The organism is Paenibacillus sp. J22P15 (genome assembly GCF_056269345.1).
In genome coordinates this window covers 1-57671 of sequence record NZ_JBWDNT010000007.1, presented here as the reverse complement: position 1 = coordinate 57671, position 57671 = coordinate 1, and the positions used below count along the sequence as shown (strand labels likewise).

Genomic DNA, 57671 nt, shown 5'->3' with positions numbered 1-57671 from the left:
TCAAGTCCCGTCAGCACTGCTGCTGATGCTTCCAGCTTAATAATGATCGCTGTCAGCGGCTCAAGCGTAATCGAACCCGCCGTCAACTCAAAGCCGGATGGATTGGAAACAGCAGTAATCCCTGCTTCATCATTATCCACAAGCACTGTGCCAGCAGTTAAATCCTCTGATAACGTAAGTGTTCTTGCTGTATTATCAGCATTCATAAATACATAATAATTTCCTGTGCCGTCTGTTGCTTTGTTTTTGTAGCCAATAACAATGTCGTTTGCCTTAATTTCCTCTGATTCAATAAGTGTAACGTTGGAATCAACCAAATCCTTGTCGCCTAAGCGGAAAGCATCCGTATTCTTTCTAAGCTCAATCAATCCTGCCGTATACTCCTTCGTCACATGATTAACTGGGTATTGCTCGGCGTTAGTTGCCTTCTGCCAATCGAACTTATTAATCGCATCGGATGAGTCATAGGAATCATGCACGAAATAACCAAACGATGTGCCAACTGCATCTGTTAGCTCATGATATTTGTGCTCCGGCTTGCCTTCTCCGAGCCACTGCTTCGTCCTGCCGTATTCTTGCCCTGCATGCAGGAAAGCCGTACCTTGCGAGGTTAGGATGAGCAGGTTGCCAAGCCGTACCCGCTTATGAATTTCGAGATCATTGGCCGCTATAGCCGGATCCTTCTTGATCGATTGGGCGATAACATCATATAGCGGCAGATTGTCATGCGCTTCAATATATTGCACCATGTCTCCTGGATCATCGGCAGGTGTATTGCCAGGCTGCCCCTTGATGTTATTCAGAATGGTAGCAACGCTTCTTGCTCCACCTGTTATAAATCTCGGCTCGCCCTCTGAGCCAAACCCGGATTTCAATTCATTTCGAATCTCATCGGAGAATACGCCGACGCTATCTGTTTTGTCCATCCATGCTTGATCCGCGCCTTTATCCTTCAAAGCAGGATCAGAAGCAGCTCCCCCGAACGTTTTCCAGCCTTCACCGATAAACAAAACATTCGGATTAATACTCGCTGCTGCATTGTACGCGTTCTGAACAGAATCATACGTGGCATCGCCCATCATATCCCAGCGCATACCGTCAATTTTGTATTCATCGAACCAATACTTAACGGAATCAACCATCAGCTTCTCCGCCATCTTGTGCGAGGTTGCCAGATTGTTGCCGAAACCGCCAATGTTATTGCCATTCGCATCTTGGAATGCATAGTAGTTAGGGACGATATCGTTTAAGAAGCTCGCTTTCGCCATATGGGTGTAGACGACATCAAGCACGACCCCCATACCTTCATCATGGATGGCATCAATGAGTCCCTTTAATTCCTTCACTCTCAGCTCAGGATCAGCTGCATCTTCCGAATAAGCGCCATCTGGAGAGAAGTAGCTGTGCGGATCATAACCCCAGTTATATTCATTGTCCATTGCTGAATACTCTAATTCTCTTGTGCCCATGCTCGCTTCGTCGCCATAATACCAAGCCATAACTGGAAGCAGCTGAATATGAGTAACGCCTAATGATTTAATATAAGTCAGCTTATCCTTGAACGCGCTGTAGGAGCCCCATCGTGCATTAAGATCATCAGCAATTGATGGATCAGACGTAAAGTCTCTAATATGCGCTTCCCAAATAATTGCGTCCTCTCGTTTCTCATAACCGTCAATTTGTGCAAAATTATAGTCTGCGGCAGGATCGGTTTCGCTGAGATCCACAATTGCAGCTTTGCCAACCGCATCGCCATCAGGGCCTGTTTCCCCTTTTGTATTTACTCTAAATTCAGCCATTGACTTCGCATACGGGTCGAGTACTTGTTTGGTAACACCGTCATTCGTCACTTCATATTGATAAAAATACCCCTTCAAATCGGTAATGCCTTTACCGGTTAGACCAGATGGCGCAATAGCTACCGTCCAAACGCCCTTGTCGCCTTTCACCAAATCTACACGGCCGACAAGCTCTGTATAATCATTTTTATCGTAGACATTGGCTGTGACAGAGCTTGCTTTGGGAGCCCATAGCTTCAATGTCACATTACCGGACTCGTAGCTTGCTCCAAGATCATTTCCTTCATAGTTGTACAATTCGTCAAGCATTCTCCAGCCTGAAGCTGCCAATACCGTTTTTCCTTGGTAAGTAATGCTCAGCGGTGCTTGATCCAATTGCATGTCAGCTGTGATAATTGCTGTTTTCTTATCTTCGTTTAACGTGACCTGATTAACCGTTACGGCTGTGCCGCTCTTATCGGTAACCTTGATCGCATTCTTCAATTCATCTGCTGCGAGGCCGTCCGTCATCGTAAACCCAAGCAGAATCTTGCTCTCAGATATGATCTCAGCGGAAACAAGTCCTGTCGGCAGCTCCCAGTAAGGAGACACATAGACGTTATCGTCGCCCTGCTTAATCCACAGCTGATTATAGCGATCGGCAAGACCGAAGGTGCGATTTCCTCCGTCTTTATCCGCATCGCCTAAGGCACGATTAACAACAAGAAAGCTGATTTTTTGCGCCTTCTCTTGGAGTGGAATATCCACATAGCTGCCATAACGGTCTACATGTTCAGCTGTAAACGCTGATGCGCCAGCTGGCCAGTTTGTTGATGGTGTCGCCACCTGATCCCACAGCCAAAGCCCGTAATTACTCTGTTTTTTATCGTCTCTAACGTAATGAATACGGACCGTATTCATTGGAAGCTCCACTGGCTCGTAATAAGATACTTTATCAGAGTTTTCCTTAATCCAAATCTCATTCACTGCGGGGGAACTTATAGCTACTGCTTTATCTCCGCCATCCTTCGTACCATCAGATCGATTAACGATCAATAAGCCTACTTTTTTGGCATTCGGGGAAAGCGGAACATCTACATAAGCGCCGTAGCTGTCTCTCTTATCATCTGGGAAAGCGGTTGCGCCAAGCGGCCAACCCGTTGATGGGGCTGCAACGTTGTCCCATGTCCAAATTCCTTGATTCTCATAAAGGGCATCGGCTCGGTTATAGTGGACGCGAAGATGGTCTGCCGGCACCGGATCTGCATTCGGATTTGGTTCTGTCGGCGTCTCATATATTGCAGACACCTCATTCGTTTTGGCATTGTATTTGAAGGTAACTGCTAAATTTGCGGGAAGTGTAAGTGCGTAGTTCGATGGTGGATAAGCTTGATCATCCCAAGTCGAACCCCTTACAATTTTGAACTCATAATTTCCTTGGGGTACGTCCTTGATAGTGGTATACATATCATCAAAATCAGAGTCTCTGAGTAAGGAGAGTGCCGAATCTGGAGCCCAATCCTTCGTATCTCCAATTTCAGTTTGCAAGTTCCCTACGATTCGAGGGAGCTTATTGCTTGCTAGCGGGGTGTAGTAGGTAGAGTCTGCGATTTTATGTGTAGTGTGGTTATAATAAAAAGTAATTTTCGTTGTTTCAGCGAGGGTCAGCTTAATGTTGCCCCCGTTATCCACGCCGTTCGGATTCGTATAATTTCCAAAGCCATAGCTTTCCTTCCACTCTCCATCAAGAGCTACCTTATATTCATAAGTGCCTGCTGGCAACGAGCCGGTAAAGCTATAATAGCCTCCGCCATTGTCGACCATCTTCGTTGCCTTAGCCGCAGGATCCCAGTCGCTGCTGTGACCAAGCACGGATTGCAAGCTGCCGACAAGAACAACCTGCGTTGGTGCCGCGGCATTCGTCTGGAGCGGTACACCTCCCACAATGGACCAAATCATCGCTACAATAAGCATCATAGACAGCATTTTGTTTCGTTTTAAAGCAAAGCTCATTTGGATGGACCTCCTCAAGTATCATAAATAATCGTCTACATGATAATAAAAGAATCCTTCAAGCTCCCCTGCTTCCTCTGAATCAACACCTCCTGACATCTGTGTAAACCGTTTCAACATGAATGCAACCGTTTGCATTAAAGGCATAAAAAGTGCAAACTTTTAATCATTTCTCTTATCTCTGGTGTTTTAACTAAAAAAGAGGAATGAAAGCGTTTGCTAATTCTCATATTAATACTCGAATTAATGGAATGTCAATCGTTTTTATCGGTTTGTCCTCGTTTCGACAGGTGCTTTCACCTTTTTCACCCGGAATGACAACGTTTGCACAATAGTTGCACAACGTTCCTGTTCCGCTGAGGCTTAATTCTTCAGAACGAAAATAAAGGGCATTATCCTCCGTGATTATTTCCACGACTGGTAATGCCCGCCTAGCATATAGATGATTCTCATCTTTATTTCTTGCTGCTTCGCATGCCAGCGACGACCTTCAGCTGACCTTGATTGCCTTCAACAAATTGATGATATTCAGCGGATTCCATAGGGATAAGCGCAAGCTTTCCTGCTTCATTGAAATGGATGCCCCAGCCATATTTCTTCGGAAGCATCGAAGCGCGAAGACATGCTTTCGGCTTCGCAAAAAATTCATTTCGAATTTCCTCTTTTCTTTCTTCCAGCTCCTCTGATGCAAATTCCTTATGACGAATATGTACCTCAAACATCAGTTCTTCCTGTGTATAGCCGTAAGGCTGTCCCGCAGCCAGCTCATATTCGAGGCTCGGCTTTGTCCGTCCGCCCTTCTTGTCAGGCGGCACCGTTCCAACCTCCACGGGGCAATCTGACGAAACTGTTATAAACGTATTACAGTAATTAAAGTTCACAGCTAGCCTCCTCCCCTCACTAAAAACATATATTCCCATTATAACCAAACGTAATCCCTTATCAATATTTTGTGTGTTAATATACAAATAGCAGAACTATCTGAGCTGCTTACTGGGTGGAGCTCATCGCTTTTATGATAAAATTTTATTGCAACACTTTCATTGCGTTTCCTGTTGTTAGCCCTTTAGTTATGTGGAAGTTCATCTAACTACCTGTTAAGATGTGATTATCGTAAGGAGGGTTTCGGAATGAACTCATTAACAATAGAAGATATCGAACTAATCGTTCAAGAGCAGAAGGCTTTCTTCGATACAGGGCAGACCAAGGATGTACGGTTTCGGCTGAATCAACTGCATTTGTTAAAGCAAGCCATTCATCGCTATGAGCAGCAAATCGTCGATGCTCTATACCAGGATCTACGCAAAAGTGAATTAGAAACTCAGATGACCGAAATTATAATCGTGACAAACAGTATAAGTCATACCATAAAGCATCTCAAAAACTGGGTGAAACCGCAAAAGGTAAAAACCCCGATTTATTTGTTTCCATCAACTAGCCGTATTTTGAAAGAGCCCTACGGTACAGCCTTAATTGTCGGTCCATTCAATTATCCCTTTCAGCTTGTCATTGAGCCGCTTATCGGTGCTATCGCCGCTGGAAATTGTGCCATCTTAAAACCATCCGAAAGCACACCTCATATTTCCGCATTACTTAACAAAATCATAAGCGAGACGTTCGATAAAGCATACATCAGAGTGATTGAAGGCGAGAAGGATACAACGGCATCACTTATCCATGCGCCGGTTGATTATATTTTTTTCACTGGCAGCATTGCCGTTGGCAAAATCGTTATGGAAGCCGCTGCTAAGAGACTTACCCCTGTCACACTTGAACTTGGAGGCAAAAGCCCCGTCATTGTTGACTCTACCGCGAATCTGGAGATAGCTGCCAAACGGATCATGTGGGGCAAATTGATGAATACGGGCCAAACCTGTATTTCACCCGACTATGTGCTTGCTCATTCGGATATTAAGGAACTGCTCGTATTAAAAATGAAGGAAGTCATTCATGACTTTTACGGATCTGATATCCAAAGCAACAAAGATTATGGACGAATCGTCAATCAACGTCAATTTGACCGTCTCGCTTCTATTTTGGAGAAGGATCAGGCCAGCATTATTTGTGGAGGAGGCTCCGACCGAGCGGATCTCTATATCGAACCGACGATACTAGACGGCATCTCATGGGATAGCGCATCGATGTCAGAGGAGCTATTCGGTCCTATTCTGCCTATCATGGAATATCGAGACATTAATGAGGTGATTCGCAGCATTAACGCTCGCCCAAAACCGCTGTCCCTCTACCTCTTCACAGAGAGCAAGAAACTTGCGCATCATGTCATGAACCGAGTTTCCTTCGGCGGCGGCTGCATTAACGATACCATTATGCACGCCTCTAGTCCCTATCTTCCATTCGGCGGAGTAGGCAGCTCCGGCATCGGCGCCTATCATGGCAAGCACAGCTTCGATTTGTTCTCGCATCAGAAGAGCATTTTGAAGAAAAGCACCAAGCTTGAGCTTGGCCTTGTATTCCCGCCTTATGCAGGCAAATTATCAAAAATCAAGAAGCTGCTGAAATAAAGCAGCTTTTTTTTGTTGTTTTGGAGGAAGTTAGTTTTATACAAGTAACACTTAGTTTCGTGTATGTAGCATCAGTCTGACTTCTCATATAATCGGTGTATCACCAAAACCTTAGGAGGCATCAACCATATGAATCAATCACCACTACTGCTAACTGACGAGCAAATGCGTAAGTTCATTACAGATGGCGTTCTTATATTAAAAACAGACTTCCCTGAATCCTTCCATCAAGCGATGACCGCCGAACTTGGAAAAGTATATGACGAGGAAGGAAATCCCGGCAATAACCTGCTGCCGCGCATTCGAGAAATTCAACAGATGTTCGACAGCCCTGTGATTACAGGAGCATTAACAAGCGTGCTGGGACCGAACTATATGCTTCATGCTCATAGGCACGGTCATTATAATGCACAGCCCGTTGCCGGTGGCTGGCATAAGGACAGCTACTGGGGCTACTCGCGTATGCGCAATCACCACCCATGGTGGGCAATGATTATGTATTTCCCGCAAAATACGCCGATTGAGCTTGGACCTACAAGTGTTCTGCCCGGCTCACATAATTACGAGTCACGCACTTTCGGCTCTGACGAGGTCGCTGGAGAAGCTTATGCGAGCGGTGAAGCAGGTACATTCGCACTTATCCACTACGACATTTGGCATCGCTCAACAGCAAATATTTTAGGCAGTCCACGTTATATGCTGAAGTTTGAATTCATGCGCACGGAGGCTCCTGTTCGTCCATCTTGGAATAATCAGTCCTCTGAATGGACGGAACCATCCGACCTCGCACTGCCGATTGCAAACCATGATGTGATGTGGGAAGAAACGTGGAATTGGCTATCGGGCAAATTAGCAAGTCTTGCAAACTCGGAAGCAGCAGACGAGCAAAAAATAGCAGAACTAGCATCCGCCTTGGAGGATACCTTTGAACCAACTGCCTTGAATGCGGCTTATGATCTTGCAAAATGTGGCGCTCAAGGGGTAACGACACTGCTTGCAGGACTTCATCATGAGCGACTAGACGTATCGCGCACGTCCGCTTATGGACTCTCCATTGCTGGCTTAGAAGCAGTGAACGGGTTAATCGATGCACTTGAGGATGACCGTCCAGAGACTGTTAAGCATGCTGTATTCGCACTTGGCGAGCTGCGCAGCCTTGCTGAATCCGCACTTCCAAAGCTTATTGGTCTGCTAGCTCATCAAGAAGCAGCGGTACGTTACGCAGTCGTTGACGCATTGGGTATATTAACAAACACATCGGAAGCCGCGGTTGAAGCCTTAATTGCCTGCTTAACCGATACGGATGTGCAAGTGCGATTTACAGCTGGACTTTCTTTATCCCGCATGGGAACTTCAGCTGCAGCAGCCGTCCCTGCTCTATCGGCAGCGCTAGAAGATGAGAACCGTTACGTTCGGGCACACGCGTTAGAAGCACTCCGCTATATCGGCACGGATGAAGCGAAGGATATTCTAATCAAATCGCTCTTTAATTCCCGCTGGTGTACGACTACCACACCTGCGAACAGCTTTTACCCTTGATTCCACTAGCGTAATGAAATAACCAAAAGGACAGCGAGTCGCTCGCTGTCCTTTCTCTCTGGCGTCATTTCGAAGAAAGCTCACGAAATTCACTCGGTGACAAAGCCATATACTCTTTAAACAAACGAGAGAAATAAGTAGCGTCCATACCAAGAGATTCTGCAATCGCTGAAATGGTAAGAGACGTAAATCCAAGCAGCTGTCTCGCCTTGTCCATACGCTTGCGGTTCACATATTGAATGGGTGAGAGCCCCGTCGTATTTTTAAACATACGAATAAAATAATTAGGGTGAAAATGTACAAGCTGTGCGAGTGTATCTACCGAAATATTCTCGGACAGATGCTCCTCAATATACGTAAGCACGACATTCAGCTTCTCAAATGAGCTGGTCGATGGCGTGTTGATTGTCACTTGATCCGCCTGCTCCAGCAGCAGCGCCATCACCTCAAGAAACGCGGACTGTACATGCAGTTCGGACGTCCAGTCTCCACTCTTATGATGCTGAATAAGACGTTCGAATTTCTCCTTCAATTCCGCATGATCGGATACCGCTATAATAACGGGCACTTCCAGCAGCTGAAAAAGGTTGAAATTATCCAATTTCGCAGTGAAATGACACCAGTATTTGCCGAATGTATTGTCATTAATCGTACCATAGGATTGCACCGCATCAGCAGGAAGCAAGCACAGGTCGCCAGGCTTCGGATAGAAGGTTTGGTTGCCGACCTTAATATAACCCTCGCCCTCCTGAATATAATAAAGCTTGTTCACATCCGTCGTATAATTATCGTCATTCCATGAAAGAGGCACCTTCGTATACTCTGCTACGGTAACATGCAATTGCAAACCGCTCATGTATGACTTCCAAAATGTACTCTTGCTTGCGTTCACGTTATTCCCGCCTTCCAAGGCTGCTATTATTCTACAATAATAGCACAAAAAAAAGAGGCAGTATCCATCTGCCCCTTCCATTTCTCACACTTTATTAACTTCGGATTGCGTGATTCCGAGCTTCACCCATTGTGCAACATTAACCGTCCGCTTAGCTTGATATTCAACCGCTGCTTTTACGTCCTCAACCATTTTCCCGCCTTGTACCGTAACGCTTGTCCCATACGGATTGCCGCCAGCTTCAAACGTAACAGGACTTGAATAACCAGGTGCAGCTACTATCGCTCCCCAATGATACATAGAGGTATATAATCCAAGAATCGTTTGCTCTTGACCGCCATGGGCGTTCTGAGCAGAAGTCATTCCGCTTACTACTTTATTGACCAGCTTGCCGTTAAACCATAATGATCCTGTCGAATCTAAAAACTGCTTAACAGGACCGGGAATACCGCCAAAACGAGAAGGAATACTGAATATAATGGCATCTGCCCATTCCAGATCCTTGTAGGTAACCTCAGGAATATGTTGCGTAGCTGCAACATGGGATCGCCAAATAGGGTTCGCTTGAATGGCATCCTCCGTCGCAAGCTCAGGCGTCTTCAATATTCTGACCTCGGCTCCAGCTGCCCTGCCGCCTTCTACAGCCCATTGCGCCATTTGATAATTCGTTCCTGTTACGCTGTAATAAATAATAGCAAGATTAATCGTTGTCATTTCCTTCATCCCCTTAACTATTTATGATGTATACGGTCATCTTCAAACTCGTCTTTACTTCTCGCCAAGCTCTTCTGCACCAAGGCCAATGGTCTTTAGCAGAACAATGAGCTTCTCTTTATCCTCATTGCTCACGAAGCCCAAATTTTTTGTAATAACATTCGCATGCTTGGGGAAAATATCATCAAACAGCATTTGCCCTGTTTCGGTAAGCTGGACGTTCCAGCCTCTGCGATCCGCCACGTTTGGCTCCCGCCTAACATATCCTTTTTTCTCAAGCTTATCGATGACGTAAGTAATACTTCCGCTTGGTATAGCGAATTTTTCACTTATTTTCTGAATAGGCTGAGGCCCTTTGCTATATAACAGCTCCAGAATCATAAAATGCTCCTGACTAATGCCATGCCCTTCAATATCCTTACGCACATTGTCTGCAACCGCCTTCGATGCTTTGAGCCAAATACGAAATAGTCTTAAATCGAGTTGACTCTGCTCATCTGGTTGGAACAGAATAAAAAAATCCTAGCATTAGGATAATTCCGTGTCAATCTACTCTTTTTGCAACAAATAGACCGAACCGTTATCCTTTTTCACACTTGACTAAAATCAATTTTTCTATTATCTTTAATTTAAGATTCTTTATACAAAGCGTTTCGCACAGCAAAAAATATTACATTATGTCTCCCACCTTATGCAGCAGCTGTACAACATAAATAATAATGACAAAGGAGTGTTTTCGCATGACAAACAAATATCGGGCAATTGAGGGGATTTTTCATGGAGCGCCATTCCACATGGTAGGCGATGGCTTCCGGGTGTCGAATTTCTTTCCGTCAGGCACCAACTTCGGGCAACGGTTCAGCCCATTTATTCTCATGGATTATAATGCACCTTATAACTTCCCGCCGAGCTTACAAGTGAAAGGTGTCGGCGCACATCCGCATAGAGGATTCGAGACCGTATCTATCGCTTACGACGGTTATGTCGAGCATTATGACAACCACGGCAATCACGGCATTATTGGACCTGGGGATGTACAGTGGATGACCGCAGGCTCTGGTTTATTGCACAAGGAGCATCACGAGAGTGAATTTTCTAAACGCGGCGGAATCTTTCATTTTATTCAACTTTGGGTGAACCTTCCCCGGGCCGACAAAATGCATCCTCCTAGATATCAGGAATTGTTAAAAGAGAATATGGGACACGTAGATCTGCCAGACCATGGCGGTTCGGTACGAATTATTGCTGGTGATTACAACGGTGTTCAGGGCCCTGCTCAAACTTTTACACCGATTCATTTGTTTGATATTAATTTCAAAGCAAACGGCAAAGCACAGTTCGAGCTCCCTTCTACCTTTAACACAGCAGCGCTGGTTCTTAGAGGAAGCGCCATAATTAACGAAGGAAAAATCGCCGAGGAAGGCAGCTTTGTTCTCTTCGAGAATAGTTCAGGGGCCATTTCTATTGAAGGGCAAACCGACGATACACTAGTCATCGTGCTGAGCGGCGAACCGATTGATGAGCCTATTTTTCAACATGGACCATTTGTTATGAACAGCTACGAAGAGATTGTTGAGGCGTTCAAAGATTTTCAAGACGGCAAGATGGGAAGCACCAATTTTTAATTAAAAATCGAGTAATCAGGACCAGTTGAAGCCGCATGCTTCGCTGGTCTTTTTGATCATTCGTTTGAATTAGGTAGAAATCCGCTTCTAATAATATGATAAACTAGTATGTAAATGATTGAAAACGTAAGGAGATAAATGATGATCAAGCTGGTGTCATGGAACGTAAATGGTATAAGAGCCTGCGTAACCAAAGGGTTTAATGATTATTTCAAAGAAACGAATGCGGATATCTTTTGTCTGCAGGAGACGAAGCTGCAAGAAGGGCAAATTAATATGGAGCTTGGCGAGGAATACTCGCAATATTGGAATTATGCGATAAAGAAGGGTTACTCCGGTACGGCTGTTTTCACAAAAATAAAACCGATCTCCGTACATTATGGCATTGAGGAAAACTCGGAGCCTGAGGGACGAGTCATTACACTAGAATTTGAAAGCTTCTATTTGGTTACTGTCTACACGCCTAATGCAAAGCGCGACTTAACGAGATTGGATTATCGAATGGAATGGGAAGATCGCTTCCGCAACTATCTTAAGCAGCTTGATGCGGTTAAGCCGGTCATTGTATGCGGTGATTTAAACGTAGCGCATCAGGAAATTGATCTCAAGCATCCGAAGCCTAATCTCGGCAACTCTGGCTTTACGCTTGAAGAGCGGGGCAAGATGACTGAGCTGCTAACAAGCGGCTTCCTTGATACGTTCAGACATTTGTACCCGGATCGTCCAGATGTGTACAGCTGGTGGTCCTACATGGCGAAGGTACGTGAGCGGAATGTGGGCTGGCGTATCGACTATTTCTTAATCTCATCGAGACTGAGCCCCATGCTCATTGACGCACAAATTGATACTCATATCATGGGAAGCGATCATTGCCCTGTCCTTCTAACTATGGAAGATATCCAAGCATAACGCAGACATACGTACATTCACTCAAAAAGGCGGACGACACTCAGGGATGAGCGTTGTCCGCCTTTCGACTAATTAAGTAGGGAGTATTTCCTTCGAAGCATTTTTGTCTCGTAAAATGTTGAGTGCCCGCTCCATCTTATCGATATAAGCCGGTTCATTCCCTGAGCACATAAATTTCACATCTCCGCTTCCGCCGCCGCCGCCGCGTATTCCATAACGGCTCAGCAATGCAGACAGACGCTTCACTGTCCCTACATTGCCATCCACGATCTCGATATGATCCGGCAGCATATCCTTCAATATATCCTTATAGAAAGGGTAATGCGTACAGCCCAGCACGATGATGCCGTAATCATTCATATCAAAATCTGCAAGCTTAGCCTGAAAATATTGTTCCATAACTTCCTTATCGAATTGCAGCGCCTCACAATAATGAACAAGCTCAGGCAGAGGAAGCGAATCCACGATCCCCATTTCATCCACGCGAGATACGAGAGCATAATATTTGGGAAGCTGCAGCGTTAATGGTGTTGCGAACACGAGCACCCTTTTGCCCGTTGCACGGTTCATTTCTACTGCTGGCTTGACCGCAGGCTCCATACCGACAATAGGTAGAGAATAATGCTCTCTTAATTCATTTATCGCAATACTGGTTGCAGTATTGCAAGCGATGACTAACGCATCAATACCCTCTTCCATCATTAGACCAACCGTTTGGAAAATGTACTTCTTTACGTCCTCTTCTGGTTTCGTACCGTAGGGAACATGAAGCGTGTCCGCCATATAAAGAAAATCCTTGTCAGGAAGCCTTTGGATGGCTTCCGCTAGTACGGTAAGCCCGCCAATTCCTGAATCAAAAAAACCAATTCTCATGTCTCATCGATTCCTTACGTTTATTGGAATAGAATAATCGGATGTTGCTATATCCATATTAACTCATTGGCTCCATCCATAAAAGCTTATAATTACATCTAGACCAAAAAAGCGCCTCTAGTCCTGGTGGGACAAGGGGCGCTCTATCTATTTCTATGGCGCTCGCTTCGGAAGCAGATTAACATAATCGTCCGAAAGCTTCATGAGCTCCAGTATATAATCATAGTCCCCGCGATATTTGGAGAAATCAGCTACTGGCTTTTTCGTTCTAATATCGATAGCTGTACCGTCCTCAAAGCCTTTGCCTGGTATAAACATAATATCGTTGTTGAAAAAAGAGCCTGTCGGTAAATAATATCTCACACCTATCACATTCTGAGAACTATTAAGCAGATCACGGCCGAATGTCGTATACCCTTTATCCGTCAGCGATATACCTAGCAGGTTAGTAAGGGTCGGCATAATATCCACTTGCCCGCCTACCAGATCGATCACTTTGGCATCTGCGCCTGGCACATGAACAATGAGTGGAATATTGAACCGGCTAATTTGCTCGTCATATACAATGCCCAGCTGCTCGCTAACCCATGCCGGGTCATTATCTGTCGTCTGCAAGCCGGAGTGATCACCGTAAGCGACCAATATCGTATTTTCCCATAGTCCGCTCGTTTTGAGTCCCTCAATAAAACGGCCGATTTCATAGTCGGTATAATTTAATGCTGTCAAATAATCACCTAATTGCGTTCCTTCTAGATTATCCGGCATCGTAATGTGCTGAAGCTCTGCTGGAACCTTGAACGGGTGATGGCTTGAGGTGGTTACAAATTGGGCGTAGAAAGGTATTCCTTGCTGCTCCAGCACCTGTAAATTCTCTAGTCCAACCTTGTAGAGCTCCTCATCTGAAGCTCCAAAGGAATTAAAATGATCATTTTGGAAAGAAGGCTTATCATAGTATGTCGTAAATCCGAGAGCAGGATACATCCGGTTCCGATCCCAAAAAGTCACATCATTAATATGAAACGTGTTGGACTCATATCCGATATCGCCAAGCAGTCTCGGGAGACTCGGCAGAACTCGGTCGCCGTAACCTGTAGACATCGCTTTTGCGCCGGTCGGATAGATGGATGTATTCGACATAAATTCGGCATCCGATGTATTGCCTTGCCCGATTTGATGGAATACATGAGGAAAGTAGAAGCTTTCCTTAGCCAGCTCATTTAGCACCGGTGTTACCGCCTGACCGCCGACAGAGAGGTTGATTGCAAAATTTTGAAACGCCTCCATCTGAATAACGATCACATTTTTCCCTTTGGCGAATCCGTAATAATTAGGCGTACCCGCAGCTACAGTATTTCCAGCTTGGTCGTAATAGGAGGATTTCAGCTCCACTGCGCTAGCCGCTGTCGCTTCCACATTCCCGTTCTTAAGCGCAGTCTGTTCTTTACTTGCCTTGATCGCTGCCGCTGCCTGATAATCGATAAAGCCTAAGCTCTCTGCCTGCACAATTTCATTAGGGATCGAGCTCGCTGACCAAATGTAACCACCCGAGACAGCGATGCACAATACAGCTGCAATCGCTGTGAATAACGGTCTTGCGACCCGCTCGCGTCCCTCACTTCGAGTCCCTCTACTGCGCTTAACTGCGTATAACATCACGAGCAAGGCGACATCTAGAAAATAGATATAATAAGAAGGTAAAATTATGGAATCTACACTTGTACGAATTTGCAGCACTTGGTCAAGCCCTGACAACGCAGAGTAGGTAGGCACTGTTCCGTAATAGCTAAAGTAAACCGTTGAAGCAAATAAAAGCAAAGAAATCACTGCATTTACGATTCCAAGTACGGTTCCTCTCCATCTGGCCGAGGATATCAGCTCAAATAGAAGCAGCAAAGCAAGCACAGCCGCCGCATCCGGCAGCAAGTATAATACCTGAATGCTATCGAAGACAAAATAGCGAAACAGAATCATTTTTAACATCATCAGAATGAATATAACGAAAAACAGTGATCTGTCGTAACGTTTAGGGAAAAACTGCAAGACTCTCACTCCTTAATATCTCTATCATTGCTATCAAATTGAAAAGAACCGTCATCACATGACGGCTCATCTAAACTTTAATGTTAAGGTAATATGAAGGCAAATGCAACGGCTAATAAATAGCAGACTTCACCTATGCAGCTATGCAGCTAATGCTAGAAACGCCCTTTATTTCGTTGAACGTCGACGCCATGCCAGAATAGCCACTAACGTTACAATGATCAGAAATACAAACGACCCTATAATGAGCGGCTGCTTTGAGGATTGGGTTGTATTCGGTATATGAGCAGTTTCTTCATTATAAGGCAATGTCCCTTCTGCGCTAAGAGAAATAGGGGCATAACCCTTCCCAAGTACTTTTATCTCATCTCCTGTTGAGGAGAGCGGTTGAGTAAATGAACATATTCCCGTTATAAGCTTTCCTGAACTTTCTTGTGCAGTCACGATATAGGAATTTCCCACATTGAAGCCTTCATACCCACAGCTTACAGAGCTCATCGCCGTATAAACTGCTGTCTGCTGCTTCAACTCCCCTTTCCAAACCGTTGATACCTCGAAGTCTACTTGGACCAGATCAGCAGTAGACATTGTTTTCTCCTGACGGGGCGGTGTAACCTTCTTAACCTTTCCTGCGAAGATGGTTGCGTTGAGAACATGCTCATCCTTAACCACATTCTCGATAGATGGCTTCTGAGAACAAGAGCATGCGAAGGCCGTTTTTGGCCTCGCTATAAGAACAGTGCTTAACAGCATTACTCCGCATAAAAAATAAAGCAACATTTTTTTCATCATCATAGTCACCTCGTAGTATAGACGGGTCGAAAATAATAAATGTTCCCTTATTTATGGGCGAATTCAAAATAACGTTTGGCTACTCAGCTGGCTATTTGCTCATTATATTGATATATTACCTAAAGTGAGCAAGCTTGATACAACGATAACGAGCTCCTTAGACTAAAGAACGCGCAGGTGACTATGATGATTGAGGTAAAGACTTCTAAGCTTAGCGATGGAGAGTTTAATAGAGGTGTATTTGCGAAGGTTGATATCGCAAAAGGCGTTATGTTCCATGAAGCACCGGTCATTCCTTTCCCGAATGAGGAGCATGAGCACATAGAGAAAACGATGCTTGCTGATTACGTGTTTGAGTATGGTGAACATCACACAGCTATCCTACTTGGGTACGGAATGTTGTTTAACCATTCCTATACGCCAAATGCCTACCATGATCTCGATTTTGACAATCATGTCGTCAACTTCTTTACTTACTCTGACGTAAAAGCAGGCGAAGAGCTTCTTATCAACTATAACGTCGATAACGATGATCCGATGTGGTTTGATCTGAAAGAGGATGAAGATACGGACGAGGATGCAAAAGAATAAGTAAGCAGTCCTTCACGAAAACGGCCCTGCAGGTCTAAGCCCGCATGGCCATTTTTGGATTATTATCGATCGCTAATTTCTTCAGCAGATTGTGGGCAAGGGAAAGCCAGCAGGTTTCTTTTGCTTTTTTTATTTTCAAGGTTCAACCAAACGGAGCAGGTCGAATGATTCTGGAGAAGCGCCAGCGGTCGCCTTTGTTCGCGGATTCCTTCCTCGGCCAATTCATTCCAGGAATCCACGAACAACAGCGCGCCGGATTATCAGAAATAGGTCTAGAAACTAGACCTATTTCCCTGAAAACGACCAATTCTACACAAATAGATCTAGAAATTAGATCTATTATGCTGCCCATTCCGCCAATGTGCCTCTAAAGCTACAGATTATCAGTAATAGGTCTAGAAACTAGACTTATTTCTCTGAAAACGACCAATTCTACACAAATAGATCTAGATTCTAGATCTATCATGCTGCCTATTCCGCCAATGCGCCTCTAAAGCGCCGGATTATCAGAAATAGGTCTAGAAACTAGACCTATTTCCCTGAAAACGACCAATTCTACACAAATAGATCTAGATTCTAGATCTATCATGCTGCCTATTCCGCCAATGTGCCTCTAAAGCGCCGGATTATCAGAAATAGGTCTAGAAACTAGACCTATTTCCCTGAAAACGACCAATTCTACACAAATAGATCTAGATTCTAGATCTATCATGCTGCCCATTCCGCCAATGTGCCTCTAAAGCGCCGGATTATCAGTTACCTCTACTTTAGGCACATCCTCTTTGTCTTTTCCTTAACAATTAGTAGTCTGCAGCATGTTAAAATTGGAACAAAGGTTCATAATAGCAGTAATCCTCGGTCTAATTATCAATAACAATGCTTTCTAATATCACATTAACCGGATTAGCGATCGTGTCGCCAACTGGGCATTTGCTCGTTAGAAATTTCACAAACTCTTCGATTCTTTCTTTCGGTGAATCAGTTTTGATTCGGAACGTGTAACGGATATCAGAGTAACCTGGGCGAACATCAGATTTATTGAAAAATCCGTCGAGATCAATGTCCCCTTCTACATCAACACTGAAGTCTTCGAGTTTAACATCAAACTTTGGTGCATAAACTCTAGCGACGATCGACTGACATGCTCCTAGTGAGGCAAGAAGCGCTTCAACAGGGTTCATGCCCGTATCTGTTCCACCTAAGCTTTTCGGTTCATCAATCGTTAGCTCGAACTGTCTGGACTTGGCTAAAACTTTAACTCCCTCTTGTAAATGAGCAGTTGCTTTAAAGGTTTGAACAGCCATATTAAATTCTCCTTTAGTTGCTTGGCCTTTTACTTGATACCCGCAAAAAAACCAACTTATTTACTTGGTATTATAAGTTCATTCATAAAATATGTCAATCAATTGCAAATCAAGTAAGTTATTAGCTAATCTCCCTATTCTTCGAATGACAGATTAGACGGACCATCCAACAGCTCGCTCTCCAGCTCCAGATTAGTCGTAGGAACACTATGGTCTACCTCTTCAAACTTGAAGCTATCTACCCACACATGTCCTTTTCCCATAAGCAGAACACCAATCGATATACTCGCACTGTTATCAGGAACATTCAATACGATAGCGTAATGATTCCACCCCGTGTCTCCGATAATCTTCCTATTATTCATGTTATCGAACTGTAAAATATCCTGCGCGTTATTATCTACCCTCATCCACAAGCCGCAGTAATCCTGTACCCCGCTTGTCTTAACAAAGCCTGAGAACCTCATTCGACGTCCAACAAACTTCTGAGCTTTAAATTGCTGCATCATCGTACCGAATTGTCCTGGCTCCTCTGCCATAATTGTCTTCAAATAACCTGACGCATTTCCTTGATGAACGATGCTGTGATCAACACCCATTTCATAGTTTTGAGGCTGACTTCCAGTTAGAAACCAATCTTTCACCGGTGAAGCTTGACCCATATAATCTCCTCCTATTGTCATATGTGTATGTGATGTAAATAATTTACGATAACGGCCCGGCGGCATGCTGTACATTTTCTTGAAGGCTCTTGTAAATGCTTCTTGGCTTTCAAAATGACAGTTCAGCGAAATATCAATGATGGATTCATCCGAGTTCAGAAGCAGTCTAGATGCAAAACAAAGTCGACGGCTTCGCAAATAATCCGCTATATTTATGCCTACTTCCTTCCGAAATAAACGGTGAAAATGATACGGTGAAAAACCAGCGTGTGCTGCTATATGCTCTAGTGTGATATCTTCCTGAAGATGGTTCTCCATGTATTGGATACTTTTTTGAATGATGTTGTAAGTACTCAAAGGTGCGCCTCCTTTGAGATTAGAATAGCAGATAATAGAGGGCTGTTTTTGATATTTTTTGCTAAACATACGGATCAAACGAACTGATCAACAAACGCAAAAAAGAGATTTTCTCGAAAGAAAATCTCTGTTGTTTACGTATTATAGGGTTTATTTAATTCCACAATCCTGCTTTTTCAAGTTTCTTCTTACCATTAAAAGCGAAGGTTATAGCTGCGATGTTTATCAATAACATGATACCAACAGCGTAGAGGATGGAGGTGTAGCTGCCTGTAATTTCGGCAATATAGCCATACGCCGGCAAAGCAACGATACCTGCAACCGCTAAACCAATAACAGCAGAAGCATAGATTTGACCGTATTCTTTTGTACCAAATACCATCGCGAAGATCGCTGTATTTTTGGCGCCAATCTTATCACTTAATACACCGAAAGCTAAGGCCCCTACTAACACACCTATAGACCAACCTCCCATTGCGAACGGAGCAACAAACTGGCCAAAGCTTCCTATAGCCGTAATAAAGAAGAAAAATAGAAGCAAGAAATAAAATGCGGAAGATTTTCTCGCTACACTTGCTGTAACGAGTTCATTCTTGATGCATGTGCATTGTTTACCAAAATATCTAGTTTGCCGTATTTGTCAGCAACTTGTTTAACGATACCAGCTAATTTATCATGCTCACCAAGGTTTGCTTGAATGAACATGGACTCAGGTGCAAACTCCTGCAGCTCCTTAATCGTTGCGTTACCAGCTTCTTCATTTAAGTCGATAATAACAACTGTAGCTCCTTCTTTAACGAAAGCTGTTGCCATTCCTTTACCGATTCCGCCAGCTGCACCTGTATAAACGAACGGCCAAGGATTCGAATCCTTGGCCGTTCGTTTTTCTAGATTTCTCACAGCGCATTACTTCGCTACAAACGGTTTATCCTGCGACACAGCAATCTGATATGAATACATATTTGTTCCATCTCCGATTGCAAAGTTGAGTATACGTTTATTAACTGGCACGATTACAGCTCGGTACAGCGTCGGGAATACTGGAACTTCCTCCACCATCAGCTGCTGCCATTCCTTATAAATGCCTTGTCGTACCTTTACATCAAATGCAGCTTTGGACACACCCGCTTTAAGCAGTTCATCCTGCTTGTCATTCGCATAACGCGAGAAGTTATAGAGTGCGTCGCGACCATACAAGCCCGCTGGATCAACGTCAATCCCTACTGCCCATGCCGCTTGGTAAACATCGACCTTCGGATCATCTTTGCCCGTATTGCCAACACGATCATAGAAAGTATTGAATTCTACCATTTCCAGCTGGACATTTAATCCGATTGCTTGCCATGATTGAACATAATATTGAGCGAGCGGCTGTGCTATATCCCCGCCTGTCATGGAGATGAAATTAATAACTAACTCACTTCCATCCGGGTTCGTACGGAATTTGCCATCCATCTTATATCCAGCATCATCCAAAATCTTCTTTGCCTGCTCTGGATCATACGCTAGACCTTTGCTCGTAGCATCATGATACTCTGGATGGGACGGTGGGATGAGTGTCGTCGCGTTCCAGCGTAAGCCATGATAGAATTTTTTGCCGACCTGATCGTTATCGACCGCATGCCACATCGCTTTCCGTAAATTCACATCACCCATTTTAGCTTTTTCATTCGGAACGACCTTACCACCCTTTTCATCCCACGTGCCTAGTTTAAAGCCAATGTAAGTATAAGCACGGTCGACGGCGCCTAAGTATTCAAGATTTGAAAGATTCGCGTTATCTGGATATTGATCAACCGGGAATGAATCGACAAGATCCACTCCGCCGCTTTCGAGCTGCTGGACAACGGTCGTTGGATTGATCACTTTCAGAACAACCCCATCCAAGGCAGGCTCTCCGCGCCAGTAATCCGGATTTTTCTCATACACGACAGATTCTCCAGGTACGATACTTTTCACTTTAAAAGGACCGAAGCCGATCGGTTTCTCACGCACCTCTGGAGAGGATGAAATCTTAGCGACATCCATATTGCCGAAAATATGTTTTGCTAACGGATACGTCCACACACCGCCGGTCAACAAGGAAGGCGTGGATTCCAGATACGTAATTTTGAGTTTTTTCTCACTGAGCACTTCAATACCCGAGATCGTTTTTGCTTTCCCGTCATGGTATTCCGTCATCCCTGCAATATTCATGAATGTGGCGTCATATCGAGGTCCATCATATTTCGGGTTACCAATGACTTCATGGGCAAATTGCCAATCTTCAGCTGTGACCGGCTTGCCGTCATGCCAGTTTACATTATCACGGATCGTAAACGTGAATGTTTTGCCATCCTCCGATACTTCATACGTCGCTGCCCCATCATTTGTGTATACATAACTCTTATCCCAAGTGAGCAGTCCCTCATCGAACCAACCTAGCACTTGGGAATCCGGGTCGCCCGAATAGAAGTTAAAATTCAGCGTTCCTTCGAATGGCGTATCCGATACAAGACCAAACGTAATCGTTCCTCCCTTAATTGCTGTCCCTTCATTCTTCTTCACATTACTGAAGTCTTCAATGGAATAGAGACCATCATCTGGAGCAGGCTTCTCGGTTTCAGCCGGAGACGGAGCTTGCGAAGCAGTCGGCTTCACCGCAGCATCAGTCGGGCTCGGTGTGTCTACTTTGTTCCCATTGTTAGATGAACAAGCTGCAAGAAAGACTAGAAATGCCAACATAAGCGGTAAAAGCAATGATCCTGAAAACATACTTTTCTTCTTCAACATCGATTTCCTCCCTTGTTATCCTTTTCTTTGCCTTGCATCCGTCGCTCGCTTAAGCGCTTGACCGACGTTATTTATACTCAACATCAGTACCAGAATCAGTAGCGATGCAGGTAACCATATCCACCATCTAATCTCTAGCGTTTGCGGGTCTCTAGCATAGCTGACCAGCGTACCCAAGCTAGGCATGCTCTCTGGGAAACCGAAGCCAAGGAACGAGAGCCCGGACTCTAGCCCAATATTCGCCGCTAAGTTCAGTGTCATCGTTACAATAATAATGGAGCTTAAATTCGGCAATACTTGCACCATCATAATTTTAAAGTTAGACGAGCCTAACGTTTTGGATGCCTGAACATAATCCAGCTCCTTCTCCTGCAGCGCTTTTGAACGAATCAACCTCGCGATCCCCATCCATAGAAAAGCTGTCATAATTAGCGAGAACGACATAATATTATATTTTGGCACGGCTGTGACAAACGCAATGACGATCATTAAAGTCGGAAGTATCATAAAGAAATCAACAAATCGCATCAAAATATTGTCTACCGTTCCGCCGAAATAACCGGAAATGAGTCCGATTAAAACGCCAATGACACCTGTAAATGCAGTAACAATAAACGCTATGGACAATGAATTACGAGTTCCGATAATTAACTGACCAAAAACATCGCGCCCTCCATAATCCGTGCCTAGCCAATATTCAGTCGACGGCGGCTTTTTCAATGCGAATAAATCTACCGTTACAATTTGCTCCTGATTCAGAACAAGCGATATCCCGTAAACAGACAAAATAACGATGCTTAAAAAAATGAGCGATATGAAAGCCAACTTATCTCGTACGATTTCCCGCCATATAATATTCCAGCTTGACGGACTTTTGTCCGGCTTCGGAAGCGCAGTGATGGGGATGTTAGTCCTTCTCATTTCTTTCACCTCAACGTTTCGAGTTGTTATTTAATTCGAATCCGAGGATCAACGATACTTAAAACAATGTCAGAGATTAATGCCCCGAGAATAGAGGCTACCCCGTACAATAAAACAAGCGCAGTAACGACACTGAAATCCCGCAGCGCGATGGAGCTTAAAAACAGCTCCCCCATCCCCGGATAACTGAAGATGCCCTCTATGAACACCGTACCTCCGATAAGGCCTGTAATTTCATACCCCATAAATGCTGCAATCGGCAATAACGAGTTTCGTAAAATATGACGATTATACACACGGGACTCCGATGCTCCCTTTGCTCTTGCCGTCAGAATAAAATCCTTCTGCTTCGTGTCGATAATCTCGCTGCGAAGATATTGAACCGTTGTCACGGTCGCAATGAGTGCCATCGATATCGCTGGAAGCAGCAAATGATAAAATTTACTCATAGCATATTGGAGCGTGCTAGGCTCCATCCCTGGAGCAACGCTTCCTCCCGTAGGAAACCAACCAAAATGAAAGCCGAACACCCATAACATCAAAAGTGCGAAAATAAATAAAGGAGCTGCAAACCCTATGTATGTATAACCTGTAATGAGACGATCAGCTGCAGTATCGTTATAGCGCCCGCTTGTAATGCCAAGTGGAATTGCTATTAAGTAGGTAAGTATTAGCGTCACTAAGGATAACCAAACGGTATTCATCATTCGCTGGCCAATCAGATCAGACACCGGCATTTTAAAGCGAAACGATTGTCCAAAGTCACCTTGAATTGCTTTCGTAATCCAGTCCCAATATTGCACGTACCACGGATTGTTAAGCCCCAGCTTCACACGTTGTGCTTCCAGCGCTGCTGGATCGATACTTGGATCGAGCAGACCAGTCAGCGCATCCCCAGGCATCGCCTTAGCCATTAAAAATACGAGAATGCTTAATAATATAATTTGAGGAATCATAATGACTATTCTTCGTACAACTGTACGCCACATCGTCCTCACCCTCTCTCAGGCAAAGCCACGAAATGTGTTTCTGAAATTGGTTTTAATGGATAAGCCAAGCCTTCCTCGTCAAAATAGTTCTCAAAGGCTTGTTCATATTCTGCCTTCACAGCCTCACGAAACGCATACTTTTCCGCACGTTTGGCAGGATCGATATCGGGTATTGCCGAAAGCAGACGTTTCGTATAAATATGCTGAGGATGATTAAAAATATCGGCTGTCGTACCGCGTTCAACGTAACGCCCCTTATACATAATGCCAATATGGTCACACATATGCCGAATAATGCCGAGATCATGGCTGATTAATAGATAGGTAAGGTTTAGTTCCTTCTGAATATCCTGCATAAAGTTCAGCACCTGAGCTTGGACAGACACATCCAGCGCTGATACGGGTTCGTCGGCAATGATGAGCTTAGGCTTCAACGCGATTGCTCTTGCAATGCCTATCCGCTGCCGCTGACCTCCAGAAAATTCGTGAGGATATTTGTATATGTATTCGGGGCTTAAGCCTACCAGCTCCAATAACTGCTGTACACGGCGCTTCTCTTCACCGGCAGTCAGCTTCTCAAAATTCCGCAGTGGCTCAGCTATGATGTCAATGACACGTTTCTTGGGATTTAAAGAGGAGTAGGGGTCTTGGAATATCATTTGGATGTCTCTACGGAATGCCGAATACTTCTGAAGCCCGCCTGCAGCAAGCTGCTGCCCTTGGAAGAGAACACTGCCCGATGTGATGGCGTTCAAACCTATGATCGCTCTGCCTGTCGTGGTCTTGCCAGAACCGGACTCGCCTACTAGTCCATAGGTTTGTCCCTGCTGCATGGAGAAATGTATGCCGTCTACTGCTTTGATGGGTTCGCTTTTTTTGCTAAATAGACCGCTTCGATTCGGAAAATGTACTTTTAGATCGCTGATCTCAAGAAATGACATGATAATGATCATCCTCCTTTTGATCAGGGAAGTGGAAGTGCTTGTAACAGCTGCATCTGACAAAATGTCCAGGTGAAACCTCATGCATTACCGGCTCTGCTTCGTGCGCGGTCTCAGCGATCCACGGGATTCGCGGTTGGAAGCGACAGCCTTCCCTCGGAAGATTCTGAAGAGACGGCACAATTCCCTGAATCACATGCAGCTTGGACTTCGCCTCATTAACCGTTGGAATCGATTGCAGCAAAGATCTTGTATAGGGATGCTTTGCTCTAGAAATAAGCGTGTAAATGTCTGCAATCTCAACAATTTGTCCAGCATACATAACAGCCACTCGATCAGCCATTTCAGCAACAACACCTAAGTCATGCGTAATCAAGACAATGCCCGCCTTGCTGTCTTCCTTCAGCTTTCGGAGTAAATCAAGAATTTGCAATTGTATCGTAACATCGAGTGCAGTCGTCGGTTCATCGGCAATTAATAGTTTAGGTTCATTAGCAATCGCTATCGCAATGACAACCCGCTGCCTCATTCCTCCGGATAATTCATGAGGATAACGCCCGTAGGTATGCGCGGGACGAGGAATCCCTACCTTTGCTAACAGCTCAATCGCCATACTTGCCCTAGCTCTCTTCGAGAGATTTGGCTGATGAAGGAAAATTACCTCTTCAATTTGGGAGCCTACAATCATCAGCGGATTTAATGCCGACAGCGGGTCTTGAAAGATCATCCCCATTTCCTTACCTCTCAGCTTGTTCAGCTTAGAGGTAGACATATGAGCAATTTCCTGCCCGCGATAATAAATATTTCCCTCTATTCTAGCTCTCGTATGAAGACCCATTATGGAATAGGCTAGCGCACTCTTGCCAGAGCCTGATTCTCCAACAATAGCTAGCACCTCATTTTCTTTTACCGATAGCGTCACATCATCCACAGCTGCATAATAATGATCCGCAATTCGAAATGAGGTCGTTAAATTCTCAATTTTCAGCAGCTCTTTATTCAACGGAATCCTCCTAACGCGAATGTATTCGAAACTACTATTTTCTTAATTTTCAAATAATTCCACACACATTGTCCCAGTTAATTGAATATTGATTATTTATATTCATGGTTTTTGATTTCATTACACTTTCTATTCCAGAACTAATATTATATTTAAACGCTGTAACGCATTAATGTATTATGTTTCAGATTGTTACATTGTTGATTAGTAAGTAAGCAATACAATATAATTACACTAAACTTATTTTTACAATAATACTCACCTCACTGCTGCTTAGAAGTCTTCTTAGGTCTAAACCATATGATTAATGACGATAATAATATGCGTCATATAAATATTCACACAAAGAGGAGTGAACCTTTTGAAATCGTTGAACAAATTTATCAAAATCTGTATCGCTGTCATTTTAGTATTAGCCATTATTTATTTGGGTTCACTTGTCGACTACATTTTCAAGCCCTTCGTTTCATTATTGAGTATTACAATGATTCCATTGATGCTGGCATCCTTTTTCTATTACCTATTGCGGCCTTTGGTAAACTGGATGGAAGGGCCTAAATTAAAGAGGCCTTTGGTTATTCTCATTATTTATTTAGTTGCAGCTATACTATTTTCTCTGTTTATCATTGGCGTATTTCCCTCGTTGCGAACTCAGTTTTTCAATTTGGTGAACAACGCTCCGAATCTTCTGAGCTCTTTGAACAAGCAATTACAAGGACTCGAACAGAATGGATTTCTGGCGAATATTTTTCCAGAGAATACGAATCCGCTATCTAAGGTAACCGAGTATTTGAATAAAGGGTTCTCCTTACTAACCAATTATTTAACAGGAACGTTTACTTTCATCTCCAATTTCGCGGTTATCCTGTTTACATTCCCCATCCTTCTTTTTTACATGCTGAAGGAGGGTGACAAATTTGGTCAGAAAATCGTTAGTTTTATGCCCAAAAGGTTTCGTGAAGAAGGCTATGAGGTTGTAAAAGATATTGATCTTGCGGTTAGCGGCTTTATTGTAGGAAGAGTGGTAGTCAATCTGGCACTCGGTGTATTCATGTATATCGGTTTTTCGATTATCGGCTTGCCCTACGCCCTTCTCCTAACTGCGATAGCGGTTATTATGAACTTTATCCCTTTTATAGGTGCAATCTTGTCTGCAGTGCCGATCGTGATAATCGGCTTGATCGAGTCTCCGTCTATTGCGATTTGGTCGTTAGTGGTCATTCTCGTCTCGCAGCAAATTCAGGATAATATTCTGTCGCCTTATATTTTCGGCAAACAGCTGGATATCCACCCGATTACAACTATTCTATTGGTGCTGGTCGGCAGTGACGCCTTTGGAATCGTCGGTGTGATCATCATCATCCCTGTATACATGATTTTGAAGATCGTCGTTATCAAGCTGTACCAGCTTTTTTTCAAACAAAAGTGGGAGGACGCTTAAGCGCTCAAATCCTGCCAAATAGGAAAAGCAGATGGGGATCCCACAAAAGTGGTCCACATCTGCTTTTTTATTTGATAATCATGTTCTGTATTTAACATAAGCTATATTTACTCAAACCCGGTGATGATCTGCTCTCCAATGCGTAATCGACTTCTTGATCTCCCCAGACTTCATGCCTGTTTCAGCAGCTTTCGTGCATAGCTCAGGAAAGGCTTCATCCTCGGAGAAACGAAGTGCGATGATCTGCTGTAAGCTAAGTCTTTCATCCAATGGCTTGCCTGTAAGACGAAAGTGCCGAAAATTCTCTTCATGAAGAATGCTGCGATCCTGCAGCTTGGTTGCAAATTGCCGTACTGTCGCCACCAGCAATACTACACAAATTGCTAGTCCGAATATTAGAGCCGAAGTAAAACTAAACTGCTGCTTGATAATGAGAACAATAGACGCAATGAAAACGATTAGTGAAATGGGTGCAAGGATAAAATGATATAAAGGTGAATATTGGGTATGATCCGCATAGCTTTGCGTTTTGAACTTACTCAATGGTCTACCTCCCATTACCTCAATCTAAATTCCTTTAAATATATGTCGATAACATCTTATACATTACAGAACTCGAAACTCAAATCGGTATTGTTTCGCTTGCAACAACTCAAATGTCCTTTCTAAAATAATAATGTTTACTTCCTAACGGGGCGTCTTCAAATACTCCAACTACTTTATAGCCATTTTTCAAATAAAAATCAGGGGCTTGAAAACTAAAAGTGTTCAGTTTGATGAAGGTGCATTTCTTCTCTGTGGCAATCGCTTCGATTTGGCATAATAACTGACTCCCGTAGCCTGAGCCTCTAAGTGCTGTCTCGACCCACAAAATATCAACCTCTATCCAATTCCAACAAAATACGCTTAATAGTCCGCCAACAATCTTACCTTCATCATCCTTTATAGTAAGATTGATCTCCTCATAGTTGTTCTTCAAGTCATCAGGAACATGCGGATGATTATGATTATATTCAATTAGCTTTCTTCTAACGTATTCACTTTCTTCTTTATTTCCGTTAGTGATTTCAATTGCCATGATGAACTCCCAACCTCTCAACTGTTAAAATCGTACTTTATATAATTGTTTATAATCTCAGTCTCATCTTCATCAATTTCATTAAACCATTCCGAGTGGATCCATAATGGTATATTCATGATTTCTTGTAATCCATCAATCGCCTCTTCGCAATCCTCTAATTGCATGATTTCATTCCATTTAGAACTATGGGAGTGGCCTAGTAACTCGGTTAGCAGACTAATGTCACCCTCGTTTTCATCTAATCCATAGTCTTCTCTAGTTCCCTCAGAACACCAAATTCGTTTGTTTTTCTGTTCTCCGTCTACGCATATATTCAACTCAAAAACGTCATCATCAAAGTATCCAATTGTTAATACAGGGGCATTAATATAGCTCGATAATTTCTTCCCGAATGCTTCAACTTCTCCCCAGCCAAAGGTATCATTTAAAATACTAATCCATTCATTATGAAATTCGCCAACATAGAATATATTTTGCAATACATAGGCTTGTTGTACAATCGATTCAAAAGCTGAATCTGAATTTATTCTTTTTTGCTTTTTACTCGAAGAGATTTCTTTAAGTGCAGCTAATACACTGCCTATATCCTTTGTCTTAATGTGAATGTTCCCAAACTTTGTACCCATTGCTCTACCTCCCTAAAATATATATTTGAGTTGACCTCTGTACCTCTCCCACTTACAATTTATTGGATCATTATGGAAAATTAAACTATTATGAATTGAATATAACATGACTCTTGCGCCCCGTATAGACCATAGCGATGCATCAATTTCTATTCTCTTGGGGTCATTTACTTGAGGTTCAAATTTTCAAAAATTGCACGGTGCTATATTCATAAAAAATATATTTTAAATTATTTTCAAGAAAATTGTTCAAATAATATAGACGGCAGGCATCTAACAAAGTGAGGATCAATAGAGTCACGGGAGGCGGGTATGAGCATATACGAATTGAACAGCATCGGTTTCATGGCCGCTCCAGAAATGGACGACGCCGACCGCAGCCGAATGCTCGCGGAAAGGGCTCGGCTGGGCGATACGGAAGCATTTGGGGAGCTAATTGAACAGCATCGTAAACGTGCAAAAGGTTGGGCTGAGCGGATAACTGGCGACCCACACATGGCTGATGACATCGTTCAGGATGCACTCATTCGTGCGTTCCTTCATATTGGGACACTTCACGATACGAGCCGTTTCTTGCCCTGGCTGCACCGGATCGTGCGTAATCAAGCAAATTCACGCTTGCGGCGAGGCGGTCCATATAAATGGGAAAAGCCGTTTACATCCTTCGTATCAACGGAAGTTGATGCAGGCAGGATCAACTGGGACGATCTGGACAGTGTCCTCCTCCATTTGACACAGTCTGCTGCGAACGCTGCGATGAACAATCAAGATCCGGCAGAGCCTCTGCTGCGCAAAGAGCTGTACGAAACGATCCATTCAGTGCTGCACTGCCTGACTCGGAAGGAACGTGAAATATTCGAAGCCTTTTTCTTCAAACAACTGAGTCCGGATGAGATCGCTGCTATGTATCAGATGACGACAGGCTCCATTTATACGTATATCCATCGTTCCCGCCAGAAGATAAGGCAGGAGCAGATCCGTGTCTCTCTTGGCCTACTACCCGAGAAGGGGGAAAGCATTTTGTTCAAGAGCAAGCTCCTCGAATTACCGGAATGGCCGGCGCATGCTTCCACGATGTTTACTTTTGTCGATCGAATCGGGCATTTGCTCGCGACTCTAGGCGATCAACGTGAAACAGCTGAGCTAATGGGGATTTCTGGTTTTGCCTTTCGTATGCAAATATCCGATAAAACAACCTTCGCGGATGGGATCTACATGTTTGATTGGCGACAGGCACTCCGAGAGTTCATTCAGGAGATTGGATACGAGGTGAATATGCTGTGCGGTCAATTATCGGATTCACCGGTGCCGCTTCTTGGTGCCGTTGAGCGTTTTCCTGTAGTGCTTCCAATCGAGGAAGCCGTTATACCGTATATTCGCAAGTCTATCGAATTAGGGAAGCCCGTTCTTTATTTTGACACTTCCGCTTCGAGACCTTATGTCCATGAGTGGTCGCTAATTTACGGCTACAATGACGAGCTTCAGGCCGTTCAACTAACCGATGCCATGAAACCAGAAGGTAAAAAATTATCATATAACGATATTACCAATAATCCTGTTAGATTTCTTGCGTCTATCGATAGACCATTGAAAAAAGATAGTCCTGTAATGAAACTGTCAGAACAGACAGCTCTACAGCGCCGAAATGCGAAAGCTGCCATTCAATTCGCTGTGGAATACGCCAAGCCGCAATCGGTTATTTGGAAAAGTCGTTCAGCCAGTTAGAAAAGGAGAGTTTACCATGAACAAGATTACTGAAATAAGATTTCTTACCGAATTTCAAAATATGTATAACGTAATGGATGCGAAAGCTTCCTTTGAGCAGGCTCATCCTAATGTAAAAATCATCATCGAGCAAGCGACCGACCACTATGAATGCATGCAAGCTTTCAAATCCGATGAAGCCCCTGATATTATCGAATCTGGCGGATGGGCATTGTTTAATTACAAGGGCATGTTCCTCGATCTGCTGCCATATGTGGATGAGGTTTCTGGACTAAGAGAAGACTTAAATCCCGGGATCATGCGCGTCGCATGCAAGGATGCTACACTCCCCGGCCTGCCTGTAGACGTAGCGCTCCCTCTCATCATTTACAACAAGGAAATATTTAATCAAGCTGGTCTCCCTTATCCAGCAGAGTCTTGGACATGGGATGAGATGATAGAACTTGCCGGAAAACTAACGATTCGTAACGAGAGCGGCGTAGCTCGGCAGTTCGGTTTTGGATTCGGGGTGGATATCGAGGAATTCGAGCCGTTCGTCATGCGTAACGGCGGACGATACTTATCGCAAGATGGCATGACTGCAAGAGGTTACGTTGACCAGCCTGCCGTCATTGAAGCCTTTCGCAAGTTGATTGATGCTTATCGTGTTCACCGTGTAATCCGTAATCCTAATGAGCCTTCAGAGGCAGGGGATTTGCACCAAGGATTTGCGATGGTTTTTGGTTTCACATGGTTCGTAGGAAATTTGTTTCATCACGGACTGGCGGATAAATTCGGAGTGGTAGGGTTGCCCAACATGCCTGGCAAAGAACAATCTAATATGATCTATATGGGAGCAGCAGGTATCACAACTAAATCAAAGCACCCTCGTCTCGCTTGGGACTTTCTAAACCACTACATTTTAAAGAGACCAGACTCCTTTCGTTCGCCATGGACGCTGCCGATTACACGCTCACTTGCCGTGCAAAGCGGTCTTACCGAGAAACATATTTGGTCGCGATTCTTGCAGGAGCTGGACCATGTGCAAACAAGCGGCTTCTATTTCAATGAGAAATGGAACTCCTCCCGCCAGATCATTAATGAAGATATTCACCGCATGATTCTGGAAGGTGCTGACGTAGCTCAGACTTTGAAATCGTGGACGAGGTTTACTTAGAAGATTAACAGCATAAAGGATGTTAGCTTGCCTCAGATTGAACGATGCCTCTCTTGCGGGTCATCGTTCAATCTGAGGATGCACTTATAATGTTGACGCTGCTCGGCTTACTAGGGACGATAATAGATAGATATCGACAAGTGCATCTTTTCGCAGCTTGAGTGTCTTTCTTTCTGGCGGGCCATCAAACAAACCTTCTGGCAGCGTTAGCTCACTCGCATTAAAAATCGTAAAGCTTACCGCTTCTTTGGAGGTTGAAATAACGGCCGCGTATTTTCCATTTTTCAAAAAATGCGGTTTCTTGTACTGGATGCGCTCCTGAGCGTCCGGAATCGCCCCGAGAACAACCTCTCGAAGACGTGAGCACAGCTCCGCTTGCCAAGGCTCTTTTATGGTTTCAATAAAATCCGTTACTTCTTGGTTCATTTTTCATTCTCCTCTTTTTGCTTAAAATCCCATCTCTACTTCTAATCATTCGTCATTTATACATAAAATTCCTGTTTTCTTTATTTCACACAACATATAGTCTGTAAAATCAGCTAAATGATCACGATCAAACATATGCTTCCCTGTAACTCCGGCGTACTGTTCTAGACATTTCCCAATCAATTCTTGGTATTTATTCGGTAATGACTGAACTCCCCATTCTCCTCCTTCTTTCTTGGACGATATATTCCCTTCTCTCAGAAAGAGCAGAACTCTACACAGGTTCAAAGTAATATACATCGGTTGATCCATAATGTCTTCCGAAGCATCTTTAATATCATAAATAATAGATGCCAGAAAATATTTAATATCAATAGGCTCATATAACTCTTCAAGCGGTCGACCATACAAGGCTATCCCGCGATAATAAGCAACAACCAGCTGTGATGCAAAATCATTGTCTTCGTACCCGCCGCAAACATAATTTTCATCAGAGCGATATTTTTCCTTGTGGAATTTAGAATAATGCATTTCACATGGAGTAGGATAGACGAATGCACTTATGTGAGATTCCAAAATCACACTAAACTCCATTCCTCTCTCATTTGGCATTTCATCATCCAGTACTAATACTTGCTTGGCTAATCTCTTCTTGTTTTCTGCTGTCAAACTCTCTTTGATCACAACGATAAAGTCGATATCACTTCTCCCCGGATGAAAGCATCCCATAGCCAATGATCCATGTAAATAAAGTCCCGACAGATTTCCATCAAGCTCACCTTTAAACAATGAAACAATTTTGTCTAAGTACGGCTGCATGTTCAAGTATCCCCCGTTTGGTAACCCGAATTTTCAAGCTATCTGTCCACGTTATTAAATCTAAAAACCACTTTATGCCCATCGAATGTCATGCCAATCGTTTCTTCAAGTTACTTTTTGTACAACCTGATACTGTTTTTCTCCAAAATTTTTGTCCTACTATATTTTGCTTCATTGGATTAGTAAACAGCTCCCACTGACCTTTAAACATCTCAAATACATGAGTCGCGGCATTTTCTGCAATACCTTTTCCTCTGAAAGACTGCAGCATAAAGAAATCATTCACAAAATACGACGATATGCTTCAAACTTATACCAGCATGTGGTTACAAGCAAGGTACAGTTTGACTGTAACTAAACTACTCTCTTTTTTTGATGCGTCTACTAAAAGCAAAAAAAGGTTCAGTAAAGACAATAATCGTCTTCACTGAACCGACTGGCTGTGCAAAAGTGGGAGCTAACTGGACAGTCTCATTACCATACATTGCAGAAACTACAATGTAGACCTAACATAACACCTAAAAGTAGAGCTACATTGCAGTAAATGCAGTAGAAACAGGCATAAGTATGGCCAACCAGCTCAAACCGATGGTTTCTATTGTATAAACTGCAGTGTAGCTCCTAAATCTTTGCTACCAAGAGAATCCTATTGTATAAAGTACAATGTAAGAAGAAGATTTCTTAATATCGTAAAGAATATACGGGGTTAAGGAATAGGCTGCAAGTACTCAACCGACTTACTTACACTAAGAACACCTGTATCTTCTCCACAAGTCGGTTCCATTCCACAGGCTTTGTATCAAAATCATCGCATCCCGCTTCAAAGGCTTTATCCCGATCACTTGCCATTGCATGGGCAGTCAAGGCAATGATGGGGATATGTCTAGTCTCCTGAGAAGCTTTCAATTTCCTTGTAGCGTCCCAGCCATCGATGACGGGCAAGCTCATATCCATAAGAATGAGATCGGGCAATTCTGAATTTGCTATCTCTATGCCTTGCTGTCCATCTGATGCCATAACCACATGATAGCCCTTGCGGATCAAGCGACGCGACAGCATATCCCGATTCATCTCGTTGTCCTCGACCAACAAAATTTTATACACGTTCTCCCCCCTCTGCTAGCGAAAGTGAAATCAAATGGCGCACTTCATGCAAGAGAGCATTGCGGTCTAGATGTCCTTTTTGCACGATGTTTTCAACGAAGCCATTCAGCCTCCGCCGATCCTCTTCTGTTATACTCTTCGCAGTTACAACGACGACCGGTATAGATCGCCATTCCTCGTGTTCACGCATTGCTGCAACAAACTCAAAGCCGTCCATCTCCGGCATCATCAGATCTAATAAAATTAAATGAGGGGCTTCTTCCTTCATTTGCTGCAATGCATGATGACCGTTGCCCGCTCTAGTTACACGGTAGCCTTCCCTCTTCAGCAGCTTGGTGATCATATCACTTGTCACAGCATCGTCTTCGATAACCATTACAGAATGCGATTGTCGTTCAGGTACATACTTATCTAGAGTCGAAATCAATCGCTCCCTATAAATCGGCTTAGTCAGAAACTCGGATGCTCCAAGCGCATAAGCCAGTCGCTGCTCGTCCATCATAGAAATCATCACGACAGGTATGTGTGCGAGCTCGGGATCGTTCTTCAGTGCAGCCAGCACATTCCAACCATCCATACCCGGCATGAGTACATCAAGGGCGATGACTGCAGGCTTCAGCTCCTTCGCTAAGCGGACACCCTCTTGCCCCGATTGGGCCAGCAGTACATTCCACTCTTCATGTCCCAAATAATGCTGCATTAACCGAAGCATAGCGGGATCATCGTCAATGACGAGAACGGTTCCAGCACCTTCGGGCGTAACACGTTCATAACTCCGAATCGCAGCAGTTAATGGTTCAGGCTGGATTTCCTCCAACAAGGGAAGCCAAATGGTGAATGTCGCACCTTCTCCTAATGTGCTGCTTGCGGTTATATTTCCGCCCATCATGTTGCACAGGCTTTGGCTGATAGCCAGCCCTAGGCCGGTACCGCCAAATTTTCTCGTTGTCGATGAATCAGCCTGCTTGAAAGCTTGGAAGACTTGATCCATCTGTTCTGCTGACATGCCGATTCCAGTATCTTGTACACGGAAAGCAATGCCAGGCAAGTCCGCTTCACTTTCAAAGCCCACTTGCAGCGTAATCATTCCGTCCTTTGTGAACTTACTTGCGTTGCTGAGCAAATTAAAGAGAATTTGTCGCAGCTTCGTGATGTCTGTTCGAATTTCGCCTTCTGTGCATTCTACTTTGATCTGGTTCTTATTCACTTCCATTAGCGGATGTACGGTCGTGACTACGTCATGAATCATGCTCGGAATATCACATTGTTCCAAGTACGGCTCCATCTTGCCCGCTTCAATTTTGGAAAGATCAAGTATATCGTTAATGAGTGTGAGCAAATGTCTGCCCGCCTTATTAATCTGGTTAAGATCATCGGCAAATGCAGGTTCACCCATCCCTTCCATATCTTCCTTCAGCATTTCACTATAACCAATAATAGCGTTCAGAGGGGTTCGTAATTCATGGCTCATGCTCGCCAGAAATTGGCTTTTGATCTGATTGGCTTCAACTGCTTCGTCGCGAGCTTTCGACAGCTCAAGTGTACGTTCTTTGACGAGCTCCTCCAATTGATCATTCAATTGCCGCAGCTCTTGATTTACATAATAGATTTCGCGAGTTTTTTCCTCGGCAATCTGTTCTGCAGCCTGACGAGCCTTCTTCTCCCGTTCAAGCTGTCTTCGTACTACATCAATCTCATTCATTGCTATATTCACCCCGCCTTGGTCAATTCAAAACGGGCCGAGGTTCCATCGCTCAAATTGATTCTCTTAACTTCTATGTCTTCCCCGTAATACGCTACACAGCCGAAAATAAGCCCCTCTGCCAAATCAGCAAAAGGTCGCGAAGAATTGTACGTCATAATCAAGGCTCCAGGTATGGAAGTATCATATTGAAAAGAGGGAAGCTCTGCTCCCGGATACAGCTTGAGTACTTCTACATGAATATAGCTGTCTACCTTTTGCAAAAACTCAAATACTGAGCTGTTTTCCTCCATAAAAACCGGGTGTTGCCCCAGCAACTGACCAAATAAATATTCCCCGAATGTCCGAACCAGATCAGCCACAGGTATGCTTGTTCGAGCGCTAAGCTCCACAATCAGCTTAATCATTTCATGGTGATCATAGGTGCCAACCGTTGTGTAGCTGCCCCCTGAAGGTAATTCCGATGCTTGAATAATCTGATCTACCAGATTCAGAGAGAACTTGTTTTCTACCATTTCCAAAAAAGAAGTAAAAATCATTCCCTTCACCGCTGAACCGCCTCTCGTTTGCTTTCATCATCACTTTTAATCTCTATGATACGCAAAAAAGCCTCAACAACCCGAGGATCGAAATGGACTCCGCTCTGCGTTTTAATTTCTGCAATGGCTTCCTCTTTTGTCCATGCTCGTTTATAGGGACGCTCATGCGTTAGTGCATCGTAGAAATCCGCGATCGCTACGATTCGTCCAGCAAGAGGAATATCTTCCCCGCTAAGCCCATTCGGATATCCTGTCCCATTCCACTTCTCATGATGAGATAGCGCAATGCTTTTGGCCAATTGCAAGACGGGGAACTGACTGCCCTCCAAAATGCTGGCGCCAATTTCCGTATGCTGCTTCATCTTCGCAAATTCCTCTGGCAGGAATCTTCCCGGCTTCAATAAGACGTTGTCTGAAATGCCTATCTTCCCGATATCATGCAGAGGTGCTGCACGTTTAATAAGGTCGGCTTCCTCTGCAGGTAGACCTAGGCGTAATGCAAGCCTTCCAGACAGCTCAGCAACTCGCTGTGTATGCTGCCCTGTCTCATCATCACGGTATTCTGCGGTACGACCCAATACATTCAAAATTTCATTTTTGGCCCGCTCAATCTCTTTGGTGCGCTCTCGAACACGCTTCTCCAAATTGTGATTTTGCTCTTGAAGCTGCAAATGGTAGTATCTTGTCTTCAAGAAGTTTTGAATTCGCAATACCACTTCCATCCGGTCGAATGGTTTCGTAATAAAATCATTTGCCCCTTCATGAAGAACCCTCGTCCTCGCTTCAGGCGTAACGTCAGCTGTTAGAACAAGAACTGGCAAATATTCGCCCTCCTGCTTCCATTTTTGCAAATGCTGCAGCGCCGAAACCCCATCCATTACAGGCATATGTAAATCTAATAAAATGATATCCGGTTGATTTTCTCGGTATAAAGCCTCTAGCTTCGTTGCATCCGTCGTCGTATATAGATTCGTGTAGCCCGCCCGTAACAATATTCGTTCTAGAAGATTAATATTATATTCCTGATCGTCTACGATCAGAAACTTTGCGGTTTTTCTCCATAGCTCATCCATTATTTTTCCTCATTTGCGCGTCTGTTATTAGATAATCCTTCCATACTTGCTACCATTATAGTTCATCATTCGGCATTAATCGAGATGAAAACAAACTCAGGAAGGGAAATTCTCACATTTTGTCGAAATAGAACTATTGCCAGAAAGAAACGAGTTGGAGTGATTAACAAATGAATCATGCTCATGGAACATACGATATCGTATTGGTCATCTTTTCTTATATCGTAGCCGTAGTTGCTTCCTATACCGTACTTGATTTGGTCGGACGAATTAGTACATCCACTGGACGCAAACGATCGATATGGCTCCTCTTTGGAGCTTGCGCCATGGGAATGGGCATTTGGTCGATGCATTTTGTTGGCATGCTCGCTTTTTCATTATCCGTCCCCATTGCTTACCATATGCCGACTGTTTTTCTTTCTGTCGTTTTTGCCATTGCGGCTTCCTTCTTTGCCCTTCATATCGTAGGCAGGGATCAGCTGTCGCTTCCTCAATTACTGAGCGGTGGAATCTTGCTGGCGAGCGGGATTGTTGCGATGCATTATATCGGGATGGCAGCTTTGACAATTGATATCACATACGATCCACTATATTTCTCCTTATCAATCATTATTGCTGTTGCTGCCTCAATCGCAGCATTGTGGCTGTCGTGTTATTTCCGCAAGGGAAGCGAGCATGTAAGCAGACACATATGGAAGAAGACGGGCAGCGGATTATTAATGGGGGCAGCCGTCGCTGGCATGCATTATGTCGGCATGATGGCTGCACATTTCGAAACAGAAACAGTACATTCACAACGACTAGACACCAGTATGATTCTGAATCAGGAGTGGCTTGCGTATATCATCTCAGGAGGAACTATATTTACACTAGGACTTTCTATTATCGGTATATATATATCGAATAAGTTCTCTATTAAAGATTCTGAGATTCAAGGTAAATCTAATGAAATTTATCAAATAAACCAGGAATTGCGACAGCTAAATGAGCACTTGGAGCAAATGGTTAAGGAACGCACATCACAACTAGAGAAAGCACATGATGAAGCCATTAAAGCAAATAGGATCAAGAGCCAGTTCCTTGCCAATATGAGCCATGAGCTTCGGACGCCTTTGAACGCCATAATCGGCTATAGCGAAATGTTAATGGAGGAAGCCGAGGATCTAGGTCAGCAGACTTTTGTAGAGGATTTAGAAAAGATCGGGAAAAGCGGAAAACACCTTCTCTCCCTAATTAACGATATCCTGGATATATCGAAGATTGAAGAAGGAAAGATGGATGTACATTACGAAACGTTCGAGGTACACGATTTGGTTCAAGATGTCATTACAACGATGAAGCCGCTTATCGAAAACAATGGGAATCAACTTCAAACGAATCATGTGCGAGGTGAAATAGAGGCTGATATAACTAAGCTGCGCCAAATACTGCTGAATTTGCTCAGCAATGCGAGTAAATTCACACACAACGGAGTTATTCAGTTTAACGTCTATGTTGAAGTTAAGGAAGGGAAGTCAGGCTATAGCTTTCTCATTAAAGATTCTGGTATCGGGATGAGCCCCGAGCAGCTGGAAAAATTATTTCAGCCGTTCACTCAAGCAGATGCTTCCACAACTCGCAAGTATGGCGGTACGGGACTTGGGCTCGCTATTAGCAGCCGATTCTGCTCCATCATGGGAGGACACATTTCGGTTGAGAGTGAATCCGGAGTGGGAAGCAGCTTCGTTTGCTGGATTCCCATCTCACGAGCCCCTTCTTCATCTCGCGATGTTCAGAGGGTGTTTCTCTAGAAGGCGATTCCTTTCCGTATTTATCTGGAATATGTTCGCCTTTTTTCTCCTTTTATTCCACTTTACTTCTGAATGTTTAGTTCTTATATAGATTTATCGCTTAAAATAGCTGTTAAGTCCCATTCCACATGTCTAAACATGTCGGATAGAATAGAAATAAGTTGAGAAATAAAGGGGAAAATACGCTTTGAATACGAAAAAAACGCGCAGTAGTAACCGCCATGAACGCAGCCTTGTATCTTTGAAGAAAACAACTCTCATCATCTTTCTAGCAATAGGTCTCCTACTCATTGCTACTTGCGGAGTTCTGTACAACAAATATTTGAATCTGCTCGATAACAATCTACAATTTACAGTTGCTGAAAATCTAAGTAATAACAAAAATAATGAGAATGTGACGATAGAGGATGAGCCTATCCCCGAAGGAACTATCGACGTAGCGAATGAAGAAGAACCGATTGAGGATAAGAAAGAAAGCAGTGAGGAACAGAAGGAAATCACTGAAGAAAAGAAGGACAGCAATGAGGATATTCTTCCTATAGAGTCCGATACTCCACCGGTCAAAGAACCAATTGCCAAACCTGAGGTTTCCAAGCCAGCTGAGGTGGAAAAGCCCGTTCAAGAGCAAAAGGATAGCGACAACAAGCCCGCTGGCAGCTCGAATGAAACCGTAAAGCTGCCAACTACCTATATCGTTCAAAAAGGGGACACGCTCAGCTCGATATCCGAGAAATTCTATCATTCGAAGGAGCATTACTCACTGCTTGCCGAGCATAATCATATTTTGTTTATTAATGATATGAAAGCAGGAGATAAACTCAACATACCTGCGTTGTCCTCTGGTTCGGGTTCAACAGGTAGCAAACCACAGAGTAGTAAGGATTATTCTAAGATCACTCTGCCGGCAACCTATTTGATTCAGGCTGGTGATACGCTGTCCAGCATATCCAAAATGTTTTATAAATCCGCGGAATATGTGAACGTTATAGCGAAGGAAAACAAGCTTGATAGTAACGCAGGCTTGAAAGCAGGCAGTCATCTCATCATCCCTTCTCTTAAAAACGACAAGCCAGATGAATCTGATGACAACTGGGGTACATCACCTGGGTTCGAATCAACGGATCATACCGTTAAGAATGGTGAGACGCTATACAGCATTTCCAAAGCCTATTACGGCTCTAACAAATATGCCATGTTCATTGCGGATTACAATCAAATCGTAGACATTGATAATGTAAAAGCAGGTACGGTACTGAAAATTCCAAAAAAATAATATTAATATCGTCTTTATCAAACTAAGCAGCATCCAATACAATTTTCGAAAAAACCGTTGGTGATATCGAAAATGGTGTTGGATGCTCTTTTGATTTCCCTCCCTTTCCCCGTTATCCAGTAAATCTAATTATAATTTCACCAAAAATTGCGATGAAAATAATTGTAAGCTAGAATGTTCCTTAGCAAGTAATAAGGACGGTGCGTCTACGTGAGTGATTTGAAAAATAACAATAAAAATCACGAGTATATTTCACTCGAAGGCATGTGCTTTAAGCTTCGGGAAATTGAACATATCAAAAACAATACAAATCCATGGGAATTAAGACTTCAGTTTATTGAGTCCCATATGATCCTTATTGCGGCAAGCGGTCAAGGCTGGCTCACCATTGACGGCCAATTTACCGAGCTGCGACAAGGCAGCGTTTATGTGTGTACGCCCGGTCAACTTATCGAAGCATCCGCGCACTCGTTTGATGAACGAGGCTTTTATCATTTGCGATTTGATGTTATCGGGGACAACGAATCGGCTTTCAATTCGATGCAAATTATTAAGCGTGACAGCCGTTTCCCTGTAAAAGGAGAAGTTATCGTTTCGTCTCCGGTTTCCGTTAACGCTTTATGCGAAACCATGTTCCAATGCTTGCATGATGAGGATCGACTAAAAAGGTTTCGCAGCCAAATTGTGTTTCAAGAAGTGTTGTACACCCTCTTTCAGGATGCTTTACTTGTGCAAGAGAATGATTCAGAAGCAGCGCTTGAATATGTGAAAACCTATATTGAGCAGCACTATCAACAAGATTTGACGATAGAGCATTTGGCTAAGGTTGCCGGAATCAGCTCCCGTCATTTTATGCGATTGTTCAAAAAAAGGTTTGGCTGCAGCGCGATCGACTATTTGGCTATCTTCCGAATCACGCAGGCGCAGCAGCTTATGAGAATGGGCGGCCAATATCGTCTTCGGGATATCGCACGGCATGTTGGCTACAATGATGATATTTATTTCAGACGCAAATATAAGCAGATAACAGGTATGCCTCCCGCCGAATTTATGAAGAGAAGCAGGTTGAAAATAGTCGCGTATCATACCTTTAATATCGGGCAGCTGCTTGCCCTTCAAATCACTCCATCCGCTGCACCAGCTGTTCACCCATGGACTGATTATTATCAGAGAAAGTATCAAACGGATTCGGTACTTCCGCTCAGTTCAAATGAAATCGTGAAAATGGACGAGCTTAGGCTCGCAAAACCCGACTTCATTATAGGTATCGACAACCTGATAGCTGCTGAGGATCAGAAGAAGCTAACGGAAATCGCCCCTACACTTTTGGTGCCTTGGATGGAGAAAGATTGGCGCCAGCATTTACGCTTGATTGCAAGGTTTCTCGGTAAAGTTCCAGCAGCAGAAACCTGGCTTGACAACTATGATCGAAAGGCTCGTTTTGTAAGAGAACAGGTCCAGCACACAATTAAAGACGACAGTCTCCTTATTCTGAGGATTACCGGAGATCGGTACCATGTTCTAGGAGATAGAAGCTTAGGCACGGTGTTTTATTCTGATTTGCACGTTGTACCCGCGTCTGGTGTCAATCGAATAGATCCAGATCAACAGATAACCCCCGATCAGTTGATCGATTTCGATGCGGATCGACTTCTGGTCATCGTGGACGAGGATGCCCTTTCGCAATTATGCTGGCAATCACTCATACAATCTGAGTTATGGCGCAATCTGAAAGCAGTCAGAAATAGTAGAGTTGATTTTCTCCCCTCCTACCCTTGGGTAGAGTATACGGCTTTTACTCACGATCTCATGCTCGGCGAAGCACTGAAGCTATGGCGTAATCGTACATAAAAAAATGTCGGTATCGTCAATATTCTGAACTAGTAATTTCATCTATACTCCTACTTAGTGATAATGATAATCAATTGTATTGCGTGATTGTCAAATATAATAAGAACTTTCAGGAGGGGCACCAAGAGAATGAAACGAAATGGACGTTTATTTGTAGGATTAGTTATCGTTTTGTTATTAATGATTAGCACTGCTTGTGGAGCTGTGAACACCGAGCCGAACAAGAACAGCATGACAACTGGAGAAACTGAAGAAAACAATGCAGGTGCATCGGATAAGCAGCGTGTGGTAAGTAGTTTGAAAGGAGACATCAGCATTCCAGCTGATCCTCAAAGGGTCATTGGACTTTCTGTCGTCTACCCTGAGTTTTTGTATGCACTTGGCGTAACGCCGATAGCGGTACAAAACTATCATGAGGATTTCCCTTCCTACTTAAAGGAACCGTTCAAAGATACGTTGAAAATGGGAATTGCCCAAACGCCTAATTTTGAAGCTATTTTAGCCTCTGAACCAGATTTGATCATTGCTCCGACGTGGTGGTCCGATAAAGATTATGATCAGCTGTCAAAAATCGCACCAACCGTTCTTTTGCCGCAGCGTGATAATTGGCGGGATGAATTGCGGGATATCGCTGAGGTTTTCGGCAAGAAGGAACAAGCTGAAACGATTATTCAAGATTTGCAAACGAAAGAAAGCGCAGCTAAAGAGAAGCTCCAGTCCCTTGTTGGAGACGAGACGGTTATGTACATGATGATTATGGCGAAGGAAATCGTTATTTACGGCGAAAATATTGATCGAGGCAGCTTCATCCATAAACAATTAGGCTTGAAACCTGTCAAAGATTTTCCACAGAGCGAAAACAGCCTTTCAATTTCTTTGGAAAAAATCCCTGAATTTAATCCTGACCACATCATTTTACAGCTCGATGATGAGTCCAGCGAAGAAGTTCAAAATAGGTATAAGCAAATGATGGAAAGCTCGTTATGGAAAAACATGACGGCAGTTAAAAATAATCAGGTTTACATGATGGGCGGCAAGGAATGGTTTAGTCTTGGCATGTCACCTTTGGCAGATAGCTACGCTATTGATGAAGTCGTGCAGGCTTTTGAAAATAAACAAAAATAATTGGAGGGTATGCAATGGGCACGGTTGATTATAGACTACTGGAAGAGCAGTTTTTCCTGACTAGGTATGAGCTAGAAAACACCGTGCTTATCATACCAGCGTCCGACCTATTAAAAGAAGAAAATATGATGCGCTTGATCGACACATACAGTTCACTCATTAAAGCAAAAGAACGCTCTACTGCAGCAGCGTTTTTTTGCAGTTGGTATGCAAGTGTATGCTGTGCGATGCAGCACATGTTGTTTCATTGCAATGAGGTTATGCTGGATCTATCCTTATCTAATTTGACCGTACAATTATATGCGGGTGAACACTATCCCCTTTTTTCATTTAAAATCAACGAAGAACGGTTAATCAAAATTCCGATAATGGAACGGGATACTTGGCGCAAGAAATCGCTCGACTCCTTTTATAGGGAACAGGTAACACCCTTGATCGTAATTTTGTCCCAACTGACTCAAATGAACGTCATTCCATTATGGGGTCAAATCATTAATGCGTTATACACTCAAATGGAAGACCAGTTAAGTGCAGCCTCCGATGAAGAAAGCCGAGAAAAGATCAGAAATTATTTTCAAATGCTCTCTTCTAATGTCGAGGCTAGTGCGTTCGGACTCCGTAAAAATCCGTTTAATAGAAAGCTGACATTCATTGAACACCCGAATAACCCTGATCAAACTATGTTATTGAAAGCAGCTTGCTGCCTAGCTTATCGCTTAGATATCGAATTCGGCTACTGTTATGAATGTCCTCGATTGAAAGAAACGGATCGTGCAGCAATGCGAACGAAACTTTGTCCATATTAGTTTTAGCCAAAAAAAATACAGAGCAAGGGTGATTTCCATCCCCACTGCTCTGCACTCCCCATCCAAACTATTTATTTTACCCGAAACGTTCTCACCGCGTACTTGCGTACAACAATAAGCGCAACAACAAAGTAAATCAATGTCAGTGTAATTATAATAACAGTGAATGGCACGGTCGGTATTCCCAAAAAGATACAAGCTCCGCTCGCTGCAGACACGCCCATATTCACGACATAGTAGAGCGGGTTTTTCACATTGAGCTCTGTAGAATACGGTTGAAAAATGTAATACATAAACAAATGATGCACGGTAAAGAAAACGGATAATCCAATTATACAGATCCAAAGCATGAGCAGTTCTCTACCCAGCCACTCCCCACCCATTGTTATGCTGATAGCTGTTAATGATATTCCAAGAGCAGCGGCAATCAACAGGTTCAAGCCCATTATTTTTTTGAGCCTGATAAAGAAATGGCCATAGGCCGCACTCCGATAGAAGCTGTATCTCATTAAGCTAAGATCGCAGTTGTAGAACATTGCCTTGCAAATATTCTCTCCTACAGACATGTTGTACATAATCAGAAGCAAGAAAGGGAAGATCACCTCCAAACCCCATTTCGAGTTCAACAACTGCTCACGGAATAAAGCGATGAGGATTACACCTACGACACCGAATGCGCCGACGATTACTAATCGCTTGTTAACCGGGCTACTGATCAAGCTGCGATGCCTTTGGAAGAAAATAGCGCTCAGATAAGCGTATCCTTCCTTAGACTCTAGCTTCTCCTGTTGCTTCTTATCTACCATATAGTCGCTATCCTTCGACTGAACGCTCTTCTTCTGCGCGTCCGTCACCATACGACCTACATCCAGCAGCGGATCATCTCTTTTGCTTGCGGCATCAACCACTCCATTGTAATCGGAATAACGCGCCAGCTGAAAGGCAGCAAACAGACCTCCAGCCGCAATCACAATAGAGACCGGTAGACTCATAAGAATAGTTCCAGTTAACAGAACCTTACCTAGCAGAAGCGGTAAATACGCAGCGGCATATCCAAGAAGAATAACGCTCCAAACGATGCCAGTTTGTTTAATCAGTACCTTACCAGTTTTCTCGAAAAGCTTGAGATGTGCATACTCCGCCACAATTCTCCACAGTGTGACCAATATCGTTAACAGAATCGCCTCTAGGATGGAAGCACCCGCGAGTGTTCCAAACAACAGCATGGCAGGCAGCAAATACACTAAAAAAGAGATATAACGATATCCAAGCGCGGCCTGCATATACCTCGTCCCGGACATTCTCATCAGCTTCACGGCTACATATTTCTCTCGTTTTGGTTCAAGTATAGTCGCGCTGCTAACGGCCGCCACCACAAAGCTGATTATTACGAAAATATGTAAAAACTGCTGCAGCCGATCCTCTTCGGCCATTCCCTCCCCTAAACCAACTATCGGTAAGTACACCATTAGCCCAAGATAAACGAATCGGAGCATTAATCCCCAGAGCTGGGTGATTATCATAGCGATAATAGAAACGGACTTTTTTAAACCTAAATTAGCGTAAAAGCTATTCCTGACTAACTTGCCGATCAGCGGCAGCTTCTGAATGTAATAAATGAGCATATTTGCCGTAGTGGATGTCCGTATGGCTAGCAGCGTATTAATTGTTCTCAGCATGGTCTTCATCCTTCAGCAGGTTAATGACGGACTGCTCAAATTCCGCACTGTGCAGCAGCTCTGACGGCACGCCGGACAATTTCCCTTTGTTCAATACAACCAGCTCGTCACACAAATCGGAAGCCAATTGCAAAATATGCGTAGAGAAAATTAGAATATGATCGTTCTTCATCTCTCTGAGCATATTCTTCATCTCAAGAGCAACAATGACATCAAAGGAGGTTAGCGGCTCATCAAGTAAAATGACTGGCGGCTTCGTTATAAGAAATAACAGCATTTGCAGCTTATTCTTCATACCGTGCGAGTATCCTTTAATCAGCCGGTGGCGATCCTCCATTGTCATGCTCATCATGTCAAAATAATCGTCAATTCCCCGCTCCATTTGCAGCTTGCCTCGGTTAATATCCATAAAAAACTTAACAAACTCATAACCCGTTAGAAACTCGGGCAGAATCGGCAGTGAATACACATACCCCACATCCTGCTCGCTCAGCTTCCTCGTCTGCCCATTCTCCTCCATCAGTACCTGTCCGCTATCCATGCCTTTCTCTCCGCTCAGGCAGTCGAACAGCGTTGTTTTACCCGCTCCGTTACGGCCGAGCAGGCCATATATTTTTCCTTTCTCAAAGGTGAATCCAGCACCCTTAAGCACCTGTTTATCCTCAAACTGCTTGACGATATTCTCTATGATCAGACGCATTTGCATTTCCTCCAATCGCCCCCAAATATTAGCATGCTATTTTTATACGAGAAATGGGATCGAAAGGTCGCGTATTTATTGGCCTTAGTCATCCACAAGACTCATCTTCTACATTGCAGCGAGGGAGATCTTATACGCTCAGCCAGCCCAACTCTTTGCTGACTTCTCGAATGACTTCCCCTATTAGAGCCTCATTCTGATGTTTGCCCGGTTCAGAATTGGTCATGACGACGATGCCGCTTTTTATGTGAGGATGAGCTACCATCATGCACTGAAAGCCAACTCCCCAGCCTTGAGAAACAAAATATGTTTCTTTATTCGCTTGATGAAGGAAAACCCCGAGGCCAACTCCTTTTTCGCATCCATAACCAGTTAGCATCATTTGGGCTAAATCTTGTCGCAAGATCGAAGTGGTGTCACCATTCCATGCCTTAATAAGTTCAATCGTTAATGAAGCAAATTCAGTCGGAGTCGTCCATAAACCGGCACCAGATAGGTTTGGATAATGAACTCGTTTCCCTTCAACTGCACGGCCAAATTTATCATGTCCTGCCACCGCTCCGGCCCCAGCCTCGACGCTAACCATACCTTGCCCGTTTCCAGTATGACCATTCCAGAAAAATGTTCGCTTTAAGCCTAAATGCGCTATGACTAACCTTTCCATAACATCTGCAAAACGCTCCCCTGTTACATCCTCGACAATTTGTTCTATAACCATATAACCAGCATCGGAATACGAGAATCGACTTTTCGGTGTATATTTAACTTGAGCAGATTCTGGATAATATGAGGTCTCTCCTGCAAGTATAGCTTTTGGGGTTGGGACTGGATCTTGTTCATTATAGACGCCAAAACTTTCTTCAGGATCTACGAAACCCGCTTGATGAGCCAATAAACTGCGCAATGTCACCTTTGTTTGCTCAGAGTACTGGTTCTCCGGAACATGCCATGAGGTCAAGTAGTGATTGACATCTTCCTCTAAATCTAGCAAACCTTCTTGGACTAAACGAAGTACTCCAATAGCAGTAACCATCTTACTCATCGAACATGCATGGAATAGACTGTCAGCTGTAATTTCAAACGTTGTACCCGCCTCTGTTACCCCGTGACTCTCACACCGCTCGATTCGACCGTCCTGAAAAACAACAATTCCGATTCCAGGAACGAAATAATGACTCATTCTTTCTTCTAATTTGAATGTTTGCTGCGCTCCCTGATCCATAATATCTACTCCTTTTTGTTATAAACCCCAAAAACATGAACATAAGTTCTCTTTTTTCTATTCTACCAAAATTCCCTTGCCAACAATCTACTGAAGAAACTAGCGATCGATAAAAATCCAAAAACGGCCATGCTGGCTTAAACCGTGGTTGTGATAGTTCAAGGCGACTCAATCATAATTAACTTAAAAAGTTTACCCCTTTTGAGACGGCCTCATTTCCCTGAAAACGACCAATTCAACACAAATAGATCTAGAAACTAGATCTATGATGCTGCCTATTCCGCTAATGTGCCTCTAAAGCACCGGATTATCAGTAATAAGTCTAGAAACTAGACGTATTTCCCTGAAAATGACCAATTCTACACAAATAGATCTAGAAACTAGATCTATGATGCAGCCTATTCCGCCAATGTGCCTCTAAAGCGCCGGATTATCAGTATTAAGTCTAGAAACTAGTCTTATTTCTCTGAAAACGACTAATTCTACACAAATAGATCTAGAAACTAGATCTATGATGCTGCCTATTCCGCCAATATAGCGCCGGATCATCAGTTACCTCTACTTTAGGGACATCCTTTTAATTAATTGCTTCATCCAAATCAGGGTCCAATCCAATTGGAATGTTAATCCGTTTATACTGATTTATTTTGTTCTTCCATATTGCTTGGCATAGGACATAATGCGCCAATACATACCTTTATCATTCATATGCTTCAGCGGATAGAACTGAGGTCTTGTATTCACTTCAAGAATCCAAGCATTTCCCTTTTTATCCAAGGCAACATCGAGTCCAAGCTCCCGAAACCCGTTGCTATGCTTGTCAAATAACCGCCCGACCGATTTACCAAGGTTCTTCAGTTCTTCTTCTTTCCGTTTAATGCTAGCTTTGCTGAAACCCGATTTAGACAATGTTTGCTAATTGCCCGCCTTGGTGGTAGTTTGTTGCGACTTTTCCCGGCTTGCCTATTTTCGTGAAGAGAGCGGTACTCTTCCATACGCGATTGTTCTTTTTTTGAACCATGACGCGAATGTCAAAAGGTCTGTCATTCGCGGCAGCGAGTTTGATGCCCTTCTGCAGTAAATAGGAACGTCCTTTTGCACGTTTTCTTCAATTGAACGTAAAGATCGTCGAGTGTTGAGCAACGTTTTTTGTCTGAGTTATGCTGGATTTGAAAACCATTCACCAGTTTTTTTATGCGTACAATATTAAAACCACCCGTGCCAGTGGTAGGCTTGAAATAGACGGTTGAGTATTGAGATAGTATGCTGCTAAGGTTGCTGCGGCTAAAGAGCAGCGTATGAGGAATATAAGGTCATATTTTTATGTTTTTCAGCAGCCACTTTGTTTTCACCCATTTGCTCTTATGCGTAGTGCTTTTGTATTTCACACTGTTCAGCTCCCCTCTATTTTCTAGCATATGAGTTGCTAGAAAAGCCGGCTCGTGCTCCTGTCTAGTGCCTATAGCATATCTTCTAATCTTCACTTTTTTTTCTTGTGGAAAATTTCTAGTCATAATACTTGCAAACAATAAAGACGGAGAATGAACATATGTTCATTCTCCGCCTTTATTCCTTAATTGTTCTTCTGTATGTTCTCCAGATGAGTATCTAGGTTTTCAAACGTTTGCGTTATACCTGGAATCATGCCCATATCGATAACCGTTTGCAAAGCTTCTGGCGATGCGTATTTCGCGGTATTAACTAACTTCGTTTTACCATCTTGCTCGATGAAATCGAGTGTAACCAGCGTTTGTGGCATATTTTCCGCAACATTGCCTTCCGCATCCGAGAAACAATCCGTATAGACAATTTGCTTCGGCGCTGAAATTTCTTTATAGAACGCTTTGCCCCACGACTCCATACCGTAGAAATCACCTTGGTTCTTATCTTCGCACTTCATGCAATAATGCCATGTACCACCCGGACGGAAGTCGACGTTGCATACGGGAAGGGTCCAGCCTCTCGGCCCCCACCAATGTTTCAAATGCTCTGCCTCCGAGAAAGCTTTAAAAACAAGCTCAGGTGGTGCTTGGAAAATACGCTCCAATACAAGTGTGCTGCCTTCCACTTTCGATATTAATTGATTAGTTAGGTTAGGGTTACTCATAAAAAACATCCTCCTCATATTTGCAAACATTATCATTCCGTTCACGGCTTATTGCTGTTATTGCTTTTCTGTTCCTTTGCTTTGCAGCGCCTGAAGATAATCATCCAGTCGATCGTAACGTTCCTCCCACATACGCCTGTATGATTCCAGCCAAGCATCCATCTCCTTAAACGGATCAAGACGCAGCTTGTAAATGCGACGGTTAGCTACAGCCTGCACCTCAACGATACCGGCATCACTAAGGACGCGCAAATGCTTGGACGCCTGAGGTTGACGTAGCCCGAGCCTCTCGGCGATCTCCCCAACTGTTAGAGGACTCTCGCGCAATAGTTCAACAATCTGCAGGCGGTTAGGCTCAGCTAAGGCACTCATAACGTTAGCATTCATAATCAAATCATCCATTCGAATTATTTAATTAACGAGTTCTTCTCTTCCTGCGAACATCGTTTAATCGACTCCGGAGCGCCTCCTTCACTGTATTTCCTTTTGTTGAATTTAATATACCATACACGGAATATTCCTGTAAAGGAATATTCAAATTATTTTTCAGCCATGCTTTTGTTCAGCATTCAATAACCAAAAAAAACACCCCTTAAATTGCATCAGAATAACCAAAGGTTTATTCCGATGTCTATTTTAAGGGGTGAACTTTTAAGCGGTTACAAATTTCATTCCCAGCTCTAACTTGATTTCGTGATTACAATATATGACTCAAACAGCTTTGTGGTGGGCGGCCGGTTACTAGACGCCCATCTTGGACGTAACCTTCTTCTCGTCCTTCCAGCTCTTTAATGATGCGAGCCCTCCACATTTCCAGCTTTTCTTTCCATGCCGGGTCGGCTGCTCGATTTACGATTTCTTGCGGGTCGTTACGTAAGTCGAATAATTGCTCCTCGCCCGATTGGGAGAACCATATGTATTTCTCCATACCATCGGTTCCATAATGATTGGAAAGCATTCCGAATTCATGCTCACCGTGAATATAGTCGCGCCAGCTGGCAGCATGACCTGCGCCAAGCGCCAACACACTCTGTCCTTCGATTGATTCCGGAATAGGTGCACCAGCTGCTTCAAGCAGGGTTGGCATAATGTCGCGAAGCTCAATAACTTCCTGCCTCCTGCTTCCTGCTTGAAGCTTGGACTGACCTGTGGGATCGTATAAGATGAAGGGCACCTTCGCACTTCCCTCATAAGGCAGCGCTTTACGGAAATAATAGTGATCCCCCAGTAATTCGCCGTGATCCGAAGTAAACAAAATAATCGTATTCCGATGAACGCCATACTCCTGCAGAGAATTGATTAGCCGTCCAATTTGATCATCCAAATGTGTGATAAGCGCATAATAGGCAGCTTGCGCTCGCTTCAAGCGTCTTGCAGGTACTTTGCCGTATACCGTTGTCGGATTGTATCCTCCTCCTTGAAGAGCCGCAGCCTCGTCCACCCAATCGCCAATAGGAGGCTCAGGCAGTTCTATATCCTTATACATATCAAAATAAGCTTGCGGCGGATCGAGCGGTGAATGCGGTCGAACGAAAGAAGACCATAGAAAGAACGGTTTGCTGGGATCACGTCTTCTCAAAAAATCAATAGACTGTGTCACCGTCCAGTTCGTCGGGTGTAACGATTCCTTCAAATGCCATGGTCTTGCCACCGTTGATGCGTTGCAATCCAGTCCGTTGTCGGTGATGTCTAGTTCAGCCCCTTCAACTGAGCGGAGCCAATTCAAATAATCGTCCACCTGATCGTAATGCTGATCGGCGGTATTAGCCGATTTGTCTCGGTTATGATGCAAGTAGCCATCGTGAAGCACGACGTTATGGAAGCCGCATAAATTTCTTGCCGGATACACATGCATTTTGCCTACACATTGCGTATGGTAACCGGCCTTTGAAAGTTCTCCCGCAATCGTATGCTCATAATTCCAAGGTATTTTGTCCCTATAGCCGACTCGGCCATGCGACCGTTGACTGAGCCCGGTCATAATTGCAGCCCGTGCTGGCACACAAGTCGGTGTCGCTGAATAGGCGTTCGTGAACAACACACCGCTGCGTGCCAAATGATCAAGATTCGGGGTTTCAACCACAGAATGGCCAAGCAGACTTAAACAGTCCCATCGCATTTGATCGACGGTTATCATTAGAATATTGGGTTGCATCATTTAGACCACCTCTCACCAAAGTCCTTGTCCACCTATTCGGCGGACAAGTGTGTTAATGAACTTCTTAACTGCTATTATAATTCCGCCTAATGGAAAATAGTGATAAATTTAAAAATTAAATGCTGCCACGATCATGACTAGTCGTCAATTGTAATAGATATACCGGATTCTTTCTGATGAAATCACTATTGAATTGGACTTCTTCACGATTAATGGTTTAATATAAGCGGGATAAGAAAATATGAGGAAGAACAATCCGAGGAGGAATGACCAATGCCTACAATTCAAGTAGAAGGAAGAGACGCCATTCAGGCAGTTGAAGGTACGAAACTGGTGCTTGCATTAGAGGATAGCGGAATCGACATTCTCCACAGATGTGGCGGCAATACCAGATGTACAACATGCGCAGTAGAGGTCCTAGCTGGAGATGCAGGCGAGATCGAAGAGGCTGAAGCGACAGTCCTCCGCAACAAAGGGATCGAGGATGCGGCTATCCGGCTATCTTGCCAAATTCGGCTACATAGTGATGTAACGGTCCGGCTTATTAAGACAGCGACTTCTACAGGCTTGGAGCCTGGTACCCGTCCTCAGGAGTGATCGAGCCACCTCTTTATCGCCATATACGGCGTTGAATAAGTAGTTGCGATCACCACGATATGGGTATAGCAGAGACTAGCGGCTAGTAAATTGAAAGGCTGGGATTCCTCGTCTGAGGACTCCTTGCCCTTTTTTCGTGGTCAAACTAATGTAGCCGAATTGAGTTTACAAAACAACAAAAAGGGCGGTGTGTCACCAGAATGGTGGCTGACCCGACCCTTTGTCTGTTAGTATTGAGCATTGTAATGAATACAAGCACTGAAGGTTGTCCCAGATAGAAGTCATATGCTTATCTGCATTTCCACGACTGTTTTCTGCAACGTTTTTTGTTCACTTTGACACCGATCTCAACAGCCGTTATCGAAGAAATTTTAATGTAAGTTATGATGCCTTGTACATTAAGAATAACGCTGTCATCTGAAATGCCCATATAAACACCAATATGGGATGTTCCATCAAAATGAATCCGAATATTAGCTGTTCCTACTCCAATTCGCAGAAGAACTTTTAAAACGCTGCTTTTGCATCCATCACTTTTGTGGCAACTGCTTTTGTTGCCACTACTTTTGCATCCATCACTTTTGCTGCCACAGCTATTATTTCCTCCGCTTTTATTGCCGTGGCTTCGGTTCTTTGAACTTTTGTTGCCTCGGCTTCGATCTCTTCCGGACTTGCCTCCACTTTTCCCCGACATTCCTATCATCTCCTTAATATTAATAGATTCACTTCTATCATATGGAGATTACTAGATTTCGGTGTGTATCCGGCAGCTCAATGGGCAATATAAAAAATGCACCGCCCGTTGCTTGCATCTTGCTCACAAAGGGATGCTTTTATGCTTCGAGGTCGATGCTCTACTATTCTTTATTTTCTGTACACTTAATGCGATCAACAATTGAGCTGAGAAGTAGGTGGACATAATAAGGATGCCTGAATAGGGCACATCTGCGACAAACTTATTCCAAGCCAGTATCGAGTCAGATGCAACGAACAGGATCGCACCAATAATCGCAAATGTATTGCGACTCATAATTGCCGTCCAACACATCGTTCCAATAACGCTAATGTAGACAACGACCGGAATCCATAACCCGTTTAAACTCTCATCCATCGAAATACGCTCATAAAAGCGACTGCCTAGCAGTACGGAGTAAATGATGATAATCAATCCCGCAAGCGAACCGAACCAGTTCATTCGCGATTGCTGCCTAAACCAACGAACGATCATTGCGGCCACATAGAACAAATGCCCCGTTAGAAAAGCACCCAATCCGAATACAAACCAATGATCATCGGGAAGCAGAAGGAACGCATCTCCCAATAGGCTAAACAGCAGCCCTATCAGAATCAGCTTCCTATAAACCGCTTGATCACGTCCATCTGGTACACTACAAATAACGAGCGTAATAACGAGTGCCATTGGCAGAAGCTTAAATATCCAATGCAGCACCGTGCTGTCCACTGATAACGTGGCAAGATGAATCAAACCTGTACACACAATAAGTCCCAGCAATGTACTTCTACGCATATGCAATCCCCCTTATTCCCTCACTTTACCCGAATCCAGAAAGCATGTAAACGCTGACATAAGCCCGAATAGTTTTGCCTTATTTCCACTTATCGATCCAAATGCAACGATGGCGATGTCTTTCTCACATTATACCTGACCTAGCTAGAAATAAAGCCAGCCCAGTGTGTAACTTAACTGATGCGTTCGTGGCCGAATCCCAATGAGGTAGGTAGTTTTTATATAAAGTGTCTCTGTATATTGAGTGCCCCTGTTGTCGATGGGGGCGCTTTTTTGTTCCATTTCAAAGCTTACCGATGTTTGGGTGCAATATAGTTTGTTTAACTATCGTTCCCCGTTATTTCAATCAAAGATACCATACTCATCCACGAATAGCGTTGCCTAGAATAACCGCATCGAGTTTATTTTCCAGTAATCGCCTTGTGGATTTCTCAAGATATAACTCACCAGCATAGAAATTAAGAGCAAAATGAGCCTATGATTCAATGTATTTTTCCCATTGCTCTTTTGTTCCAACAAAGAAAGTAAGTCTTTCAGGTATCTTCACTGCTGTTTCACTTGATTCCCCAAAAGATCCAGATGAAGTTCCTAGTCCATGTATCATTGGTACATTTGAAGGTATTTTTATTAGTTGTCCATTAGTTTCAGAATAATAAAAAACCATAGGGCCAGTAACGTTTTTGCTAGAAGTTTTTATTTTTCCGGTGGAATAAACCTCATATACGATATAATTCCCATCTTGCTTTAATGCGGGGGAATTTGGTTGTTCATATATAACTTCTACCAAACCCGTATAATTTTTAGGCAATATAAATTTATGAGTTTGTTTATCTGTTATATAGAAAGATATAATGCCTACCCCAAAAACAAGACAAACAGCTATTGTCGCAGCTAATATACCAAGAGTTCTTATCATATAATCACTTCCTAACATAAAAAATATTACCATTATGAGATAATCTAACCATAATAAAAAATAAGCAGACTTAATGCAGGTCCCGAATTAATAATGTAGCATTGCCATTATTTCTTTCTCATCAAATTTTTCTTGCTTCAAGGTTAACAGAAATTTCTTCTGTCGAGCAGTTCTAAGTTATGTAGAACCTGACGCCCGATAGGACTTCGGGTCTTTCCTGCAAAAATAAATACTTTAAAAGAAGAGAAGCGTCCTTTTTGTAAGTCGTTAGTGGCATTATCGTAGCCTGCCCGTTAGTGTGGAAAAGGCAGCTGATCATTGTGATCGGCTGCCTCGGTGTCTTTATTGAACTATCGTTAACCGTTAGTCGAACATTAATTAGGTTTCTGCCCTAACTTCCAAGCAGATTTGGAGGTCTCGACTGGTACTTGTCCATCGATCGGCGGCTTAAGAAGAAACAACTGGAAGACCGCCCCGCGCGGTAACCGGAGGCAGCGTCCGGAGTCCGATTTTGCCCAGGTAGAGAAGCACCGGCTCGAGATGGCTGACGATGGGGCTGACGATGCCGAACTCAAGCGCGTCCATCGACTGCCGCAGGCTCTTGATGAAGGTGAGCATTTCCAGTATCGGCAGCTTGTCGGCCTCAGCCAGCGTATGGCCGGCGATGTGGATATCCCCCACGCTTTTGCTCATCCCGGTTCCCCGGCACGCCGGACACTCCGTTTTTTTGGAGAAAAACGAGATCATCCTCAGATTGCCTTTGCTGGTCGTGCCCGCCTCGATCATGGATTGAAGATCGAATACGCAGCCGCGGTAATAGTCCGTACGCAGCCTCTTGTTATGTACAAACGAAACGGGTTCCTTGTCGTACCCATACAGCAGGACAGAAATAAACCGCCGATCCTGCTCTTCGAGTGGCCTTAGATAATCGATTCCAATCATCGCAGCCAGCTGCCTGATTCTCGGGACCGGCGCGCAATCCGTTCCGGCCCACAAGAGGACTGCGCCGTTCTTGAGCGACAGTTCGGGGGCGATCATGCGGCAGGGGTCGATCTCGGCCCGTACAACGGTTCCACCGCATTCGGTACAAGGAACGTAAGAACCAGCGCCCCTCGTCTCCGCTATGAATCCATAAAGCTCGCCAAGGTACTCCGATACGGTCATCATGACGCCGACTAGGGCACCCGGACGTTTCGGGTTGAACGGTCTAACCGGAATCTGCTTGCGATCCATGGGCTCACGCTCCTTCAGTTGCATACGATTTATACTTTCAAAAAAAAAGCGCTTGGGACATTTGGCCTCAAGCGCTTTTTCAACCGAACTTAAAAATTTATTCGCCCAAACTTCCAAATGGAACTTGTACAGGCGTAGACTTATTGCCATTAAAATCTTCCAAAACAACCTCAATAACGCCAGGGCTTCCTAGAACTCTGAGTGATCTTAGATCGTCAATACCTCTAATAGCATATGCTCTTCCATTGAATGTGATCGGGTTGCCGTTTTGCCAAGCATATAAATGCCACCAGTCATTGGATATTGGCCCTGATAGTTGTACTTTTTGAAATCCACTCATTGTAGCTATTCCCTCATAAACGTCAGAATGATCATCTTTTAACACGCCTGTATCATCTGCATAAGTAATTACGTTACCCTTGGCGTCCAGCAATGAAATTCTAACTGTATATGCACTTCCGTCTGCAATTGGAACTTCAACTTTCACTGCATTGGTTCCTTTTGCCACAGCCGTTGAATATACATCTTTTGTTTCGGAGTAGTTCAATGTTACGTCTACTTTTGCTTGTTCGTATTTAACCGCCGGAGTTTCCCAAGTTACATCAACAGAACCGACATTTTCTTCTATCTGGATATTTTTAACAGTATTCGAGAAGTCTTTTTCTACAACTGCTGCATTACCTTCTCTTCCATCAGCCCCAACAGCTTTAACTTTGATTTTCACAGTACCTTTCGGATCATATAAAGACTTAATATAAAATCTGTCATCATAGGTTCCGCCTAAGAATATTTCTTTGCCATCCTTATATTCCGCATACACATTGTATTGTTGTACTTTGTTGTAATCTTCCAAATTCCAGGAAATATACATTTCGGAAGAATCAAATGATTTATCGATTTTTAAACCAGTTGGCGCAACAGGTTTAACAACTGTACCATCGGTAATGTTAATTTCACCAACGTTAAATTGATAATCCTCAATCGTTCCTTGTTCTGAGGTGAAAGATAGTCCGAAGGCTGCCAACGTTTTACCCGCATATTGAGACAAGTCCAGATTTTTTTGAACCCATCCTTTCGTAGTTTTATTTGCTCCGCTTGGAATTTCAATGTATTCGGTCTTTGCTGGATCATCTTCAAAAATCAACCCGACTTTAACGCTGCTTGCATCGGTAACGGATGGTTTGTTGAATGTAATGTTTAACTTTGATTCTTCTTTAATGTCTAATTTTGTTTTGTACAAAGAAATAAAATTCGTTGCATCCAAATCCCCAAAGATTGCCAGAGAGCTGCCGCCATCATATCCGCCAAGCTGAGTATAATCATATCCCGCACTATATTTCTTGCCATAGTCGAAATCCACTTTTAAACGGGTACCTTCCGTGTCGATCCGCCATTGCCATGTTGGAAGAATGTCCTGGATATTGATATTAGCCCATTGGTTATCATTCGAAACTTCACCGTCTACAAAATATTGCATGCCATGTCCGGTATTAAAGTCCGTATAGAAATTTGAACCATCAATGACAGATCTTTCAGAAATTAATGCTGCTAGACCCGGCCATGTCTTATAGTTTTTACCTTCGTTTGGTTTTCCACGATTAGGATCATTGGCAGTTTTGACAGGGTCTGGAGTAGCATTTAGAACTGCATCCAACAATTGATCCTGTGTCATGCCAGCTGAAGCAAGCGTCCCTTTTCCCCCGGCATATGTAGGAGCATCTGCAGCACCTGACCACCATGTTCTTTCTCTTGCGGCA

55 protein-coding genes (1 of these 55 running past the window's edge) are annotated in these 57671 nt (G+C 43.6%); 15 read left to right on the top strand and 40 right to left on the bottom strand.

The window, feature by feature from the left end; genetic code table 11:
- Nucleotides 1-3791, bottom strand: the beginning of a protein-coding gene (locus AC0YN6_RS16615) for a pullulanase (protein ID WP_475748171.1). Its footprint begins 4093 nt before the window's first position; the window shows 3791 of its 7884 coding nt (coding positions 1-3791); the start codon lies at nt 3789-3791; its stop codon lies off the left edge, out of view.
- Nucleotides 3792-4246: 455 nt separating this feature from the next.
- Nucleotides 4247-4672 carry a DUF6157 family protein gene (locus AC0YN6_RS16610; RefSeq protein WP_475748170.1) on the bottom strand — a complete coding sequence of 142 codons (426 nt, stop codon included), beginning with the start codon at nt 4670-4672 and terminating at the stop codon, nt 4247-4249.
- Nucleotides 4673-4921: 249 nt separating this feature from the next.
- Here AC0YN6_RS16610 and AC0YN6_RS16605 point away from each other — a divergent pair, with 249 nt between their 5' ends.
- Nucleotides 4922-6313, top strand: a complete 1392-nt coding sequence (locus tag AC0YN6_RS16605; protein ID WP_475748169.1) for an aldehyde dehydrogenase — start codon at nt 4922-4924, stop codon at nt 6311-6313.
- Between the two features lie 129 nt (nt 6314-6442).
- Nucleotides 6443-7852: a HEAT repeat domain-containing protein gene (locus tag AC0YN6_RS16600; RefSeq protein ID WP_475748168.1), complete on the top strand. Its 1410-nt coding sequence runs from the start codon at nt 6443-6445 to the stop codon at nt 7850-7852.
- A 64-nt stretch (nt 7853-7916) separates the two neighbouring features.
- Here the strand turns inward: AC0YN6_RS16600 and AC0YN6_RS16595 are convergent, their stop codons facing one another.
- The 3 genes from AC0YN6_RS16595 to AC0YN6_RS16585 all read right to left on the bottom strand — a co-directional run bounded on the left by AC0YN6_RS16595 (nt 7917) and on the right by AC0YN6_RS16585 (nt 9884).
- Nucleotides 7917-8744, bottom strand: coding sequence for an AraC family transcriptional regulator (locus tag AC0YN6_RS16595; RefSeq protein WP_475748167.1), 828 nt, complete (start codon nt 8742-8744; stop codon nt 7917-7919).
- A gap of 84 nt (nt 8745-8828) precedes the next feature.
- Nucleotides 8829-9458, bottom strand: coding sequence for an NAD(P)H:quinone oxidoreductase type IV (gene wrbA / locus AC0YN6_RS16590; protein WP_475748166.1), 630 nt, complete (start codon nt 9456-9458; stop codon nt 8829-8831).
- Between the two features lie 54 nt (nt 9459-9512).
- Nucleotides 9513-9884: a MarR family winged helix-turn-helix transcriptional regulator gene (locus AC0YN6_RS16585; protein WP_475748165.1), complete on the bottom strand. Its 372-nt coding sequence runs from the start codon at nt 9882-9884 to the stop codon at nt 9513-9515.
- A 314-nt stretch (nt 9885-10198) separates the two neighbouring features.
- On the opposite strand from AC0YN6_RS16585, the gene AC0YN6_RS16580 reads away from it, so the two are divergent.
- Both AC0YN6_RS16580 and AC0YN6_RS16575 read left to right on the top strand, forming a co-directional pair.
- Nucleotides 10199-11083 carry a pirin family protein gene (locus AC0YN6_RS16580; RefSeq protein ID WP_475748164.1) on the top strand — a complete coding sequence of 295 codons (885 nt, stop codon included), beginning with the start codon at nt 10199-10201 and terminating at the stop codon, nt 11081-11083.
- A 144-nt stretch (nt 11084-11227) separates the two neighbouring features.
- Nucleotides 11228-11992 carry an exodeoxyribonuclease III gene (locus AC0YN6_RS16575; protein ID WP_475748321.1) on the top strand — a complete coding sequence of 255 codons (765 nt, stop codon included), beginning with the start codon at nt 11228-11230 and terminating at the stop codon, nt 11990-11992.
- Between the two features lie 72 nt (nt 11993-12064).
- Here AC0YN6_RS16575 and murI read toward each other — a convergent pair whose 3' ends face one another.
- From murI to AC0YN6_RS16560, 3 genes are all read right to left on the bottom strand, one after another.
- Nucleotides 12065-12865, bottom strand: a complete 801-nt coding sequence (murI, locus tag AC0YN6_RS16570) for a glutamate racemase (RefSeq protein ID WP_475748163.1) — start codon at nt 12863-12865, stop codon at nt 12065-12067.
- 153 nt (nt 12866-13018) lie between these two features.
- Nucleotides 13019-14905 (bottom strand): LTA synthase family protein, encoded by a 1887-nt coding sequence (locus AC0YN6_RS16565; RefSeq protein ID WP_475748162.1) that lies wholly within the window; start codon nt 14903-14905, stop codon nt 13019-13021.
- A 168-nt stretch (nt 14906-15073) separates the two neighbouring features.
- A complete protein-coding gene (locus AC0YN6_RS16560; protein WP_475748161.1) occupies nt 15074-15700 on the bottom strand; it encodes a hypothetical protein in 627 nt (208 codons plus the stop codon).
- Nucleotides 15701-15883: 183 nt separating this feature from the next.
- Here AC0YN6_RS16560 and AC0YN6_RS16555 point away from each other — a divergent pair, with 183 nt between their 5' ends.
- Complete coding sequence (locus AC0YN6_RS16555) at nt 15884-16288, top strand: SET domain-containing protein (protein ID WP_475748319.1); 405 nt, start codon at nt 15884-15886, stop codon at nt 16286-16288.
- A gap of 44 nt (nt 16289-16332) precedes the next feature.
- A complete protein-coding gene (locus AC0YN6_RS16550) occupies nt 16333-16659 on the top strand; it encodes a hypothetical protein (RefSeq protein ID WP_475748160.1) in 327 nt (108 codons plus the stop codon).
- A 489-nt stretch (nt 16660-17148) separates the two neighbouring features.
- Here AC0YN6_RS16550 and AC0YN6_RS16545 read toward each other — a convergent pair whose 3' ends face one another.
- The 9 genes from AC0YN6_RS16545 to AC0YN6_RS16505 all read right to left on the bottom strand — a co-directional run bounded on the left by AC0YN6_RS16545 (nt 17149) and on the right by AC0YN6_RS16505 (nt 25237).
- Nucleotides 17149-17592, bottom strand: a complete 444-nt coding sequence (locus AC0YN6_RS16545; RefSeq protein WP_475748159.1) for an OsmC family protein — start codon at nt 17590-17592, stop codon at nt 17149-17151.
- Between the two features lie 134 nt (nt 17593-17726).
- Entirely contained in the window at nt 17727-18611 is an 885-nt protein-coding gene (locus tag AC0YN6_RS16540; protein ID WP_475748158.1) for a helix-turn-helix domain-containing protein, read from the bottom strand.
- 154 nt (nt 18612-18765) lie between these two features.
- Complete coding sequence (locus AC0YN6_RS16535; RefSeq protein WP_475748157.1) at nt 18766-19065, bottom strand: hypothetical protein; 300 nt, start codon at nt 19063-19065, stop codon at nt 18766-18768.
- Between the two features lie 113 nt (nt 19066-19178).
- A complete protein-coding gene (locus AC0YN6_RS16530; protein ID WP_475748156.1) occupies nt 19179-19511 on the bottom strand; it encodes an SDR family NAD(P)-dependent oxidoreductase in 333 nt (110 codons plus the stop codon).
- A 6-nt stretch (nt 19512-19517) separates the two neighbouring features.
- Nucleotides 19518-21383, bottom strand: a complete 1866-nt coding sequence (locus tag AC0YN6_RS16525; RefSeq protein WP_475748155.1) for an oligopeptide ABC transporter substrate-binding protein — start codon at nt 21381-21383, stop codon at nt 19518-19520.
- Nucleotides 21384-21398: 15 nt separating this feature from the next.
- Nucleotides 21399-22304 (bottom strand): ABC transporter permease, encoded by a 906-nt coding sequence (locus tag AC0YN6_RS16520; RefSeq protein ID WP_475748154.1) that lies wholly within the window; start codon nt 22302-22304, stop codon nt 21399-21401.
- A 26-nt stretch (nt 22305-22330) separates the two neighbouring features.
- Complete coding sequence (gene opp4B, locus AC0YN6_RS16515; RefSeq protein ID WP_475748153.1) at nt 22331-23293, bottom strand: oligopeptide ABC transporter permease; 963 nt, start codon at nt 23291-23293, stop codon at nt 22331-22333.
- Between the two features lie 5 nt (nt 23294-23298).
- Nucleotides 23299-24234, bottom strand: coding sequence for an ABC transporter ATP-binding protein (locus AC0YN6_RS16510; RefSeq protein WP_475748152.1), 936 nt, complete (start codon nt 24232-24234; stop codon nt 23299-23301).
- Entirely contained in the window at nt 24221-25237 is a 1017-nt protein-coding gene (locus AC0YN6_RS16505; protein ID WP_475748151.1) for an ABC transporter ATP-binding protein, read from the bottom strand. The genes AC0YN6_RS16510 and AC0YN6_RS16505 overlap by 14 nt, the downstream gene beginning before the upstream one ends.
- A 361-nt stretch (nt 25238-25598) precedes the next feature.
- Between AC0YN6_RS16505 and AC0YN6_RS16500 the strand changes: the two genes are divergently transcribed.
- Nucleotides 25599-26678: an AI-2E family transporter gene (locus AC0YN6_RS16500; RefSeq protein ID WP_475748150.1), complete on the top strand. Its 1080-nt coding sequence runs from the start codon at nt 25599-25601 to the stop codon at nt 26676-26678.
- A gap of 111 nt (nt 26679-26789) precedes the next feature.
- Here AC0YN6_RS16500 and AC0YN6_RS16495 read toward each other — a convergent pair whose 3' ends face one another.
- The 3 genes from AC0YN6_RS16495 to AC0YN6_RS16485 all read right to left on the bottom strand — a co-directional run bounded on the left by AC0YN6_RS16495 (nt 26790) and on the right by AC0YN6_RS16485 (nt 28385).
- Nucleotides 26790-27221 carry a DUF6526 family protein gene (locus AC0YN6_RS16495; RefSeq protein ID WP_475748149.1) on the bottom strand — a complete coding sequence of 144 codons (432 nt, stop codon included), beginning with the start codon at nt 27219-27221 and terminating at the stop codon, nt 26790-26792.
- 109 nt (nt 27222-27330) lie between these two features.
- Nucleotides 27331-27756, bottom strand: a complete 426-nt coding sequence (locus AC0YN6_RS16490; RefSeq protein WP_475748148.1) for a GNAT family N-acetyltransferase — start codon at nt 27754-27756, stop codon at nt 27331-27333.
- Nucleotides 27757-27773: 17 nt separating this feature from the next.
- Nucleotides 27774-28385: a hypothetical protein gene (locus AC0YN6_RS16485; RefSeq protein ID WP_475748147.1), complete on the bottom strand. Its 612-nt coding sequence runs from the start codon at nt 28383-28385 to the stop codon at nt 27774-27776.
- Nucleotides 28386-28697: 312 nt separating this feature from the next.
- Between AC0YN6_RS16485 and AC0YN6_RS16480 the strand changes: the two genes are divergently transcribed.
- Together AC0YN6_RS16480 and AC0YN6_RS16475 are read left to right on the top strand one after the other, a co-directional pair.
- On the top strand, nt 28698-30110 hold the full coding sequence (locus tag AC0YN6_RS16480) for an RNA polymerase sigma factor (RefSeq protein WP_475748146.1): 1413 nt from the start codon (nt 28698-28700) through the stop codon (nt 30108-30110).
- A 16-nt stretch (nt 30111-30126) separates the two neighbouring features.
- Entirely contained in the window at nt 30127-31266 is a 1140-nt protein-coding gene (locus AC0YN6_RS16475; RefSeq protein ID WP_475748145.1) for an extracellular solute-binding protein, read from the top strand.
- 84 nt (nt 31267-31350) lie between these two features.
- Here AC0YN6_RS16475 and AC0YN6_RS16470 read toward each other — a convergent pair whose 3' ends face one another.
- The 6 genes from AC0YN6_RS16470 to AC0YN6_RS16445 form a co-directional block, all read right to left on the bottom strand.
- The gene (locus tag AC0YN6_RS16470; protein ID WP_475748144.1) at nt 31351-31692 is read right to left on the bottom strand and encodes a DUF1801 domain-containing protein; all 342 of its coding nucleotides are present in this window, start codon (nt 31690-31692) and stop codon (nt 31351-31353) included.
- Nucleotides 31693-31737: 45 nt separating this feature from the next.
- Nucleotides 31738-32511: an aminoglycoside adenylyltransferase domain-containing protein gene (locus AC0YN6_RS16465; RefSeq protein WP_475748143.1), complete on the bottom strand. Its 774-nt coding sequence runs from the start codon at nt 32509-32511 to the stop codon at nt 31738-31740.
- Nucleotides 32512-33252: 741 nt separating this feature from the next.
- On the bottom strand, nt 33253-33615 hold the full coding sequence (locus tag AC0YN6_RS16460) for a response regulator (RefSeq protein ID WP_475748142.1): 363 nt from the start codon (nt 33613-33615) through the stop codon (nt 33253-33255).
- Nucleotides 33608-35317, bottom strand: a complete 1710-nt coding sequence (locus AC0YN6_RS16455) for a response regulator (protein WP_475748141.1) — start codon at nt 35315-35317, stop codon at nt 33608-33610. Before AC0YN6_RS16455 ends, AC0YN6_RS16460 begins: the two co-directional genes overlap by 8 nt.
- An 8-nt stretch (nt 35318-35325) precedes the next feature.
- Nucleotides 35326-35856, bottom strand: coding sequence for a heme NO-binding domain-containing protein (locus tag AC0YN6_RS16450; protein WP_475748318.1), 531 nt, complete (start codon nt 35854-35856; stop codon nt 35326-35328).
- Between the two features lie 5 nt (nt 35857-35861).
- Nucleotides 35862-36929, bottom strand: a complete 1068-nt coding sequence (locus tag AC0YN6_RS16445) for an HD domain-containing phosphohydrolase (RefSeq protein WP_475748140.1) — start codon at nt 36927-36929, stop codon at nt 35862-35864.
- A 170-nt stretch (nt 36930-37099) separates the two neighbouring features.
- Here AC0YN6_RS16445 and AC0YN6_RS16440 point away from each other — a divergent pair, with 170 nt between their 5' ends.
- The 5 genes from AC0YN6_RS16440 to AC0YN6_RS16420 all read left to right on the top strand — a co-directional run bounded on the left by AC0YN6_RS16440 (nt 37100) and on the right by AC0YN6_RS16420 (nt 43774).
- Nucleotides 37100-38719 (top strand): sensor histidine kinase, encoded by a 1620-nt coding sequence (locus AC0YN6_RS16440; protein ID WP_475748139.1) that lies wholly within the window; start codon nt 37100-37102, stop codon nt 38717-38719.
- A gap of 187 nt (nt 38720-38906) precedes the next feature.
- Entirely contained in the window at nt 38907-39992 is a 1086-nt protein-coding gene (locus AC0YN6_RS16435) for a LysM peptidoglycan-binding domain-containing protein (protein ID WP_475748138.1), read from the top strand.
- A 210-nt stretch (nt 39993-40202) separates the two neighbouring features.
- Nucleotides 40203-41843, top strand: a complete 1641-nt coding sequence (locus AC0YN6_RS16430) for an ABC transporter substrate-binding protein (protein ID WP_475748137.1) — start codon at nt 40203-40205, stop codon at nt 41841-41843.
- A gap of 129 nt (nt 41844-41972) precedes the next feature.
- Nucleotides 41973-42968, top strand: coding sequence for an ABC transporter substrate-binding protein (locus AC0YN6_RS16425; RefSeq protein WP_475748136.1), 996 nt, complete (start codon nt 41973-41975; stop codon nt 42966-42968).
- Between the two features lie 14 nt (nt 42969-42982).
- Entirely contained in the window at nt 42983-43774 is a 792-nt protein-coding gene (locus AC0YN6_RS16420) for a hypothetical protein (protein ID WP_475748135.1), read from the top strand.
- A 71-nt stretch (nt 43775-43845) separates the two neighbouring features.
- Here the strand turns inward: AC0YN6_RS16420 and AC0YN6_RS16415 are convergent, their stop codons facing one another.
- The 9 genes from AC0YN6_RS16415 to AC0YN6_RS16375 all read right to left on the bottom strand — a co-directional run bounded on the left by AC0YN6_RS16415 (nt 43846) and on the right by AC0YN6_RS16375 (nt 51640).
- Nucleotides 43846-45453 carry a hypothetical protein gene (locus AC0YN6_RS16415; RefSeq protein ID WP_475748134.1) on the bottom strand — a complete coding sequence of 536 codons (1608 nt, stop codon included), beginning with the start codon at nt 45451-45453 and terminating at the stop codon, nt 43846-43848.
- Complete coding sequence (locus AC0YN6_RS16410) at nt 45437-46153, bottom strand: ABC transporter ATP-binding protein (protein WP_475748133.1); 717 nt, start codon at nt 46151-46153, stop codon at nt 45437-45439. Before AC0YN6_RS16410 ends, AC0YN6_RS16415 begins: the two co-directional genes overlap by 17 nt.
- 130 nt (nt 46154-46283) lie before the next feature.
- Nucleotides 46284-47375, bottom strand: coding sequence for a serine hydrolase domain-containing protein (locus AC0YN6_RS16405; protein WP_475748132.1), 1092 nt, complete (start codon nt 47373-47375; stop codon nt 46284-46286).
- A gap of 642 nt (nt 47376-48017) precedes the next feature.
- On the bottom strand, nt 48018-48284 hold the full coding sequence (locus AC0YN6_RS16400; RefSeq protein ID WP_475748131.1) for a YheC/YheD family protein: 267 nt from the start codon (nt 48282-48284) through the stop codon (nt 48018-48020).
- Entirely contained in the window at nt 48277-48441 is a 165-nt protein-coding gene (locus AC0YN6_RS16395) for a YheC/YheD family protein (RefSeq protein WP_475748317.1), read from the bottom strand. The genes AC0YN6_RS16400 and AC0YN6_RS16395 overlap by 8 nt, the downstream gene beginning before the upstream one ends.
- Nucleotides 48419-48640, bottom strand: coding sequence for a YheC/YheD family protein (locus tag AC0YN6_RS16390; protein ID WP_475748315.1), 222 nt, complete (start codon nt 48638-48640; stop codon nt 48419-48421). Before AC0YN6_RS16390 ends, AC0YN6_RS16395 begins: the two co-directional genes overlap by 23 nt.
- Before the next feature lie 308 nt (nt 48641-48948).
- Nucleotides 48949-49482 (bottom strand): SRPBCC domain-containing protein, encoded by a 534-nt coding sequence (locus tag AC0YN6_RS16385; protein ID WP_475748130.1) that lies wholly within the window; start codon nt 49480-49482, stop codon nt 48949-48951.
- Nucleotides 49483-49539: 57 nt separating this feature from the next.
- Nucleotides 49540-49869, bottom strand: a complete 330-nt coding sequence (locus AC0YN6_RS16380; RefSeq protein WP_475748129.1) for an ArsR/SmtB family transcription factor — start codon at nt 49867-49869, stop codon at nt 49540-49542.
- Nucleotides 49870-50179: 310 nt separating this feature from the next.
- Entirely contained in the window at nt 50180-51640 is a 1461-nt protein-coding gene (locus AC0YN6_RS16375; RefSeq protein WP_475748128.1) for an arylsulfatase, read from the bottom strand.
- 273 nt (nt 51641-51913) lie between these two features.
- Between AC0YN6_RS16375 and AC0YN6_RS16370 the strand changes: the two genes are divergently transcribed.
- Nucleotides 51914-52237: a 2Fe-2S iron-sulfur cluster-binding protein gene (locus tag AC0YN6_RS16370; RefSeq protein ID WP_475748127.1), complete on the top strand. Its 324-nt coding sequence runs from the start codon at nt 51914-51916 to the stop codon at nt 52235-52237.
- 507 nt (nt 52238-52744) lie between these two features.
- Here AC0YN6_RS16370 and AC0YN6_RS16365 read toward each other — a convergent pair.
- From AC0YN6_RS16365 to AC0YN6_RS16345, 5 genes are all read right to left on the bottom strand, one after another.
- Nucleotides 52745-52918, bottom strand: coding sequence for a hypothetical protein (locus tag AC0YN6_RS16365; protein WP_475748126.1), 174 nt, complete (start codon nt 52916-52918; stop codon nt 52745-52747).
- 136 nt (nt 52919-53054) lie between these two features.
- Nucleotides 53055-53765: a lysoplasmalogenase gene (locus tag AC0YN6_RS16360; protein WP_475748125.1), complete on the bottom strand. Its 711-nt coding sequence runs from the start codon at nt 53763-53765 to the stop codon at nt 53055-53057.
- Nucleotides 53766-54240: 475 nt separating this feature from the next.
- Entirely contained in the window at nt 54241-54681 is a 441-nt protein-coding gene (locus AC0YN6_RS16355; protein WP_475748124.1) for a DUF6843 domain-containing protein, read from the bottom strand.
- Between the two features lie 447 nt (nt 54682-55128).
- Entirely contained in the window at nt 55129-55914 is a 786-nt protein-coding gene (locus AC0YN6_RS16350; RefSeq protein ID WP_475748123.1) for a hypothetical protein, read from the bottom strand.
- A 97-nt stretch (nt 55915-56011) separates the two neighbouring features.
- On the bottom strand, nt 56012-57671 hold a 1660-nt coding region (locus AC0YN6_RS16345; RefSeq protein WP_475748122.1), incomplete at its 5' end, for a GH85 family endohexosaminidase C-terminal domain-containing protein.

What these genes read in the sequence shown, in the direction of transcription:
- AC0YN6_RS16470 (WP_475748144.1), bottom strand. Translation starts at nt 31,692, where the DNA reads ATGAACCAAGAAGTAACGGATTTTATTGAAACCATAAAAGAGCCTTGG.
- AC0YN6_RS16385 (WP_475748130.1), bottom strand. Translation starts at nt 49,482, where the DNA reads ATGAGTAACCCTAACCTAACTAATCAATTAATATCGAAAGTGGAAGGC.
- AC0YN6_RS16465 (WP_475748143.1), bottom strand. Translation starts at nt 32,511, where the DNA reads ATGCAGCCGTACTTAGACAAAATTGTTTCATTGTTTAAAGGTGAGCTT.
- AC0YN6_RS16370 (WP_475748127.1), top strand. Translation starts at nt 51,914, where the DNA reads ATGCCTACAATTCAAGTAGAAGGAAGAGACGCCATTCAGGCAGTTGAA.
- AC0YN6_RS16360 (WP_475748125.1), bottom strand. Translation starts at nt 53,765, where the DNA reads ATGCGTAGAAGTACATTGCTGGGACTTATTGTGTGTACAGGTTTGATT.
- AC0YN6_RS16415 (WP_475748134.1), bottom strand. Translation starts at nt 45,453, where the DNA reads ATGCTGAGAACAATTAATACGCTGCTAGCCATACGGACATCCACTACG.
- AC0YN6_RS16425 (WP_475748136.1), top strand. Translation starts at nt 41,973, where the DNA reads ATGAAACGAAATGGACGTTTATTTGTAGGATTAGTTATCGTTTTGTTA.
- AC0YN6_RS16355 (WP_475748124.1), bottom strand. Translation starts at nt 54,681, where the DNA reads ATGATAAGAACTCTTGGTATATTAGCTGCGACAATAGCTGTTTGTCTT.
- AC0YN6_RS16420 (WP_475748135.1), top strand. Translation starts at nt 42,983, where the DNA reads ATGGGCACGGTTGATTATAGACTACTGGAAGAGCAGTTTTTCCTGACT.
- AC0YN6_RS16525 (WP_475748155.1), bottom strand. Translation starts at nt 21,383, where the DNA reads ATGTTGAAGAAGAAAAGTATGTTTTCAGGATCATTGCTTTTACCGCTT.
- AC0YN6_RS16560 (WP_475748161.1), bottom strand. Translation starts at nt 15,700, where the DNA reads ATGATGATGAAAAAAATGTTGCTTTATTTTTTATGCGGAGTAATGCTG.
- AC0YN6_RS16605 (WP_475748169.1), top strand. Translation starts at nt 4,922, where the DNA reads ATGAACTCATTAACAATAGAAGATATCGAACTAATCGTTCAAGAGCAG.
- AC0YN6_RS16375 (WP_475748128.1), bottom strand. Translation starts at nt 51,640, where the DNA reads ATGATGCAACCCAATATTCTAATGATAACCGTCGATCAAATGCGATGG.
- AC0YN6_RS16580 (WP_475748164.1), top strand. Translation starts at nt 10,199, where the DNA reads ATGACAAACAAATATCGGGCAATTGAGGGGATTTTTCATGGAGCGCCA.
- AC0YN6_RS16510 (WP_475748152.1), bottom strand. Translation starts at nt 24,234, where the DNA reads ATGTCATTTCTTGAGATCAGCGATCTAAAAGTACATTTTCCGAATCGA.
- AC0YN6_RS16475 (WP_475748145.1), top strand. Translation starts at nt 30,127, where the DNA reads ATGAACAAGATTACTGAAATAAGATTTCTTACCGAATTTCAAAATATG.
- AC0YN6_RS16600 (WP_475748168.1), top strand. Translation starts at nt 6,443, where the DNA reads ATGAATCAATCACCACTACTGCTAACTGACGAGCAAATGCGTAAGTTC.
- AC0YN6_RS16440 (WP_475748139.1), top strand. Translation starts at nt 37,100, where the DNA reads ATGAATCATGCTCATGGAACATACGATATCGTATTGGTCATCTTTTCT.
- AC0YN6_RS16490 (WP_475748148.1), bottom strand. Translation starts at nt 27,756, where the DNA reads ATGGCAATTGAAATCACTAACGGAAATAAAGAAGAAAGTGAATACGTT.
- AC0YN6_RS16405 (WP_475748132.1), bottom strand. Translation starts at nt 47,375, where the DNA reads ATGGATCAGGGAGCGCAGCAAACATTCAAATTAGAAGAAAGAATGAGT.
- AC0YN6_RS16445 (WP_475748140.1), bottom strand. Translation starts at nt 36,929, where the DNA reads ATGGATGAGCTATGGAGAAAAACCGCAAAGTTTCTGATCGTAGACGAT.
- AC0YN6_RS16480 (WP_475748146.1), top strand. Translation starts at nt 28,698, where the DNA reads ATGAGCATATACGAATTGAACAGCATCGGTTTCATGGCCGCTCCAGAA.
- AC0YN6_RS16450 (WP_475748318.1), bottom strand. Translation starts at nt 35,856, where the DNA reads ATGATTTTTACTTCTTTTTTGGAAATGGTAGAAAACAAGTTCTCTCTG.
- murI (WP_475748163.1), bottom strand. Translation starts at nt 12,865, where the DNA reads ATGAGAATTGGTTTTTTTGATTCAGGAATTGGCGGGCTTACCGTACTA.
- AC0YN6_RS16410 (WP_475748133.1), bottom strand. Translation starts at nt 46,153, where the DNA reads ATGCGTCTGATCATAGAGAATATCGTCAAGCAGTTTGAGGATAAACAG.
- AC0YN6_RS16520 (WP_475748154.1), bottom strand. Translation starts at nt 22,304, where the DNA reads ATGAGAAGGACTAACATCCCCATCACTGCGCTTCCGAAGCCGGACAAA.
- AC0YN6_RS16350 (WP_475748123.1), bottom strand. Translation starts at nt 55,914, where the DNA reads ATGGATCGCAAGCAGATTCCGGTTAGACCGTTCAACCCGAAACGTCCG.
- AC0YN6_RS16485 (WP_475748147.1), bottom strand. Translation starts at nt 28,385, where the DNA reads ATGGGTACAAAGTTTGGGAACATTCACATTAAGACAAAGGATATAGGC.
- AC0YN6_RS16380 (WP_475748129.1), bottom strand. Translation starts at nt 49,869, where the DNA reads ATGAATGCTAACGTTATGAGTGCCTTAGCTGAGCCTAACCGCCTGCAG.
- AC0YN6_RS16545 (WP_475748159.1), bottom strand. Translation starts at nt 17,592, where the DNA reads ATGGCTGTTCAAACCTTTAAAGCAACTGCTCATTTACAAGAGGGAGTT.
- AC0YN6_RS16550 (WP_475748160.1), top strand. Translation starts at nt 16,333, where the DNA reads ATGGCCATTTTTGGATTATTATCGATCGCTAATTTCTTCAGCAGATTG.
- AC0YN6_RS16455 (WP_475748141.1), bottom strand. Translation starts at nt 35,317, where the DNA reads ATGAATGAGATTGATGTAGTACGAAGACAGCTTGAACGGGAGAAGAAG.
- AC0YN6_RS16555 (WP_475748319.1), top strand. Translation starts at nt 15,884, where the DNA reads ATGATTGAGGTAAAGACTTCTAAGCTTAGCGATGGAGAGTTTAATAGA.
- opp4B (WP_475748153.1), bottom strand. Translation starts at nt 23,293, where the DNA reads ATGTGGCGTACAGTTGTACGAAGAATAGTCATTATGATTCCTCAAATT.
- wrbA (WP_475748166.1), bottom strand. Translation starts at nt 9,458, where the DNA reads ATGACAACGATTAATCTTGCTATTATTTATTACAGCGTAACAGGAACG.